Below are 57671 nucleotides of genomic sequence, written 5' to 3' on the forward strand. Positions count from 1 at the left end.
AAAATGGTTTTATCATTTTTATACCACTTCCTATGTAAATAAAGGTTTAGCATTAAATTTATTATCTAATGCTAAACCTAGTACATCTTAACTATAAAATATTTTTACTTTTAAAGTTTTAAATCTCCTAATTTATCCTTTAATATATCTCCTAAAGTAGCCCCTTCTTCTTCATCAACATATTTAAGATAATCCTTTGACTTTTCTACTGCATCTTTTATACTTAAGCTCATTTTATGATTTTTCTCATCTATATCTAAAACCTTAACTTTTATTGTTTCACCAATTTTTAAAACATCAGATGCCTTAGCTATATTTTCATCAGTTATTTCTGATATATGAACTAATCCTTCAACTCCAGGCTCTAATTCTACAAAAGCTCCAAAATTCATGAATTTTACAACTTTACCTTGAATGATATCATTTATTTTATATTTACCATTTAAATTATCCCAAGGATTGTTATCTACCTCTTTTAACGCTAATGATAATCTTCCTTTAATTTCATCAAAATCTTGAACAAATACTTCAACTTTATCTCCTACAGAAACTACTTCTGATGGATCTACAATTCTCTTCCATGAAAGATCATTATTATGAACTAATCCTTCTATTCCACCAATATCTACAAAAGCACCAAACTTGACAAGTCTAACTACTTTACCATTTCTTTTTTCACCTTTTCTTAAAGAAGCCCATAATTTTTTCTTTTCTTCTTCTATAGCTCTTCTCTTTTCTTCCTTTATTTTTTCGTCTATAACTCTTCTTGATACTACAACTTTTTTCTTTTCTTTATCAAATTCTATAATTTCAACTTCTACATCCTTATCAATTAATGTTTTTAAATCAATTTTTCCCATTCCAGAAGCTTGAGATGCAGGCATAAAGATTCTAATACCTTTATAGAATGCTATTAATCCGCCTTTTACTTCCTCTTTTATTTTTATTATTAAATGTTTTTTCTCTTTATAAGCCTTTTTTATACTATCCCAAACCCTTATAGAATCTACTCTTTTCTTTGATAAAGCAACATTTCCTTCTCCATTATCCTTTGATATAATCATTACATCAATTTCATCATCCACTTTTAAAATATCTGCTGGGTTAATATCTATATCGTTAGAAAGCTCTTCTTTTGATATAACACCATCTGCAAAATAATTTATATTTACAAATACTTCTTTATCTGTTATATCTATAACCTTACCTTTTACTATTTGGCCATTATATATTTTGTTAAAATCATAAGCCTTCATCATTTCATCCATTGACATATTTTCTGTTGTCATAAAAACTTCAACTCCTCATTACGATGTTCATGATTTTATTTTAACCTAATATGGTAGATTAAAACAATAGTATTAAAATATTTATAATTTTTTTCACAATATTTTTAATATAATTACAATATAATATTTATTAGAATTTTATTACATTTTATATGATATAATTTAACTAATATAATTTTTATTTATCTATATGGTATCTAATAACTTATAATATTATATAAAAAAATATATAACGTGAGTTTTTAAGTGATTTCATGCGATTTTTATTTCTAAATCACTTTAACTATAGAATTTAATCTTTTTTAACCGTTTTTGAACTTTGTTAAATACAGCAACATAACATATAATTACATTATGATAATTCATTAGGAGGTGTAAACAATTAAAAGGAAAAAGCGATTTTTATCAACTATATTTCTAACTTTAATATTTTTAATTTCAAGTTTTGCAATAGATACTTTAAACGTTGCAAATTCTGGTGATTACAATAATCAGTTGGTTTATGCAAAAGGAGGACATTCTCATAGTTCTAGTCATAGTTCAAGAAGTAGTTCTGGTTTTAAGTCTTCCTCTTCATTTAAAAGTAGTTCATCCACCAATAAATCTAGTGGAAATCAAGGAAGTAAATCTTCAATAAATAAGAACCCTAAATCATCTACTGGGGATTATAAATCTGGCTCTTTTTCTAATAAAAGTTCTGATAAAAGTAATTCATCCTCTAATGATAAAGGAAATTCTTCTAATTCCTCTAGTAAAAGTGGAGACTACAAATCCGGTTCCTTTAGTAATTCACCACCAACTAATGAAGAAAAAAATTCTAATAAGGAGAATGATCAAAAACGATATAATGATAGTGGTTCTAAAAGATCCTTTATTCCAATTCCCTTTGGATCACCATTTGGAAGAAGCCGTTCTTATTACGGGGGATATGGATCACAACATAGTATTCTATGGACAGTATTTAAAATATTTATAGCATTTATAATAATTATTATTATAATAAATCTTATTAAAAAATTTACAAGAAGAAAATAATATTTGGAGGGATAATAATGGGAGTTTTTGGAAGAATATCAAATATGTTTAAGGCTAAAGCAAATGATGCTTTAGATAATTTAGAAAATCCAATTCAATTACTTGATCAAAAAATAAGAGATATGGAGGAAAATTTAAATAAAGCTAAACTATCCTCCGCTCAAATCCTTGGTAATGTTCATGAAATAGAGAAGAAAATGAAAGAGGCTGAATTAGAATCTAAAGATTATGATGATAAAGTCAAACTTGCACTTTCTAAAGGAAATGAAGATTTAGCAAAGAAAGCTCTTCAAAGAAAATTAGATGCAGATAAAAAATATGAAAGTTTAAAAAATAGTTATAATGAAGCCTATAGTAAAGCTGAAACTATTAAAACTAATTTAAGATCTTTAGAGGAAGAGATTGAAAAAACAAGAAATTACAGAGATGAGGCTGCTGCAAGATACAATAATGCTGAAGCTTCAAAGAAAGTAAATGAAATTTTAGCTAATGTTCAAACTAAATCAAACTCAATAAATATTGATGATATTGAAAGAAAAATTCAAAAGAAAGAATCTTTAGCAGAAGGATTAGGAGATTTAAAGAAGGTTGATACTTTAGAAGATGAATTTGAAGCTTTAAACAAAATAGATTTAGATGCAGAACTTGATAAGTATAAAAATCCTAGTTCTTCTTCATCAGTTAAAACTAATAGTGACTCATCTTTAGATGATGAACTTTCTAAATATAAAGATAAATAAGGTGACAAAAATGAGTAAAGATTTAGATTTTATAAAAAATGAAAAAGACTTATGGGGAAAAATATTTGTAGATATAAATTATGCAATAGATAATATATCTCCATTTATAGAAGAAAAAAATCTAAATAGAAGAAAATATTATATAAAAAAAGATATTCTAAAAAAATATATAAATTTACTAGATAGTGCAGAATCTGAGCTATCTTTTAAAAAATCCTTTTTCTCTTTTTTAAAAGATAATAAGTATGAAAACTTATTATCTTCATATAAGAATGATCACAGAAGTGATTTTAATCAGTTAAGGAACTGCGATAAGTGTGCTTGCTTAAATTGTATAAAAGAATGTAGTTTTAACAGCTGCTTAGGCTGTAAAAGCGGTTCTTATATAAAAAAATGTGATAAAGAAAAAATTAATATTACAGTTTATGAAAATTGGATTTTAGATTTAACTAACAATAATACTGGTATTAGTAATAAATATAAAGTTCTTGGTACACTTGAAGACTGCCAGTTAGATAGACATTATATAGTTCTTCAAAATATTATGGATTCTAATGATAAATTTATACTTTATTATTATCCTGGTATAAGTGAAGATAATTATGGAGAAATAACTGACGGAGAAGAGTTTGATTTTGTTGTAGAAACCTTTGAAGGAAAAGATCTTTAAGTTAAAAGCACTGAGATTAATATGCTTGTAAAATAAGCTCTTTAAATCTCAGTGCTTTTATTATATTTATATTATAATTTAAAAACAAATTAATCTTTAATTATAAACCTATATAAGTATATTTTAAATATAGTATATGATAGTCTAAATTATTTTCTTTACATCAAATCCTAAGTCTTCTATAGTTTCCTTTAAAACTTCGTCAGAAACAGAGCCTTCTATTATAGCCTTTCCTTTTTCTATATTTATAATCTTATCTATTCCTTTTAAAGATTCTAAGGCCCCCTTAACACTATTTACACAATGCATACATGACATACCTTCTATTATTATAGTCTTCTTCATAATACATTCCTCCTATTTTATTATTTAATAAGCACAAATAAATTTTTATTATCTTTGTACTTTATAATACACCTTTACAAATTAATATTTTAAATAAAATTTTATTGACTTTAGTATTTAGGTTTAAATGTTTTTAATCTTAAAGCATTTAAAAGCACTGATACAGAACTAAAGCTCATAGCTAAGGCTGCTATCATAGGATTTAATAAAGGACCACCAAAAATATGCAAAGCCCCCATGGCAACTGGTATTCCTAAAGAATTATATCCAAAAGCCCAAAATAAATTTTCCTTAATATTTTTTATAGTTTGCTTGCTTAACTGAATAGCACCAATTACATCCATAATATCACTTTTCATAAGAACTATATCAGCAGATTCTATAGCTACATCTGTTCCTGATCCTATAGCAATCCCAATATCTGCAATAGCAAGAGCAGGAGCATCATTTATTCCATCACCAACCATAGCTACTTTTTTCCCATCACTTTGTAATTCTTTAACTTTATTTGCCTTATCCTCTGGTAAAACTTCTGAAATTACCTTATCAATTCCAACTTGTCTTCCAATAGCATTAGCAGTATTTTTATTATCTCCTGTAAGCATTACAACTTCTATTCCCATTTTATGAAGATTTTCTACAGCTTTTTTACTATTTTCTTTAACTGTGTCTGCAACAGCTATTATTCCCATTACTTCATTTTGAGAAGCCATAAACATAGGAGTCTTACCTTCATTAGCTAACTTTTCAGTTTCTTCTTCTAAATTCCCTAAAATTATATTTTTTTCTTCTAAAAACTTTTTATTTCCCAGGAAAATTTTCTTTGAATCTATTATTACTTCTATTCCCTTACCTGGAATAGCTTTAAAATTTTCTAAGTTTTTTAATTCTAAGTTTTTATCTAAAGCTTCTTTTACTATAGCCTCACCTAATGGATGTTCAGATCCTTTTTCTGCTGAAGCTGCTAAAATTAACATTTCTTCTTTTGATATATTATTAGATATAATATCTGTAACTTTTGGCTTTCCTTCTGTAATAGTTCCAGTCTTATCAAAGACAACAGTATTTAAACTATGTGTATTTTCTAACGCTTCTCCACTTTTTATTAAAATACCATTTTCTGCACCCTTACCTGTACCAACCATTATTGCTGTTGGTGTAGCTAATCCTAAAGCACAAGGACAAGCTATTACTAAAACAGATATAAAAATTGTTAATGAAAATACTGTTCCCTCTCCTTTTATATACCAAGCTAAACTTGAAATTACAGCTAATGTTATAACTACTGGTACAAAGTATCCTGAAATAATATCTGCCATTTTAGCAATAGGAGCCTTAGATCCTTGAGCTTCCTCTACTAATTTAACTATTTGAGATATAACAGTATCTTTTCCTACTTTGGTAGTTCTATATTTTATCACTCCATTTTTATTAATACTTGCTCCAAATACATTATCTCCAATACTTTTTTCTAATGGTATGCTTTCACCAGTTAACATACTTTCATCTATAGATGTATTCCCTTCTACAACTACTCCATCTACAGGAAGTCTTTCACCTGGTTTTACTAATATTATATCTCCAACCTCAACTTCATCTATATCTAAAATCTGTTCTTTGCCATCCTTCATAACAGTAGCTGTTTTTGGGGATAATCCCATAAGCTTTTTGATAGCTTCTGATGTTCTACCTTTTGTAAGTGTTTCTAAATATTTTCCTAAGGTTATAAGTGTTAGTATTGTAGCACCAGACTCAAAATATAATTTCATTGCATAGTTAGTATCACCTTTTATTATGTTATATATTGCAAATACCCCATAAAGATATGCAGCCCATGTACCTATAGATATTAAAGAATCCATATTAGGACTTCTCATCACTAGGCTTTTAAATCCAACTACAAAAAACTTTCTCCCAATAAACATAACTATTGATGTTAAAACTAATTGACTAAGAGCAAAATTCAATGGATTTATATGAGGATCTATTATACTTGGCAACTTTAATCCAACCATATGCCCCATAGAAATTATTAAAAGCGGTATAGTAAAAACTATAGATAAAATCAATCTTTTTTTCATATTCTTTATTTCTTGCTCTTTTTTCTTTTGATGTTCATCTTCCTTTTCTTCTTCTATAAGTTTAAAACCAGCTCTTTCAACTGCTTTTTTAATTTCTCCTAATCTTACTTCATTATTATCATAAGAAAGAGCTAATGTTTCTGCTGAAAGATTAACTATAGCACTTAAAACTCCATGCATTTTATTAACTATCTTTTCAATTCTTTGCGCGCAAGATGCACAACTCATTCCTTCTATTCTTAAAATAACATTGGTTCTATCTCTTAATGCTTTAAATCCAGCTTTATCTATTTTTTCTACTATATCATCTAAAGAAATTTTATCTTCATCATAAACTACTTTTAAATTTTCAGAAGCTAAATTAACAGATGCCTCAGAAACTCCTTCAGCTTTAGATACAACTTTCTCTATTCTTCTTGCACAGGAAGCACATGTCATTCCTTCTATTTTTAAACTTTTTTCTACCATAGAATCATCTCCTACTTATCAATAAGTTTATTTAATATTTCTACAATTTCCTCAATTTTTTCCTCTGGATCATCGTTATTTAAAAAAGCAGATTTTACACAGTGGTTCATGTGTTGCTTTAATATAAGCTTATTAGCCTTTTTTAAGATTGCTTGAGATGCTATTATTTGATTTGATATATCAATACAATATCTTTCATCTTCAATCATTCTTATTATTCCCTCTATTTGACCCTTACATGTTTTTAAACATTGTAATGCTTTCTTTTTTTCTTCGTTCATATTTACACCTCCCACCCCCCGTGGGGGTATCATATATTTTTATAATACTTCTAGTGATAATAATTGTCAATAAATTTAATTTTAATTTTTTCAAAACTTTTATTAATTAATCCATCTTTCTTAATTTGTTATAAATTATGATTTATATTCATTAAAAATAAAATAAGCTACAAAGTTATTGATATTTAATTATCAATAACTTTGTAGCTTCAATAGCCTATAACTTAATAAATATTTTAATATTATCCTATTTTAGAAACTATATCTTTATCTTTTTTATATAAATTTTTATAACAATAATTTATTATATCGCTTCTTTTTATTATTCCTATAAAAATTCCATGGTCATCAACAACAGGTACAAAATTTTGAGATACAGCTAAAGTAATAATACTTTCTATATCTGCATCTATGTATACACATTTATGGTTTACTCTTCTTGAAATATCTTTAACCTTTACTGTATTTGTATTACTGAAAGTTAATTCTGGAGTATTTTTTAATTTCCAAAGCAAGTCCCCCTCTGTAAGAGTTCCTACATATCTACCAGCCTTGTCTATTAGAGGAATTGCAGTATATCCATTATGCTCCATTCTTTCCATAACCTGTCTCATTGTTGCATCTACATTCTCATAAACCACTTCACTTTTAGGTGTTAGAAAAAATGCTATATTCATACTAAACCCTTTCTAATTTTACTTATTATATTATAAGAAATATTCTTCTTACAACTTAATTTTATCATATTTTTAATATTTTTGTTATAGGCTTACTAAATAATTGGCATAAACTTTGTTTATAATTTATCGAAACTTAAGAAAACTTTACTTTTTATTTCCATATTATAATATATTAATCTATAAGTTTTCATAAATATTGCAATATTATTTTTACTAAATATTTTTATAATAATATAATTATCTTTATAAAAAATATTATTTAAAATATAATAAAAGCAAACCTTATTAGTTTGCCTTTTCTAATTTATATAAATAATTCATATATTCTATATCATTTAATATAGTTTTAGATTGAGAATAAACCTCTTCTCCTGTTAGAGTTTTTTTAATTACAATTTCATTTAATAATTTACATTTACATTTAGGACAAGTACCCACTGTTAAAAATCTCCAAGAAAAAGCTTTAAAAGGTTGATCTATCTCAAAAGTATTTCTACATCTTGGACAAGTAAAATCTATATTATTTAAGTTAAGTTTAACTGATTTTAAATTATTAATTTTTATAGCAGGCATATTATAAATATCCTTTACTATATGATTTTTTATCATTTTATTATTATATAACCTTTTAAAAACTTCCCCAGTATATATGGCATCATTTAAAGCATCATGAAGTTTTCTAGTATCTATCTTTATTTTTAGCTCCTCTAAAGCATGTTTTAAACTTAAAGAATTTTTATGTGCAAGAATTTTAGTTGCATACTCTTGAATATCTATATATTCTTTTATCCAACTTAAATTTTTATATTTATGATAATTAGCATTCTTTATTATTTCCGTAATATCATCCTTTGCCCATGAGCATATTATAGAATCTTCCCCAACGAAATTTTTAAGTTCCTCTATACCATCACAAAAATCAATTCCCTTTTTAAGATCCTTTTCTTCTATTCCAGTAATATCTATTATGTTAGGATTTAAAATTTTTAATACTTTAGGAGTTATATATCTTTTAAATTCTCCTATATTTCTCATAAATTTATCTAACTTTATAGCCCCAATTTCAATTATTTCATTATCTAATTCTGGTTTTTCTAATTCCATATGTTCTTCATAAAATTTAGGGTAATATTTAGTTATATTTTTCATATTATTAAATTCTAGATCTATTATCACATAAGTCATTAAAAACATCCTCTCACTATTATCTCCCTATATAATTATGCCATAAATTTCATATATTTTCATTTATATAAAAAATAAAGTTATAAAATTACATTTTTAATATATTAATCTAAATTAATATATATTAAAATACTAATTTTACAACTTAAAAACCTCTAAATTATTTTATATAAAATGCTAATAATATAATTAAATCTAGTTATAATATTTACTTTTGTTTTATAATACCTATAGCTACTCCTAATATCTGCCATTGTCTTTCTTCTAATGAAATAGGTAAATATTTTGGATTCTCTGGCATAAGAAGAGCTTGTCCATTTTTTAAAATTAATCTTTTTAACGTAGCTTCTCCTTCTAAATTTACTGCAACAATCTCATTATTATCTGCTACATTCTGTTTCTTTATAACAACTAAATCTCCATCCTCTATATCAGCATTTTTCATACTATCACCTTTTATAGTTAATATAAAAATATTATTTTTTCCTTTAAACCAAATGCTAGGTAAAGAAAATTCACTTTCCTTTTGTGAATTTATAAGAATAGGCTCTCCTGCTGCTATATTACTATATATAGGAATAGACTTTAAATCACTTTCTACATATTCGCTATTATCTTTAAAATCTTTTATTATTACTTCCTTTTCTCTTATTCCATAGTCTATAAGTAAATTAGTCTTAGTTTTATTTTTTAAATCATAATAAGTATAATTTTCTAGAAAATTTAAAGTTTCATCATTATCTTTAATATTAATTTTTTCATCAAAAATAAAGGTCCTATTATTTTTAGGTATCCATTTTTTATTTTTTGTACCCTTTTTACTATTTAATATAATTGTTAAGGTAGAATAGCTTTCATGGCTGCAAATTTTATCTAGAAGTTGAAACTCAGTTTTTGTTATCTCCTCAAAATCATCTACAATAACATGAGAGAATTTATTTTCTTTCTTTTCACTTTCTAAAAAAGCAAATTTTATTAATATATTATAATCTAAAAATCCTTTATTTAATAATATTTCTTCATAACTCTTACATATATCATATATACCTATTCTAGTTAAAGCCCCTTTTTTTAATCTTTTTCCTCTTCCCATTCTTGGTATATTTAAGTAACTTTCTTCCGTTAAATTATTCTCTCTTATCCAGTCTATTTCTTCTATTAAAAATTTTAAATTACTATTTTTTATTACTTTAGACTTCTTATATAAATCTTTTTTATCCTCTATTAAATTTTTAATTAGACATATTTTTTTCCTTTGATCTATAAATTTATAGTTTAATCTATTCTTATTTATATATCCATTACTATAGCTATTTATTATTTCATCTAAAGTAAAAAATTTTATTTTATCTCTCTTGGTAGAAAATAAAGTTAAAGAATCAAAAAAAGTTTCATCTTTTGCTTTAAAATATATTTCTTTTGCCTTATCTAATTTTTCCTTTGTTGAAGATATAAAGGCTATCTCATCCCTATTTAAAATGCAGTATTTATTTTCTATTTTTATAGTTTTATAAAGAGCACAAGTTGTTTTACCTGTATTTAGCTCTCCTTTTATAATCTGATATCCTAAGGATTTATTTTGTAAATATCTTTTTTGTTTTTTATTAAAATTCATAGCCTCTCCTCCTAACTATTTGAAAGAAACTCTGAAATGTTTTTTATAACCTCACTCATATATTTAAAATTTATTTCATTAATATTATCATCTTTACTATATATATCTATATTTCTAAGAACCCCAGTATCACTTACTAATACTGCATCATATCCATTTTCCCAAAAACTCTCTACTCCAGATGATTTTCTACCTAAAGTTAATGTTTGAGATTTTAAGGAAGGAACTTCACTGTCTTTTTCAAATTTGGATGTAAATTCTTCAAAAAATTCTTTAGAATTTTTAGTTCCATTTAAAGCTATAAAATTACCTCTATCTGGCATAACAGGACCTTTAAACGGATATCTTTGAGATAAGATATTTTCATAATAATATCCTAAAGAATCTAATACTATTGCTCCTTTAATATTTTTTCCTTCTTCTTTTAACTTTTCTACAAAATGATTACTTCCAAGTTCTTTTGATCTTTTAAGAGGAATCTCATGATTAGCAAAGGCAACAAACTCAACTCCGCTTTTCCCTTCATTTTCATTATATAATTCAGCTAAAGTAAGTAAAGAAGCTATTGGTGTAGAACAGCCATCTGCTGATGAGCTATCGCTACTATCATAATGAGCTCCTACTATGATTTTCTCTTTATTTTTATCTTCGTCTTTATATGCAACTACATTTGCTAATAACTTTCCATCTACTTCAAAATCCTGAACTTTAATCTCATATCCTAAGTCATTAAATTTATTTATTAAATATTTTTCAGCTCTAGTTAAATTATCATAATTATTAAAATTTCTTGGGCCTATATCCTCCGAAAAAAATAAAGTATATGATTTAATCTTATCTTCAATTTTTGAATCACCTTTTACTTCTACGTTTTTGTTATTTTTCCACCCGAAAGTAGTTGTAGCTACCAATATTAAAACTACTGCAAAAGCAGCTACATAATTTATCTTAATTTTTTTCATTTCTCTGTCACTCCTATGTATAAAAAAAACTCCAAGTTTTAGCCTATATTAGCTTTTTCCTTGGAGTTAAAATCTATATAATTTTACACCTATATCTATATTATGTCAACTTTACACTATTTTATATTAGTCCAAAGATCAACGCTTCTCTTAACTAAAACATCATGTCTATTAGATAAAGATTCAATATTCCAATCCTGTAATTTAAAAATTTCTTCTGTAATTTTTAAATTACTCTTTTTAGATAAATACTGTTCAATCTTCTCTTTAAATGGCTTGTTATTAGCTCTTGTATTCTTAGCTCCAGTAATTATAACAAGATTTCCTAATCTATTAGCCCAATTTCGTCTTTCCTCTGTAGTAAAATTACTAGTCCAATGTTTATCTTTTGCGTTTCTTGGTAGAACATGCTCTAACATTATTTTATCGTTATATTCTATAGCCTCATTTCCTCTAAGTTCCATATCCAATCTTACTAGAATATATTTCGGAATCATCATTCTACCTTTGCTATAGAATTCTATATCATTTAATGAATTTTCAAAATAAGCTGCTGTTCTATCTAAATCGCCATTAAAGATTTCACTATTTATTATTTCTGCTGAAGTATTTTGATTATCTATAGTGTCTATTATTTTATATACCCTTGATAATCTATCTGCAAAGGAGTTCCCATTTACCCAGTCAATAACCACTCTTTTTTCTAATGCTTTTGTGAAGTTAAATATATCATTATCATTATTAAACTTTTCTGCAAATCTTATTAAAGCAGACATCCATTCATCAAAAGGTAAGAAATCTTTCATTATAGTTACTAAATTTTTATAATAAACTTCTTTTTCTTTATCATCTAAAGATATATTACCATCTTCTATATATTTTACATAAAGCTCCTTAACCTTATGTAAGTGTTTTATAAAGTTTTCTCCTCTATATTCTTCTTCCATTTTAAATATTTTTTTATTAAATTCTTCGAATATAGTATTGTTAGACTTTCTTTTAAGTTTCATAGTTCTTATAAAGCCTATAATATTTTCTAAGTTTTCTTTTCCTAAATCTTGTTCATCGGTCTCCCACATATCAGTATATTTATTTCTTATACTTTCATCTATAACCCTTAAGTTTTCACTTTTTAATAGATCTGCATTAGTTAAAGGTAATCCTCTTGCATTTATAACATTAAATAATCTAAATGCTGAAGTAAATGAATCTGTAATTATTACAACTAAAACTACTTTTTGAAGTAAATATTTTATAAAATCATTTAATTTATCTTGTAATACATCTCCATTTTCATCCGTAAAACTATTTTTAAATACTTCTATAGCATTTATCATGTTAACTTTTGCTTCACTAAGTTCATTTTTATCTAATTTTAAAGCTTCTAAAGTGCCTTCTTGACTTAATATATATTTTCTAAAGAATTCAAGTTCTTTTCCTCTTACTTGAACTCTAATACTTTCCTTTATTCCCATAAGTTCATTAGGTTTTTGATATATTAATGAAGTTAATATACTTTTATATCCTTCATCTTTAAGCAAGTCTCTTATTGTTGCTATTAACATTATTATTGATGTTAATCTTTGTTGTCCATCTATAACATCATATAATCCCCAACCATCATCTTTAAATTCCTTAGAACAAAGAACTATACTTCCTATAAAATAAGGTTGGAAATTTTCGAAATTCTCACCATATTCTTCTTTATTCATATTTATTGAATCATCTATATCATCAACTAGCTGCTGTAAATTTTCTTTTGTCCATGAGTAAGCTCTTTGATAATCTGGTATTTCAAATAAAAATTTATCACTTAAAAGATCCTTTATATAGTACTCTTTAGCTTTTATCTTTTCAGTAAACAAAGCAATTCCTCCTATTTTATAAAAAATATATTTTATTACACACTAAAAAATTATAGGTGGATTTTAAATCCACCTACATCCTTATAAATTATAACAGTAATACAGAAATTTGTCCAAAGCTATTAAATATCTATTCCTGCCATCCTCATTAAATAAACAGCATTTCTAGTATTAGATTTTCCTCTCTTTAATTTGTAATCAAATTTAATTTCATTATTTACATAATACTCTTCAAAATGATAATTTAAAACCTTTTGATTTTTTTCCTCTAAATCACAAAGCTCTAAGTCATGAGTTGATACAAATCCCATTGCATCTTTTTCACATAATTGATTTATAAGAATTTCTGCCCCTGTATGTCTATCTATAGAGTTAGTTCCTTTAAAGATTTCATCTAGAAGGAAAAATACTTTTTCTTCCCTTTTAGTTGCCTCTATTAAATTCTTAACTCTTAATATTTCTGCATAAAAAGAAGATATATTTTCTTCTAGGTTATCACCTATCCTCATACAAGTATAAATGTTAAGTATAGGACAAGAAAACTCCTTTGCACAAGCTGGTGCACCTAAATAAGTCAATATCATATTTATTCCTATAGTTCTTAAAAATGTACTCTTTCCAGACATATTAGAACCAGTTATAAGAATTATATTTTTATTTTTTTCCATTAATAAATCATTAGTTATCATTTTATCACCAAGAAAGGGGTGCCCTATATTTATAGCAGATAGTTTTAATTCATCATTTATACTTGGATAACTCCAATCCTTATTATCAAAATTTAAATTTGCTATACTACTTAAAGCCTCTATCTCTCCTAATACAAAAAACCACTCTTCTATATTCCCACCATTTTCTCTTCTCCATTTTTCAAATTCTCTTAATAAATGTATATCCCAAAGAAATAAAAAATTCATAATAAGATAAAACATATTACCAGTATCTGATACTTTACCCTCTAATCTATCTAAAAGCCTTAAAGCCTCAGCTGCTGATTTTTTATTTTTATTAGTTAATCTTCCTTTTAACATATTTAAATCTTCATTTTGAAAATCTTCTTCATTTATCCTTTTAATAATTCTAAAATATGTTTTAATTTTATATCTTAGATCATACATAACACTTATTGTATTTGATCTATCTTTAACCAAAAATTTTATTATTATTATATTTAAAATTATAAATAAAGATGGCATAACTGTACTAATTTTATTTAAAGGATAAAATAAAATTATAGATCCTACTGTTAAAATAGGCATAATTATCGAAATTATTAAAGTTGGTATATTTAATATAGAATCATTTCTTTCTTTAGCCCATTTTAAAAATGTATCTATATCTCCTTTTTCTTTATTATAAACCCTACCTAAAGATTCAATATCCTGTCTAAAGTTAATCTTCTCTCCTAATTCTTTTAGCATTTTTTGATTTGCATATATTTCTTCTTTTTTAGGTAACTTTATTATAGATAGTTTCTCCTTCAAACTTTTTCTTCCAAATAAAGTGGTTGTAGTATTTATCCATTGAAATAAAGATCCCTTTCCAAATATATCTAAATCATTTATAAATGGATGTTCTACATTTAAATATTCTTCACCTTTATCTAAAAACTCTTTCCACTTTCCATTAACTCTAGATAAAGCATCTTCGTTTACATTTATATTGATTTTTAACATTTTTTTATATTCTACTGTTTTAGAATGGATATATGCAATAAAAGTAAAAGCTATGATAAATGCTATTATTTCCATTAATATAAACTTATAGCTCTTGTTTTTATACAGGAAGTAAGTAGTTATTATTGCCAAAACTGCTATAACAAGTCTTAAAATGCTAAAAAAATTGCACTTATTATCTATTTCTTTTAATTCTTTATTTTTATTATCTATTCTTTTTTCATAAAAAGATATATTACTTTTCATAAATTCACCCTCCTTCTATATGTATAAGCTTTTAATAAATTTAAGATATTTACTTTTATAATTATATCATTAAAATAAAAGCTAACTATAGCTTTTTTATAAAGTTATAGTTAGCTTTTCATCTATCTTAAATAAAATTTAATTATTTAATGCATTATATATTTTATCTAAGTTTTCCTTTGCTGCTTGTAAATAAGTTTTATTATCTTCTTGACTTTCCATTGTATAAATCTTTTCTACTTTCGCCCCTACTTCTTTAGCTAAAGTTTCTGATACCTTAGGGCTAGCTAAACTTTCCATAAATATAGTTTTTATATTATTTTGCTTACAGTAATCTACTAAATCCTTAAGTTTTTGTGGTGTAACTTCTCCTTCTCCAAAAACATCTTCAACACTCTTTTGATTTAATCCAAAATCCCTACATAAATATCCAAAAGCTTCATGTCCAGTTATAAAATCTTTATTAGTTAACTTACTAAATCTATCTTTATTTTCGTCATATAGCCCTTGTAATTTTTTTATGTAGTCTTGATAATTTTTTTCATAATAATCTTTATTCTTTTCATCTACTTGAATTAATGCATCCTTTATATTACCACATTGTATTTGTGCTTCTTTTAAACTTAACCATATATGAGGATCTAATTTACCATCAGTCTCTATTTTATTTACCCCTTTACTTGAATCTACTATTTCTTTTACTTTACCATCAGAAGCATTTATTACTTTGCTTACCCAGTCTTCTAATCCTAATCCATTATAAATAAATATATCGGATTTTAAAAGTTCTTCTAAGTCTTTAGTTTTAGGTTCAAAATCATGTGGTTCACTACCATCTGGTACTAAACTTTTTACCTCTACTTTATCTCCTCCAATATTCTCCGTAAATTCTTTTAAAGGATAAAAACTTACAACAACATTTAATTTTCCATCTTTCTTTTCATTGTTTGTTTTATTATTTGTACAGCCCACCAATGATAGTCCTATTATTAATGTACAAATTAATGATATTAACTTTTTCATATTCCCCTCCTGTACTTGCAAATGATTTGCATTATATTTTGGAGTATACTATTTTAACTTTCTATTGTCAACTATTTTATTATTTACAAATATTTATTAATACGTTTAAGGTATTATCATATTTACTTAAAGTATCCTCATTTTTATTTTTTTCCCAATCTAATTTTTTTATAAAATTTTCTTCTTTTTCTTCTATATATATATTAGGAAATGTATGAGTCTCTTCATTTATTGTATTATCTGGTGCAATTCCTAATTCTAGAGGAAATCTTATAACTAAGCCAGAATTAGGTAATGACACTAGCGCTGGATCCATACCTATCCCATCTCCACCAGTAGTTGTTCCTACAAGAGTTGCAAAATTATTACTTTTACAAAATACAGAAAAATTTTCTGCTGAAGAATATACTTCTTCATTTACTAATAAATATATTTTTCCTTTAAAGTTAATATTATTTTTTTCTGGATTTATTTCTATTTTAAAATCATTATAATTATAAAAATCATCCTCTAAATTATTAAAAATTTCTTTTAAATTCTTATCTATATATTTATAATTTTTATTTTTTAGCCATTGAGCCTTAATTCCTAGTCTATCCTCTATAAAAGGTTTTATATAATCTCCATTTTTATATATACATTTATATTCAAATTTTATTGGTTCTAAAATAAGAGGTTTTACTATATTTTCTATCCAATAACTATCTGATCCTCCACCATTTCCTCTTATATCAATGATAAGATTCTTATAATTTTTTACTTCTTCCAAAAAACTTCTTATTATCTTATTATCTTTCTCGACTCTACTATAATCAAAGGATTGTATCGCCATATAAGCAATATCACTGTTTATTTTTTCTGTATAAACATTTTCCTTAAAATTAGTTCCACTTAATTGATACTTATTTTCTTTATAAAATCCACTTTCTATATTTAATTCTTTTACCTTATTTATAGATTTAATCTTTAATTTAAGGGTAAATTTATCGCTTTCTTTAAATGTTAAATAATCTATATAATTTTTCTTTCTTATATAGTCATATTTTAATATAGATTTATCTATTAATCCCTTTACATAATTATCAATTTTTATTCCATTTACCTCTAAAAGTTCATCTCCCTTATTTACACCGAATACATTACAAGGTATATCTCCTAAATCATATGCTAGATACTTTCCTTCAACATAATAAAAAGAAACTGGAATAGTTTCATAAGAATTATCACTTTTACTTTTTAAAAGCTGTTGCCACTGTTCATTTTTTTTAACTACAGATTGATTATTTAATATATTTTTCCAAACTTTAAAAGAACTATTATTATAGTTATTAGTTAAATGCTTTATATAATCAGGAGAAATAATATTTGTGTGTATGTTTTGAAGTGTATTTAAAATTTTATTTAATACATCATAAAATTCTGTGTTGCTATTAGTATTTTTAATAGCTTTTTTAAATAAATCTATATTTTCTTTCCATATAAAAGATGTCTTCTTTTCAGCAGAATTAAAATAAGGATAATTTTCTAAAAATATATTAGTTAAATAATTAAAGTCTTCTAATTTTTCTTCTTCTGTTAAGTTTTTTAAAACTATGTCCTCTTTATAATTTTTATCTTCACTATAAGAAAAAACCTCTTTGGTTTGTATTCCCATTGAAATAATAATTGAAAAAAATATCATAAACATAACTTTTCCAAAATTACTTTTCATAAATCCTGCTCCCAATTTTACTTTTATTTCCATTTATTTTATTATACTTTTTTTATTTATATAAATCATTATAAAAATTTATATATTTTAAAATTATTTATCTAATATTCTTTTGTATAAAGACCTATCTATATAACTTAATTTTTAACTTATATTTTTAATTTTAAACATTAGTAGCAAAAATTTTATCTTTACTATTCCTTTCATAGTAAAGATAAAAATAGCAAGGTTTATATAAACCTTGCTATTAGAATAATAATATAATTTTACATATCATTAAAAACTAAACTAAAAAACTTTTACTTTATCTTAAAATATACCTTTGTTATATTCAAAGATACTCATACTTATTTTTTAAATCAAACTGTTTAAAATAAAAATTTAATTTTTTCTTTAAGTTATTCTCTTATTTATTTTAAATATTAATTACATTAACATTATATTTATCTTTTAAGTAGTTTACTTCTCTACTATGGCAAGTAAAAATCAATATCTGCTTACTTTTAGAAATATTAACCATTTCATCTAACACATTTTTTATTCTTATATCATCATATTGAACAAAAGCATCATCTAATATAATAGGAACTATTTCATCTTTAAAAATTAAATTTATTAAAGCTAATCTTAAAGATAAATAAGCCTGATCCCATGCACCATTACTTAAATAACTGCAACTAAAAATATTTTCATTTTCCCTTAAATTTATATCATAACTTTCACTAATCTTTATTTCACTATATTTATTTCCAGTAAATTTTTTAAATATATTCTCTGTCTCTTTATTTAATAGAGGACCAAAACTTTTTTGCATTTCTTTGAAAGATTCCTTTAAATATTTTTCTGAAATCTCTAAAGCCTTTAAATTTTTCTCTTTATTTTCTATTCTCTCCTTAATATTTTGAATATCCTCTTCTACCTTTACTAAAGGTCTTTTACCTATAAAAACATTTTCTATAGAATTCTCCACATCTTTTATATTTTTTTCCACTTCTATAAGTTCTATAGATTTTTCTTTAATTTCATCTTCAATTTCTTCATCTGCTTTATAAGAAAGATCTAAATCTTCTTTTATAACATCTTCTAATTGATTTTTTATTGATTCTAAATCTCTATCCTTAAGTAGTGTTTTATATGTTTTTTCTATACCTATTAAACTTCTTTCTATCTCTTCTTTTTTTTGAAGTTTTCTATAAAAAGAATTTATTTTGTCATCTAATTTATCTAAGGGTAATTCTTCTAAATCTATTTCAGATAATTTTTCTTTTAAATTTAATTCTTTTAAATCTATTTCTTCATATAAAATATCTAAAGTTTTATTTAATGATTTTAATATTATATTCTCTTCATTTATTTTATTTTTCAGCCCTCTATATACCTTATATTTTTCTTTGAAATCCTCTAAAGAAATGCTATCAGTTAACATTAATAACCTTTCAATGGCTCTTTTATTATCCATATATTCTTCTAAAGATTTCTCCTCTTCATAGGATATAAGTTCATTCCTTTTTTCATTAATTTTAAAGCTTAAGTTTTCTAAAGCAATTTTTGAAGAATCATAATTCTTTATTAGAATAATTAAATCGTTATAATCTTTTAAATTATATTTTTTTATATAAATACTTAAATTTTCTTCTATTTTATTTATATTATTTTTTAAGTTTTTAATCTTCTCTTCTTTTTTCTTTTCCTCACTATCTTTGTCTAATAATACCTTATTAGTTATAATTTTTTTTATAATAAATGCTATGGGAATAATAAGAACTAATGTTAATAACTTATTTTTAAAAAATATAAAGGTAAGTATACTTAAAGCTACTGATATTGATAAATAAAAATATAAATATTTTAGTTTTTTTTCTAAATCTAAATGTGACACTTTAATGTTTTTGTTATTTTCAACCCTATATTTTAATTCTTTAAGATTATCCTCATAACCATTTAATAAATCTTGAATTTCTTTTATATCTTCTTTTAACTGAGTAGCTTGTCCTACTACTTTACTGTTTTTTTGTAAATCATTTTCTAGGGAATTAATATCCTCTTTACAAAACTTTATTTTTTCTAATTTTTCTTCTAATACTCTATTTTCTATATGAACTTTTATTATTTTTTCTTCTATATCTTCTTCTAATGAAGCAAAATTTTTAAATTTTTTTATTTCTTTATTTTTTAAATCTATAGATTCAATTATTTTTAGTTCTTCATTTTTTTTTAATCTAAAATTATCTTTTAAATTAATAAGTAAATTATTCTCTTCTTTTAAAGATGATAAAAACTTATAATCTATTAATGATTCCTTCAACATAAAATTTACTTCATCTCTTTCTTTTTTAAGTTCTTCATCCTTTTTTAAATATTCTGTAATTTCATCATATTCTTCTTTTAATTTTACCTTTTTAAAATACTTTTTTAATAATTCTAGTCTTTTTATCTCCTTTATTAAAAAATCTTTATGTTCCTTTAAATCTATAAGTTTTAATTCATTATTTAAATTTTCTTCAGCTAACTTTCTTGATATATTTTTCTCTTCTATTAGATTCTCATAGTTTATTTTAAGCTTATCTAATTTACCAGTTTTTCTTGGAGTAGTTAAATTTCTTTTCATACTTTCGATAAAATTAACTGCTTTTTCATAGGATAAGTTTTCCTCTCCACTTTCAAAAACATTTGTTATTTTATTCATTATTTCATCTTCTTTTTCTTTTGATACTACAGAAGATAATTGTCCTATAAATAAAGTATTATTAAATCCAGATATACTTAATCCAAGTATATCTTTTCCTATATTATCATGAGCTAAACTTTTTATATTTTCTCCTGTAATACTATCAAAGACTAATGTCTTATCTTCTTTTTTTGTGCTACCAAAAATTCTCTTTATTATAAAATCTCTATTATTATGATTTACAAGTATTTCTCCTTCGGCCTTACTATCAATTACATATCTTATTCTATTATTACTTCTTATATCTTTATTTCTTTTATTAGATAATCCATAAAAAGATGCCTTTATAAAATTCTGAATAGTAGTTTTTCCTTTTTCATTTTCACCATATATTAAGTTTAATCCTTTATCTAAAGATATATTTACATTTTGTAATTTACCAAAATTTTTAATTTTTATAGTTTTAATTATCATCTAGCCTCACCTCCTGTTCTAATAAACTTTGAACACCTATTTTAAGAGCATTTTTTAATATCTCCTTTTCTTCTAAATCTGAAGTTTCTTTTATCTTTTTTAAAAGTTTACATACAAATATTCCTTTTATAGAATATTCCTTAGAAATTTTTGTATAGTCTATTTTTATGGTCGTTTTATCCTCAATTTTTAAAAAGAAAAATCTATCCTTTAATTTTTCTAATAATAATTCTTCTTTAAATATAAAATTCTCTTCTAATTCTCCTATAAGAATTATTTTATATAAATTTTTATTATAATTATTTTCTATATTCTCTAATTCGTTTAATATTTTTTTTTCTATATCTTCATATGAAATAGCTCCTGTTATATCTATAGTTATTTCTATATATTTTCTTTTACATATAGCTCTAAATTCTAAGTTTGCATATTCTTTTCCTATTGTTCCTATTAAAATGCCTTTATCTCCTAATTCATTAAAATTTCTACCTTCTGGACATCCACTATAGCTATAAAAAGTATTTCCTATTTTTTTTATTCCAGAAAAAGTATGAGTATGTCCAAGAGCTAAATAATCTACATCTATATTCTTTATATCCTCTTCTACTATAGGATTATAAAAAATTTCCCCTCTATTAGCTGCCCCTTCTGTGGTTAAAACTCCATGACAAACCATTATTTTTATATAATTTTTATATTTTTTAGGAACCTTATATCCTTTTAGCTTTCTTTCTTTTATATAATTTTCATTAAATGAAAAACCACAAATTACAGTATTAAAATCTTCTAAAACTATCTCTTCTATATTATTCTTAAATACATACACATTTTTAGGCCAATGTATTAAGTCATAAAATGATTTCTTATTATATGGATCATGATTACCTGCTGATATAAAAATTTTAGTTTTATATATCTCTTTAAATTTTCTTTTAATAAGCTCTATTGAAGCCTTATAAACTCTTAAGTTATCAAAAAAATCTCCTGCTATTAATAAAATTTGAATTTCTTCCTTTTTGCATAAATCTACTATATTTATAAAAGTCTCTTTAACTTCTTCTTTTCTCTTTTCTGATATACTCTCTGGTAAATCCTTAAAAGGAGTATCTATATGCAAATCTGAGCAATGTAATATTTTAACTCTATCCAAAAAACCTCACCCTTTTTCGAACTTTTGTTCTAATTTTAACATAACATTTTATTTTTTTGTATAACTTTTTAGATAAATTTGGTAATAATTTATATATTAAAAGGAGACACTATAAATAGTGTCTCCTAGGTATTAGAATACGAATTATCATTCAGGCGGTATATCCATATTAATATACTTTTCCTTCTTTAATTAATTATTAAATTTTATAATTTAAAATTAACTATTTTAAATGATTTTCGTATTCTTCTACCATTCTTTTTACCATTTCGCCACCAACAGAACCACATTCTCTAGATGTTAAGTCTCCATTATAATCACTAAATGGTACTCCTAACTCTTTTGCTACCTCTGCTTTAAACTTAGAAAGTCCTTGTTTTGCTTCTGGAACTAACTTCTTTGACATAACAAATCCCTCCTTAGGCTTTATGGTTTTGTAAGATTTATCTTACAACATTATTTTGTCACAAATAAAGTTTATTATTCTACTTAAATTAAGTTAAATCAGGTAATATAATCCAACTACTTTAAAACATCAAAACTATATCCATTATTTATTAGGTAATCAATAACTTTAGGTAATGATTTCATTGTGTTAACCTTAGCATTAGTATCATGCATTAAAATTATTAATTTATCCTTATTTTGTGATGTTTTAATAAACTTATTAAATAACATTTCTAAAGAAGGATTCTGAGATTCTGCATCTCCATTTAAACAGTTCCAATCATAATAGTTCATTCCTAGGTTATTTATAGCTTTTTTTAGTTCCATATTTTTACCAAAGGATCCACCAGGAAATCTAAATATTTTAACATCCATATTTTTTTTAGCTATGTTATTTATAGAATTATTAGCCATTAAAACTTCCTTAACCAAATTATCCGGTGAATAATAAATATGTTTATATTCATGGGAATAAGAATGATTCCCCACAGAATGTCCTTCATCGATGATTCTATTAAAAATTTTAGGATAATACTCTACATTTTTTCCTAAAACAAAAAATGTAGCTTTTATATTATAATTTTTTAAGATATCAAGTATTTGGTCTGTAATTATTGATGAAGGTCCATCATCAAAAGTTAGATAAGCAATTTTTTTATTGTTAATGTTAGTATAATATACTTCCTTTGCAGGCACCATTTCTATATGTGAATTTCTAGTACCTAAGGTTACTTTAGGAATACTTTTTTCTGTTTCTATATTGTTTTTTATTAAGTTTTTACTTCTTATAATGTTAAAAATAAAAATTATAATTATTATTGCAAAAATTAATATAAAAATTTTTTTATATTTATTTATATTTTTCATATATCCTCCTTTACATATTATAAAAGTAACTATTAAAAAATATAAAAAATTGCTATAAAAATATTTTTTCTATTAAACTTAATTTTCCCTAAAGTTAAGTTTAAATTCTTACAAATTAATTTTTAATTTTTATAAAATTTAAAAATACAAAAAAAGGACTAGTAAGTAAAAATTACTTACTAGTCCTTTGGCAGGGGCAGTAGGACTCGAACCCACAACCAATGGTTTTGGAGACCACTACTCTACCAATTGAGCCATACCCCTTCAAACATAAACTATTATATAACGTCTATTAATAATATGTCAATATTTTTTTATTATTTTGTTATATATTAATCTAAATTTTTAATATTTTACTTATAATTAGTATTTTTAATAATAATAAATAAGCTTAAAATATATTGTAGTATTTAATTAGGATATATAAAGGTAAATTTTAGCAATCTTAAATATTTAAAAAAGAGAAGTTACAAATTAAGTAATTTGTAACTTCTCTTAATATTCTCTGGCAGGGGCAGTAGGACTCGAACCCACAACCAATGGTTTTGGAGACCACTACTCTACCAATTGAGCCATACCCCTTTGAACATAAATTATTATACAATGTATTATAAAAAAAATCAATACTTTATTAAGTTAATTTAAACAATTATATAAATAAAGCTCATCTTTCATAATATAATTAACTCATAAAAGATGAGCTTTATTTAAAACTTATAACTAATTATATCCTCATACTATTTTAAATCCAGCATCTTTAAGCTTCTTTTTAATCTCTTCAAGTTTGTTTGTCTTCATCCTAACTACTATTTCTTTTACATCTGTAAAGCTTTGAGGATCTACTACCACAAAACTAATTATGTCAGATTGATTTTCTGTTAATATTTTAGATAATCTTGAAATTTGACCTGGAACATCAAAAGCAGTTACTGCTAATCTTTCTCCTTTATTTAATCCAAATAAATTATTAAATTGATGGAAAACTGCATTATGAGTTAATATACCTTGAAAATTATCATACTCATCTATAACTGCTACAAAAGATATATTCATTTTTTCTAAAAACGCAACTGCCTTTTCTACCTCTTCACGTAAATTTATAACTGGCATATCTTTTCTTAATAAATGCTCTACAGTATAATCTTCCAAAAGAGATTTTTTATCATTACATTTTTCAAAATAAAATTGATATATAACATTTTTAGATATAGAGCCTCTAAACAAATTTCCATCTACTACTGGTATAGATAAAAACTTATGTTTATCCATTATTTCTAATGCCTTTCCTATGCTAGCCTCTGATGTTACTGTTGTTAGTTTATCTTTCGGTAACATTATTGTTTTAACTAACATTTAATTCGCCCCCTTTATATCTCTTAATAATATTATAGTATATACTTTCCATATAAAATACATAATTTTCAAAATTTTAATTTTTTTATTATATTTCATATGTATTTATTGATTTTTTTATTGTATTTTTTTCAATTTTAAAATAAACATAAAAAAGTTATTAATCTAAATACTTAGATTAATAACTTTTAATATATTTGTATTAATACTACTTTAATATATTAACTGCTAGTATTATTTTCACCTGAATTTTCTAAATTTGCATTTTCATTAATAAGCTTATCTAAAGTTTCTCCTAAAGTACTAATATAATTTTTATAACTTTCTAAAGAATTAGGTTTATTTACAAGTATACACTTATAGTTTAAATTTGTTAATCTATCACTATACTTAGTAAATTCATCATTATTATCAAAAAACACTATATTGCAAATATTATTCTCTTTATTCTTTTCTTTATTATCTATAAGATTATTTTCTTCTAATTCCCTAATTTTTTGCTCTAATTCTTCTTGTTTTATTTTTGAATAATTTACACCTAAATATCTCATTAGATAGTCTAAATTGGAACCTATTACTTGTATATGATTTTGTTTCAAATTAGAAATTTTTTCATTAAAAATTTTTAAAACATCATCTAAATTCTCTAAAATTATATTATAGTTTTCTTCATAATACTCTCTATTTTTAGGATCTTTTTCTTGTATTGCACTTTTTATATTATAAAGAGATATTTTTAAATCTTCAGGACTTAACCAATAATAAGGATTAGTTTTAAAATCATAAGTGTTTAAAGTTTTCACTTCATCATAATTTATTGTTCTAATTCCTCTTGATGCATTTATTATACCTACCTTACCTTTTTTAAGTTCACCAATAAAATCATTAATCCATGGTTCATAGCCTGTCCCCATATAAATAAATAAATCCATATTAGAAACGTTATTTATTGAATCATCAGTATATTTATAATTTAATATTTGATTTTCATCAGTAAACATATATTGGACATAATGCTTATCCTTTACAATACTTTTAACCATTGAATAAGCTAATTTATCTGTTGTTAATATATTTAAATAAACTTCTCTCTCTTCTGCACTTACATTACTTGTTACTTGTGGTTTAGAATTTAATGTTAATCCTATAAAAAAGATTATATTTATAATTATTAAAAGGAAGGTAAACTTTTTTAAGTTAAACTTTTTCAACACTCTCACTCCTTTTTTACACTAAATACATTTTATATCTAATCAGCTATTTTTTCAAACATATAATTAAATTTTCATTAAAATTTAATTAATTTTTAATTAATACTTAATATAAATTTTATTTATTCTCTGTCCTCTTTTCTTTTTCTAATTTTTTGGATAGAATAATATTGAATTAGTGTTATACTTCTGAAAGGAGTTCATTTATGGAATTTATAGTGGATACAGTAGAAAAAACATTTCAGCTTGGGGAAAAAATAGGATCTCTTTGCAAAGCTGGTGATATATTTTGTTTAACTGGTGATTTAGGTACTGGTAAAACTCATATAACAAAAGGAATAGCTAAGGGATTAAATATAACTGATCATATAACTAGTCCAACTTTTAATATAGTCAATGAATATCATGATGGAAGGCTTACTTTATATCATTTTGATGTCTATAGAGTAAACGATCCTGATGAAATTTATGCAATAGGATTTGATGAATATATATTTAGTGATGGTGTTTCTGTTATAGAATGGGCTAACTACATAGAAAGTCTGATTCCAGAGGAGTATGTCCATATTAGTATAGAAAAAATGCCTGATTTAGGTGACAACTTTAGAAAAATAAAAGTAAAATATTTTGGTAAAAGATATGATTACTTAAAGGAGATTTCATTATGTTAGTATTAAGCGTAGATTCTTCTTCAAATGCAGCCTCTGTTGCAATAATATCAGAGGATAAGCTTATTGGAGAAATAACTTTAAATGATAAAAAACAGCATTCTGTTTTATTAATGTCTCTTATAGACGAACTTTTAAAATCAAATAATTTAACAATAAAAGATATAGATGGCTATGTTATATCTAAAGGTCCTGGTTCTTTTACAGGCCTTAGAATTGGAATGGCCACTATAAAAGGTTTAGCTATGGGTACTAAAAAACCTTGTATATCTATTTCAACTTTAGATGGTTTAGCTTATAATGTAAATACTTTTAGTGGTATTATATGTCCTATTATGGATGCTTTAAGAGGAAATGTTTATACTTGCCTTTTTAAATCACAAAAAGGAAAATTAGAAAAATTAATAGATTATTCTGTTCTTTCAGTAGATGAACTTAAGACAAAATTAGAGGAATTAAATGAAGAGGTAATTTTCATAGGAGATGGTTGTGATAAATTCAAAGATTTCTTTAAAGAAAATCTTGAAAACTGTAATTTTGCTCCTAATCATTGTAATTTTGCTAGAGCTTCTGCTTTAGGAGAATTAGGAATAAATTTATTAAAAGAAGGTTTATCTGAAGACATAAATACCTTTGCACCTTTATATCTTAGAAAATCTCAAGCTGAAAGAGAATATGATAAAAAAATGGGGTTAGAATAAATATGGATATTTCTTTATCTTTTATGACTAAAGAAGATATAGATGGAGTTTTAGAAATAAGTAACTCTAGTTTTGCAATTCCTTGGAGTAAAAATTCATTTGAACTTGAATTAGAGAATTCTTTTGCAAGATACGTAATTGCTAAAGATAAAAATAAAGTCATTGGCTTTGGAGGTATGTGGTTAATCGTTGATGAATGCCATATAACTAATATAGCAGTCCATTCTGATTATAGAGGAAATGGTGTAGGTTCTATGATTTTAACTAAAATGATTTCTTTTTGTGAAGAAAATAATATATTGGGATTAACCTTAGAGGTTAGAAAATCTAATTTAATAGCTAAGAATCTATATAAAAAATTCGGCTTTAAAGAAGAAGGAATTAGACAAAAATATTACGAAAATAATGGCGAGGATGCTATTATTATGTGGAAAAGATATTAAAATAAAGAATCAGCACTTTTTAATAAGTTTTTATTAAAAAGTACTGATTCTTTGTTTTATATGAAATTAATTATCTACATTTTAATTATACTGTTTTTCTTTTAGCTATCATAGCTTCTTGATGAATTAATGGTGATACTTTTTTATATAAAACCATTGTAACTATTGAAGCCATAACCCCTTTTATTAAATTAAAAGGAACAATTATTGTTAATAGATAATTTATTGTTGATGCATTTAATGAAGGTACTATATTTTGATATAGTGGTAAGAATACATAATAATTGCATACAACAGCAAATATAGTTAATGCTAAAACTCCCAAAGTTAATCCTAGTATAGCATTTTTTCTTGTCTTTCCTCTTCTATATATAAGACCTGCTGTTAAAACCCAAACTGCACCTATTGAAAAATTGGCAACTTCACCTATCATAGCAGATCCTGATCCTCTAAATAAAGTATATAAAATTACTTTAATAGCTTCTATAATAACTCCTGCTACTGGTCCTAATGCAAAGGTTCCCAAAAGTGCTGGCACATCTCCAAAATCAATTTTTAAAAACGGAGCTGCTGGCAAAATAGGAAAATCAATAAACATTAATACAAAAGCTACTGCTCCTAACAAAGCTATTTTGACCTGCAAATTTAAATTTCTAGTTTTTGTTTTATACATGTAAAACCCTCCCAATACTTATCTTCTTGGGGCTTTCAATTTAAGACTATTAAAAAATCCCTAATGAATTAACATTAGGGCTTAATTACAGAATAATCTATAATTGATTACCTTCTTCCATCCAGACTTTAACTGTCGGCTTCGGAATTACACCGAATCGGCCTTACTTTTTATAAGGTTCGCGGGCTATACCGCCGGTGGGGACTTACACCCCGCCCTGAAGATATTAATTTTTTTACATTTTTATTATATGATATTATTTACATTTTTTCAACTATTATAAAAATTTATTTATTTTTTCATAGATAGAGCTATTCTTTTCCTCTTCTCATCCACTTCTAATATTCTGACTTCTACTATATCTCCAACTTTAACTATATCTAAAGGATGCTTTACAAATTTATCTGCCATTTGACTTTTATGAACTAATCCATCTTGATGAACTCCAATATCAACAAAAGCTCCAAAATCAGATACATTTCTTACTGTTCCCATAAGAATCATACCAGGCTTTAAATCTTTTATATCTATAACCCCACTTTTTAAAATTGGCTTTGGTAACTCCTCCCTAGGATCTCTACCTGGTTTTTTAAGTTCTTTTATAATATCCTTTAGTGTTGGAACTCCTATTTCTAATTCTTCTGCTAAAGCATTAATTTTAATATCTTCTAACTTAACATCTATATCTGATAAATTACCCTCTCTTAAATCTTTTTTTGTATATCCTAATCTATCCATAAGAGCCTTAGTAACTTTATATGATTCAGGGTGAACGGAAGTATTATCTAATGGCTCATCACTTTCCATAACTCTTAAAAATCCAGCACATTGTTCAAAGGCTTTTTGTCCTAATCTTTTAACTTTTAAAAGTTCTTTTCTACTTTTAAATTTTCCATTCTCTTCTCTATAACTAACTATATTTTCTGCTATTGTACTATTTATACCAGATATATAGTTTAAAAGAGATGGAGTTGCAACATTTAAATCTACCCCTACCGTATTTACACAATCTTCTACTACTCCTTTTAATGATTCATCTAGTTTTTTTTGTGTAACATCATGTTGATATTGACCAACACCTATAGATTTAGGATCTATCTTTACAAGCTCAGCTAAAGGATCCTGAAGCCTTCTTCCTATAGAAATAGCTCCTCTTATAGTTACATCTAAATCTGGATACTCCCTCGTTGCAAGTTCTGATGCTGAATAAACTGAAGCTCCTGCTTCACTTACTATTACATAATATATATCTTTACCTAATTCATTTTTAATTTCTTTAATCAATCTTCCTATAATTTCTTCTGACTCTCTACTTGCTGTTCCATTTCCTAAAGAAATCACATCTACATCATATTTTTTTATAAGCTCTTTCATCACATTTATAGTTCCTTCTACATCATTTTTGGGAACCGTTGGATATACAGTGGCCTTTTCTAAAAACTTACCTGTATCATCTAAAATAGCAATCTTACATCCTGTTCTAAAACCAGGGTCAAATCCTAATACAACTTTACCTTTTATCGGTGCTTGCATTAAAAGCGCCTTAAGATTGGCTTTAAATATATCAATAGCTCCTTGCTCTCCTTTTTCTGTAAGGGTACTTCTTATTTCTCTTTCTATTGATGGATATATAAGCCTTTTAAAAGAATCTCTGACAGACTGTTCTATAAAAATATCTGTCTTTTTATTATCTTTTAAATTTTTATTTAGAAGATAATGTATGATTTTATTTTCATCACATATAATCTTAACTGAAAGTATTTTTTCCTTTTCTCCTCTATTTACTGCAAGAATTCTATGAGAAGGAATAGTTCTTACAGGCTCTCTATAATCATAATACATTTCATAGGGAGTTGTACTATCGCTACTTCCTTTAGTTTCTATTATCCCCTCTTTTATAACTAACTGTCTTATCCATTTTCTAAAATCTGCATTATCAGATATTTTTTCACTGATTATATCCATAGCTCCATTTAAAGCATCATCTATAGTATCTACAGACTTTTCTTCATTTATAAATTTTGAAGCTTCTTCCTCTATATCCCCTTCATAATCTCCAGAATAAATTAGTTCTGCTAATGGAGTTAATCCTTTTTCTACTGCTATAGTTGCCCTAGTTCTTTTTTTAGGTTTAAAGGGTCTATATATATCTTCTATTTCTGTTAGCGTTTCACTTGATTCTATAGCTTTTTTAACATCCTCTGTAAGTTTTCCTTGTTCTTCTATAAGCCTTATTACATCATCTTTTCTTTCCTTTAAATTTCTAAGATAAATTAATCTTTCATTAAACTTTCTTAAGACTTCGTCACTTAGACCACCATGCTTTTCTTTTCTATATCTAGCTATAAAAGGAACTGTATTTCCTTCATCTAATAAATTAATAATATTTTCTACTTGATAATGTTTTATATTAAGTTCTTTGCATAATATTTCATTTATTTTATCCATATTTTCCTCCTTAAAGTTTCTCACCTATATATATTACCATAAAATTCAAAAGAATTTATAAGGATATATAAAAGATAATATTGTTAAAAATGAATATAATTTTTAAAACAATCATAATATTATTTAACAATATTTTTAAGGAATTATTTATGAAAAAAGCATTTTATACTATTTATTCAATACTTTTAATCGCCTTAATATTATCTGCAATAACATTATTAAATATAAACAAAAATTTTAATTCCTTTTCTACTTCCAATGTAATTTCTCATATCGAAGAACTTTCCTCTAATAAATATAAAGGTAGATTAGTTGGAACAGAGGAAAATTTATTAGCTGCTCAATATATAGAAAATCAATTTATTAATTTAAAGCTACTTCCTATAAATAATAGTTATAAAGATTACTTTAAAGCCCATGCCCCTACAAAAATTAGTGGAGACCCTTATTTTAATATTTATGATACTAGTGGAAACTTAGTTTATAAGCTTACTTATGGACAAGATTATAAAGAAACTTTTTTAAATTTTAAAAATAATAAGTTTAATATCTCAAAAAATGATAAATTAAATATTTTTCCTGACCTTATAGAAATAAATAAAGATAATAAAAGACTTCAATTAATTGTAAATGAAGATAATATTAATTTTAGAAGCTCTTTTATATATGATAGCAACTTAGATATGCAGCTTTTTATAAGTAGGGAATGTTATAATAATCTTATTAATTATTTAGAGAAAAACTATATTCTAGAAGTTTTTATTCCCTATAAAGCTGAATCTATTAATACCTTTAATGTTATTGGTTATATAGAAGGAAAAGATAATTCCCTTCCTCCTTTAATTTTAACATCTCACTTTGATCATATGGGTGAAGATCTTCTTAATAATATTTATCCTGGTGCCTTAGATAATAGCTCTGGCTCAGCTTTTTTAATAGAACTAGCAAAATATATAAAAAAGCTACCTAAACCTAATAGAGATATAATCTTTATCTCTTTTAATGGGGAGGAATTAGGACTTTTAGGATCTAAACATTTTGTTGAAAATAATTATAAGAATATAAAAAATAGTACAGTTATAAATTTTGATATGATTGGTGGAGATTACTCTATACCTATAACTTTTATGAAAGGCAGTAATAACTTAAATAGAGATTTTTCCATAATACAATCTCTAGAGTTTACTGCTATTAATGATTCTTTTAATTATGCTATTTTATCTGGTGAATATAGTGATCATGGTTCCTTTACAGAAAGGGGAATAGATGCTATAACTCTATGTGATTATGATATAAAAAGAATTCATACTTTAGATGATAAAGCCGAATTTATTGATAGGAAATCTATTGAGAGAGCTTTCTCTATAGTAAATAAAAATATTTTAAATATATGCTATGGAAATTATAAATTTATTTATAAAAATACTTTTATATTATCATTATCTCTCTTAATAATTCTTATAATTCTTTCATCTCTATATATTATAAGAAAAAAATTTCACAAAAAGAATTAATATATACTACTAAGTTTTTAAAAATCTTATTATATTAGATATTAATTTATTATAAATTGAACTTTTAATAAAAAACTATGAAATAAAGGTTTATGATAACCAATTTCATAGTTTTTTACTTATATAAAAATATATTGTATTTAAATTTTAATAATAATTTTTAATTTTATATCTTAAATAAACTATTACTTAGCATTTTCTTCACAATTTAGCCAAGCATTTATAAATAAATCAATATCTCCATCCATTACAGCCTGAACATTTGAAGTTTCAACATTAGTTCTATGATCCTTAACTAATGAGTATGGATGAAAAACATAAGATCTTATTTGACTTCCCCATCCCATATCTTTAAGTTCACCTGTTAAATCTTCTATTTTTTCTTTATGGGCTCTTTCTTTAAGCTCTATAAGCTTAGCTTTTAACATAGCCATTGCTGTATCTCTATTAGAAAATTGACTTCTCTCATTTTGGCATGACACAATTATTCCTGTTGGAATATGAGTAATTCTAACTGCTGACTCTGTTTTATTAACATGCTGTCCTCCAGCTCCACTTGCCCTAAAGGTATCTATCTTTAAGTCTGCTGGATTTATCTCTATATCCTGTTCCTTTGTAAGTTCTGGTATGATTTCTACTGATGCAAATGATGTCTGTCTTTTACCATTGGCATTATAAGGAGATATTCTTACTAATCTATGAATACCCTTTTCAGCTTTTAAATATCCTGCAGCAAATTCGCCAGTTACCCTTAAAGTAACAGTTTTTATCCCTGCTTCGTCTCCTGGTAAATAATCTAAAGTTTCAATTTTATAGCCTTTCTTTTCACACCATCTTGTATACATTCTCAAAAGCATTTCAGTCCAATCTTGGGCATCAGTACCACCAACCCCAGTATGTAAAGTTAATATGGCATTATTTTTATCATATTCACCAGAAAGTAGAATTTCTATTTTAAAATTATCTATTAAAGAAGATATCTCTTTTATTTCTTTTATTATTTCCTTTGCAGTATCATAATCATTTTCTTCTAAAAGTTCTTTTAGTATCTCTACATCTTCAACCTTTGAAACTAAGCTTTTAAATCTATTTATTTTATCTTTTATACTTTTAGCTTCCTGAGAAATTTCTTGAGCCTTTGATATATCATTCCAAAAGTCTGGTTCCTGCATTTTATGATCTAATTCATCACTTTGCTTCTCAAGTCCACTTAAGTCAAAGTGAATCCCTCATTTCATTTAAAGTTTTTTTAATATCTTGTAATTTAGAAAGATTTTCTTCTAGTTCAAGAATCATTTACTTCACCTCTTTATATATTGTTTATCTTCTTATCATAGAAATAGAACTCCGACATTCGGAGTTCTATTAATTTATTATTAAACTACTTCTCTTCCACAACAGTTTTTATATTTCTTACCACTTCCACAAGGACAAGGTTCATTTCTACCTACTCTATGCTCTTTTTTTACTGGAGTTCTCTTTGCAGAGTCATCTCCTCCATGGTTTGCTGAAGTTTCCTTAACTACTCTTTCTCTTTCTGGTTTACGTTCTGCTTGAACATGGAATAAATATTTAACTGTTTCAACCTTTATTGTGTGAATCATTTCATCAAACATATTACTACCTTCAAATTGATATGCTTGAACTGGATCTTGTTGTTTATAAGCTCTTAATCCTATACCTTGTTTTAAGTGATCCATATTATCTATATGATCCATCCATTTAGTATCTACAACCCTTAGAAGAATAACTCTTTCTATTTCTCTCATTTGTTCTGAGCCAAATTCTTCTTCTCTTTTACTATATATATCTAATGCCATATTTAAGAATTTTTCTTTTATCTCTTCATCTGATAATGTTTCTAATTCTTTAACTGTTACAGTATTATGTGGCATAAATATATCTTCCATATACTTTATAAGATTTTCAAGTTCTTCTGTAAAGTTTTCTTCCTCTCCAGATATGTGAGAAGTTACTCCTTCATATATAACATCTTTTATCATTGATTTTATTTCTTCTTCTAGGTTTTCACCTTGAAGAACTTCAGCCCTTTGTTTATATATGACTTCTCTTTGAAGATTCATAACATCATCATATCCTAAAAGATTCTTTCTTATATCAAAGTTGTTACCTTCAACTTTCTTTTGGGCATTTTCAATTGATTTAGAAACCATCTTACTTTCTATAGCTTCATCATCTCCAAGTCCTAATTTTTCTACTAATCCTTGAAGTCTTTCTGAACCAAATATTCTCATTAAATCATCTTCTAATGATATATAGAATCTTGATAAACCAGCATCTCCTTGACGTCCTGAACGTCCTCTAAGCTGATTATCAATTCTTCTTGATTCATGTCTTTCTGTACCTAGTATTTTTAGTCCACCAAGTTCTAATACACCTTCTCCAAGCTTAATATCTGTACCTCTACCAGCCATATTAGTAGCTATTGTAACCATACCTTTTTCTCCTGCATGTGTTACTATTTCAGCTTCTTGTTCATGATATTTAGCATTTAATACTTGATGTGGTACTCCCTTTTTCTTTAGTAATGATGATAATATTTCTGATTTTTCAATACTAGTAGTACCTACAAGTACCGGTTGACCTGTTTTGTGAGTTTCTGCTATTTCCTCAACTATAGCATTAAACTTACCTTTTTCTGTTTTATAAACCACATCAGATTCATCTATTCTTTGAACTGGTCTATGTGTTGGTACTACTATTACGTCTAATCCATATATTTCTCTAAACTCATTTTCTTCTGTTAAAGCCGTACCTGTCATACCTGATAGCTTTTTATACATTCTGAAGTAATTTTGGAATGTTATAGTTGCAAGAGTTTTGGATTCTCTCTCTACCTTAACTCCTTCTTTAGCCTCTATAGCTTGGTGAAGACCATCTGAATATCTTCTACCTTCCATAAGTCTACCTGTAAATTCATCAACTATAATTACTTCTCCATCTTTAACCATATAATCTTTATCTTTTCTCATTATATAGTTAGCCTTTAATGCTTGAGTTACGTAATGTTGAAGTTCCATATTCTCAGTATCAGCATAGTTTTCTATACCAAAAGCCTTTTCCGCTTCTTCAACACCTTCGTCAGTAAGCATAACTGCATGTGCTTTTTCATCTATTGTAAAATGTTCTTCTGGTTTTAATCTTTTTACAAAGAAGTCTGCTATTTTATAAAAATCTGTAGATTTTTCCCCTGCCCCAGAAATTATAAGCGGAGTTCTAGCCTCATCTATAAGAATTGAATCTACCTCATCCACTATAGCAAAGTTAAGTTCCCTTTGAACCATTTCTTCTTTGTATATAACCATATTATCTCTTAAATAATCAAATCCAAATTCATTATTAGTACCATATGTTATATCTGCAGCATAAGCAGCTCTTCTCTCATCATTATTTAAATCGTGAAGGATTACACCAGTTGTTAAACCTAAGAATTCATATAGTTTTCCCATCCATTCTTTATCTCTTTTAGCTAAGTAGTCATTTACTGTTACTATATGAACACCTTTCTCTGATAATGCATTAAGGTAAGCAGGAAGTGTTGCAACCAATGTTTTACCTTCTCCTGTTTTCATTTCAGCTATTCTACCTTGGTGAAGTACTATTCCTCCAATAAGTTGAACTCTATAATGTTTCATTCCTAATACTCTTGAAGAAGCCTCTCTAACCACTGCAAAAGCTTCTGGAAGTATATCATCTAAAGTTTCCCCTTTTTGCAATCTTTCTTTAAGTTCTAAAGTTTTTCCTTTTAACTCATCGTCAGAAAGAGATTGCATTTGGGAATCTAATGCTTCGATTTTATCAGCTATAGGCTGTATTCTTTTAACTTCTCTTTCGCTATATGATCCAAATATTTTATCAAAAAATCCCATGGTTTCATCCTCTCAATTCTGTATATTCTTATAATTCATTTATAAATTATAGCATTTATTAATATTGTTTTTCAACAATTCACTTACATTATTATGTAATTTATAAATAAAATAATTGTTTTTTAATATAATCTTTAAATAAGAGTATACCTCTTTTATAAGATATAGTAAAATTCATTATAAAAACTTATAAGTTCTTATAGTAAATTTAGATATTTATACATACAAAAAAGGTTTCCTTAAAGGAAACCTTTTTATTTACATATTAAAGGTAATCTGGTTCAATTAAACCATAATTTCCATCTTTTCTTTTATATATAACACTTGCTGTATTAGTATCTGCATCTTGAAATACAAAAAAATTGTGTCCTAAAAGCTCCATTTCCAAAATAGCTTCTTCTGTAGTCATTGGCTTAACGCTAAACTTTTTCACTTTTACTATTTTATTTTCTTCATCATCCTCATCATCAATATCATCTAAACTTAGATATCTAAGTGATTCACCTGAATATCTTCTTTGAAGTCTTGTTTTTTGTTTTCTTATCTGTCTTTCTAACTTCTCTTCTACTAAATCTATTGATTTGTACATATCATCAGTAGTTTCTTCTCCTCTTAACATTATTCCATTAATAGGAATTGAAACTTCTATTGTATGTCTATTTTTTTGAACTGACAGTGTAGCTCTGGCCTCTACATCAGGATTAAAATACTTTTCTAACTTAGATATCTTCTTTTCTACAGTTTCCTTCAATGCATTTGTCAAAACTATATTTTTTGCTAATACTGTAACCTTCATAAAGCCAGCCCCTCTCTTCTTATTAAAACTTTAAGTTTTAATATATGTTGTTTTCTTACTATTATTTTACCTTCTTAAAAGTATAATAACAAGGGCTATTTTGTGAATTTACTGAAAATTTAATCAATTTAAATTTAAATTTCTTAATAATGCTATACAATACTTAAAATTATAAATTTTTATAAAAAAAAGTTATCAGCCATATGACTAATAACTCATGCTAGTTGACCTGGTCTTTGACCCCACACTCGCCTGCTGGAACTTTCGCTACCCAGATTTAACTTCTCACTACTAATCCTCTCAGTTTTCCTGGCAGGACTTACTTCTAAGCCGCACCATGCTCATTGAAACTTTGTTCAACTTACGTGGATCGTTTTGCCTGCGACTGGCATCGACTTTCAACCACAAACCTAGCTCTTTTTATTATATACTACTTTTTGCAATAGTCAATAGTATAATTTCCTTTGCCCCTTCTTTTTGTAAAATTTTCTTACAAAAATATAAAGTTGAACCTGTAGTTATAATATCATCTATAAGTAATATACTTTTATTTTTTATATTATATCTACTGTTAAAAGAAAAAGCATTTAAAAGATTAATTTTCCGTTCTTCTTTTGTTAAAGTTTTTTGTTCAGAAACCTCCTTATTTTTCAATATTAAAGTTTTCACTGAATTATTTGTAATGTTACCTATATTTAATGCCAAAACCTCACACTGATTAAATCCTCTTTTTTTAATAGAATTTTTTGATGATGGAACAAATGTTATAACATCAAAATTTATATCCTCTTTAATTATTTTATTTGATATTAATTTTGCCAAAAATTCTCCTGCATAAAAATTATTTTTATATTTAAAATCTAATATTAAATTTTTTATTAAGGTAGAATATGTGGTTACAACATTAACTTCCATATGAAAATCCTTAATATACGTTTTTTCTTTAATAAAATATATATTAGAGTAACAGTTACTGCAAATATCATCTGTGCTTTCTAAATCTTTATTACAAACTATGCATCTATCACCATGAGGATAGATAACTTCTAAGATGCAATTTCCTATATAATTTAGCAATCTAAAATTCCTTTTTCCCATAATCTTTTATTAAAATCCCTTGCAATTTCCTTTGCTTTCTCCATATCCTTGGTTATAGAATTTGAAACAAATAAAACTTCTCCATAACCATCTTTAGATAGTATTACTTTTCCACACAAATATAAAAGTTTTTTATAGTTATAATATTTATCCTCTGAAAAATATATAATTATATCTACAAGTTCTGATGGTTTTAAATAATCACCAATATAATTAGTTATTATCATTAGAGGTTTATCTTTTAGTTCACTAATTTTTTTAAAAATTTTATAATCCTTTTTACTTTTTATTTTTAATATTCTTATATTAGAAGACATATTTAAAACTTTACAGAAGTAATCATAAATTCTATCAACACTTTCCTTAGTGGGTGTATGTATTACTACTGTTCTTTTATTTTGACTAAACCATTTTAAATAATCATATACTAAATAAGGTATATCTTTTGTTAAGTCTATTCTTGTGGTTATTATTCTAGGCTCTGGAAATGGAGTATTGTTAATACATCCACACATATCTATGCATTTACAATTATTGAATATTTTTTCCACTGAATATATTAAAAGTTTTTCACATTTTTTATATAAATAATCTAATAACATTCTTATCTCTATTTTTTCTTTATGTGAAAACGCTGAAATATCATCATATATAACTAAATCATAAAAATCCTTATATTTATATACTAAATCTGATGTAACAAATTTTAATTTTCCATTCTTTTCATCTTTAGATCTAGTAAAATAATTATAATCTTCTATGTTATTTATGGTTTTTATACTTTTTATGATGGTTTCATCTACAGTATTACCATTAATTACATAAAGTATACTTCCACCTTCATTATATACTTTTTTAACTAAAGTTCTAAAAATTAAAGATGTATTATATGGTATGGTTATTATATTTAATACTTTATCTATATCTTTTTCATACCAATTTTCTATTTTTCTTATTATATAATTAATTTCAACACATCTTCTATCAATTTTTAAATTACTCATATTAAAACCCTCGCTGATTTTATTTTGTAAATGCATCATTAGATATTATATCTTTTATTCTCCATTTAAGTGACGAATGTCTTTCATTACTTCTTATATTATCTACCATATACTTCAAGGCCTTTGGCACACCAACCACAACTACCATTTCTTTAGCTCTAGTTATACCTGTATATAAAAGATTTCTGTTCATTAAAAATGGAGACCCCATATAGGAAGGCATTATTACTACCGGGAACTCACTTCCTTGACTTTTATGTATCGTTATTGCATATGCTAAATCTAGTTCATCTACATAAAGAAAATCATAAGTAACTTCTTTTTCATCATCAAAAATCACTGTTAAGGTTCTATTTTCTTCATCAATATCTCTTATGAATCCCATGTCACCATTAAATACTCCTACACCTTCATTTTCTCCATCTCCATTAATTCTAATCCATTTCAAACTATAATTATTTTTAGTTTGCATAACTTTATCCCCAACTCTAAAAATAGTATCTTTTAATTGCTTTTCTTTTTTATTATCTGATTTAGGATTTAAGATTTCTTGAAGCTTTTGGTTTAAATTTGTTACTCCTAATGTTCCTTTTTTCATAGGGGCTAATATCTGAATATTTTTTAAATTATTCCAAGATGAATTAAATTTAGGTAGCCTTTTATTTATAAGATCTATTATAGTATTAACTATGAAATCCAAATTTTCTTCTTTTAAAAAATAAAAATCTTTTCCTTTTTCATTTAAAAAGGGCATTTCACCATGATTTATTCTATGAGCATTTACCACTATCATACTCTCTTTTCCCTGTCTAAATATTTCATTTAATCTAACTACCTTTGTAAAACCACTAGAAATTAAATCTGATAATACATTTCCAGGACCTACTGATGGAAGTTGATCAACATCTCCAACAATAATCAGTCTAGTTCCTACCTTTATAGCTTTTAAAAGAGTATTCATAAGCATTACATCTATCATAGAAGCTTCATCAATAATCACTACGTCTGCCTCTAATGGTGATGATTCATTCTTTGAAAAAACTGAATCTTTATCATCTTCTACTCCCATTTCAAGCATTCTATGAATTGTTTTTGCTTCTCTTCCTGTAGACTCTGACATTCTTTTAGCAGCTCTACCTGTTGGCGCTCCTAAAACAACCTTCATACCACATTTTTCAAAAATATCTATTATACATTTTATAATAGTTGTTTTACCTGTTCCTGGTCCACCTGTTATAATTTCAATTCCATTCTCAAAGGCTCCAACTATTGCTTCCTTCTGAGAATCTGCAAAATTTATTTGATTTTTCTCTTCAAATCTTTTTATCTCAAATTCCCAATCTATATTTATATCATTAAATTTACTTATAGCTAAAGTAAGTATTCTTTTAGTTATTCCTATTTCACAATAATAATAAGGAAGATTAAAAACAGCCTCTACGCCATCTACATTTTCTATTTTTATTTTTCCATCTACTGTACTATCATATATATTTTTCTCTATAACTTCATCACTAACTACTAATACTTCAATAGCCTTTTTTATAAGTAACTCCTTTGGCATAAATGTATTTCCATTAGCACAAAAATCATTTATAACATATCTTATTCCACTTTGTATTCTAAAAGGAGACTCTTTATCTATTCCTAAAGAATAAGCAATTCTATCTGAAGATTTAAATCCTATTCCACTAATCTCATCACATAATATATAAGGATTATCTTTTACAATATTAATAGATGCGGAACCAAATCTTTTATATATTTTTATACATTGATTAGTAGTAACCCCATGTCCTTGGAAAAATATCATTATACTTTTTAAGTCTCTTTGAGCTAGGTAAGATTCCATAATTACATGAAGTTTTTTCTCTCCTATTCCTTCGATTTCTCTAAGTCTTTCTATATCATTATCCAAAATCTCTAAAGATCTATCTCCAAATCTTTGTATTATTTTTTTTGCTGTAACAGGACCTATTCCTTGAATAACTCCAGAGGATAAATATTTCTCAATTTCTTCAGTAGTAGTTGGAAGTATTTCTTCACATTCCTCACTTTTAAACTGTCTTCCGAACTGCTGATGAAGGACCCACTGACCTTTAATAGATAGGTTTTGCCCCTCTTGTATATATGGAATTATCCCAACTACAGTTACTGTTTTTTTATTTGTTATTAACTTAAAAACTACATAACCATTATCTTCATTCTTAAAGACAATGGAATCTACTATTCCTCTTATTACTTCCATAGAAATTCTCCCATTTAAAATTTAAAATCTTATTACATTATTATAACATAGGAAAATTAATAATAAAAAAATCGTAATTATATTAAAATATTTAATATATAGTAAGTAAAAATATTTTTGTATAAAAAGAATATACTATAAATATATTCTTTAAAATAATTATTTAACAATTTAATCCATTAATTTGATCTATAATTAAAAATATATAATTGACTACTTAATAATATATAATTAGTATTATAAATGGGGGTGTTAGAATGTTACTAATAAAAAACTGTAATATGATTTTTTTAGATAAAATCAAAAAAGGTTCTATTTTAGTAGAAAACGGAAAAATTTCAAAGATAAATCCTTCTACTGAATCTCTTGTAAATGATATCACTACAATAGATGGAGATGGTCTTTATTTATCTCCTGGATTTATAGATGTTCATATCCATGGAGCTGGTGGCTATGATACCATGGATGGTACATATGAATCAATTAATAATATAGCAAAAACAATAGTAAAAAATGGAACAACTTCATTTCTACCAACAACTATGACTGTTAGTATACCTGAAATTTTACAATCTGTAAGTGCTATAGCAGAAGCTAAAAAAAATGGTACTGATGGAGCAAATGTTTTAGGCGCTCATTTAGAAGGTCCATTTATAAGTCCTGATGCTATAGGTGCACAAAATCCTAAATATATAGAAAAACCGTCAATAGAAACTTTTAAAAAAATGGTAGGAAATAATGAAGATGCTGTAGTTTCTTTAACCCTAGCTCCAGAAATTGAAGGAGCTAAAGAACTTATTGAATACTTGTCAAATAAAAATATATTATGTTCAATAGGTCATACTAAAGCTACTTATAATCAAGCTATGGATGGTATTAAATGGGGAGCACGTCATGCTACTCATTTATTTAATGCAATGACTCCACTTCATCATAGAAATCCTGGAGTTGTAGGAGCTGTATTTGACAGTGATATAACTACTGAAACTATTTCAGATGGCATTCATATATCATATCCTGTTTTAAGAACCTCATATAAAATAAAAGGAACAGATAAAGTTTTACTTATTACAGATGCTATGATGGCTTGCTGTATGCCTGATGGAGAATATTCCTTAGGTGGTCAAATTGTTATAGTTAAAGATGGTGCTGCAAGACTTAAAACCGGTTCATTAGCTGGTTCTGTTTTAACTTTAAACAAAGCTATAAAAAATATATATGAAAATACTAATTATCCTTTATATGAAATTGTTAAAATGGCAACTTATAATGGAGCAAAGCATTGTAAAGTAGATGATAGAAAAGGTCTTATAAAAGAAGGTTACGATGCAGACTTAGTTGTTTTTGATGAAGATATAAATATAAAAACTGTAATTGTTAATGGAAAAATAGTTCATCAAAAATAAATAATTTATTTTATAAAAAAGCATCTTAAAATGTATAAATACATTTTAAGATGCTTTTTATATTATAGATATTTCTTTATTTCTTCTACTTTATCTAATTGTTCCCAAGGAAGTTTAACATCTGTTCTTCCAAAGTGACCATAAGCTGCTGTTTGCTTATATATAGGTCTTCTTAACTCTAAATCTCTTATTATAGCACCTGGTCTTAAATCAAAAACTTTATTGATTATATCAACAATTTCTTCATCTGATATTTTACCTGTTCCAAAGGTATCTACAACTATTGATACAGGCTTTGCAACTCCTATAGCATAAGCTAATTGAATTTCTAACTTATCTGCTACTCCTGCTGCAACTAGATTTTTTGCAACCCATCTTGCTGCATATGCTGCTGATCTATCAACCTTTGTAGCATCTTTCCCTGAGAAAGCTCCACCACCATGTCTTCCATATCCACCATATGTATCAACAATTATTTTTCTTCCTGTTAGACCAGTATCTCCTTGAGGTCCACCTACAACAAATCTTCCTGTTGGGTTTATATAATATTTTGTTTTATCATCTAAGAATTCTTGTGGAATAACAGCTTTTATAACATTTTCCATTATATCTTTTTCAATTTGTTCTTGAGTAACTTCATCTCCATGTTGAGTTGATACAACTATTGCATCTATTCTAACTGGTTTATCATTTTCATACTCTACAGTAACTTGTGTTTTCCCATCTGGTCTTAAATAAGCTAATGTACCATTTTTTCTAACTTCTGTTAATCTTCTTGATAATCTATGAGCCATAGCTATTGGAAAAGGCATAAATTCTGGTGTTTCATTGGTAGCAAAACCAAACATCATTCCTTGGTCTCCTGCTCCTACAGCTTCAACTTCATCTTTTTGTCCTTTTTTAAATTCTAAAGCTTCATCAACGCCCATAGCAATATCTGCTGATTGTTCATCTATTGATGTTATAACTGAACATGTATCACAATCAAAGCCATACTTAGCTCTATCATATCCTATTTCTCTTATTGTTTCTCTTACTACCTTTGGTATATCTACATAACAATTAGTTGTTATTTCTCCCATAACAACTACCATTCCTGTTGTTACACAAGTCTCACAAGCAACTCTTGCCATAGGATCCTTTTCTAACATTGCATCTAAAACTGCATCTGAAATTTGGTCACAAATTTTATCTGGATGTCCTTCAGTAACTGATTCTGAGGTAAATAATCTTCTCATTTAAATTTCTCCCTTCAATTTTTCATTATAGAATATACAAAAATTAAAGCCTTTTCTTAAGGATAAGAAAAGGCTTACTACTCATAGTTCCCCTCTTATCTTGCAAATATAAATTGCTGGAATTGGCACCTTTGTGTTTTACACAGGTTGCCGGGCTTCACCGGGCCGTATCCCTCCACCTCTCTGGATAAGAGCTTATTAATTTTTATTCGAAATAAATTATATCACTTGACTATACATTAGTCAATAAATTATGGCTACTTTTAATATCTACATAATTATGAATATATTGCATTTCAAGTTTTTATATTAATTAAAGTTAATATAAAAATTACTTTAGAATCATTTATTCTATAAGTTTACTCTTAAAATAACAAAAAGTCTATATGAAAATATAAATGTTTTATTTAACAAATAAAAAACACAAGAAATATTCCTTGTGTTTTTGGTGGAGGAGAGTGGATTCGAACCACTGAAGCAACTTGCAACAGATTTACAGTCTGCCCCCTTTGGCCACTCGGGAACTCCTCCATATATATTTTTTAAAAAAATGGAGCTGGCAATAGGAGTCGAACCTACAACCTGCTGATTACAAGTCAGCTGCTCTGCCATTGAGCCATGCCAGCAAATTATTTTTCTTCTTTTGTTTTTTTGAAATGGTGGGCACAACAGGGCTCGAACCTGTGACCCTCTGCTTGTAAGGCAGATGCTCTCCCAGCTGAGCTATGCGCCCATTTCTTGGTGGAGGAGAGTGGATTCGAACCACTGAAGCAACTTGCAACAGATTTACAGTCTGCCCCCTTTGGCCACTCGGGAACTCCTCCGTATGTATTTTTTAAATGGAGCTGGCAATAGGAGTCGAACCTACAACCTGCTGATTACAAGTCAGCTGCTCTGCCATTGAGCCATGCCAGCAAATTATTTTTTCTTTTGTTTTTTGAAATGGTGGGCACAACAGGGCTCGAACCTGTGACCCTCTGCTTGTAAGGCAGATGCTCTCCCAGCTGAGCTATGCGCCCATTTCTTGGTGGAGGAGAGTGGATTCGAACCACTGAAGCAACTTGCAACAGATTTACAGTCTGCCCCCTTTGGCCACTCGGGAACTCCTCCGTATGTACTTTTTAAATGGAGCTGGCAATAGGAGTCGAACCTACAACCTGCTGATTACAAGTCAGCTGCTCTGCCATTGAGCCATGCCAGCAAAATTTATTTTTTCTTTAGTTTTTGTCTGTTGGCTTGTCGCCAATCGACAATAGCTATTATATATTCCTATTCTTTTTATTTCAATAGTTGCATCACCTTATATTTGGCCATATACTGAAATTATATCAATAATACTTATATTTTCTTATTATTTCTATCAAATTCTTATAAATATAATTAAAGTATTTAAAGTTTTTATAATTTGCACTATAATTCCTTTATAAATTATTTATATAAGGAGTTATTTATGGATAAACTACAAAAGTTACTTAGTAAAAGCCGTAGGGCAATTCAAGATTTTAAATTAATAGAAAATGGAGATAAAATCGCTGTAGGTTTATCTGGTGGTAAGGATAGTCTAACTTTATTATATATTTTAAATGCCTATAAAAGATTTTCTCCTGAAAAATTTGATCTAATAGCAATTACATTAAATCCAGGCACCGGTGCAGATTTTTCTCCTCTTCACAAACTATGTGATGAACTTCAAGTTCCTTTTTATGAAATAGATACAAACATAAAAGAAGTGGTTTTTGACATTAGAAAGGAAAAAAATCCTTGTTCATTATGTGCGAACATACGTAGAGGTGCCTTAAATACTAATGCTAAAAACTTAGGTTGTAATAAAATAGCCTTAGGCCATCATAAAAATGATGCTATAGAGACTTTATTATTATCTATGTTTTATGAAGGAAGGATACAATCTTTTTCTCCCAAAACTTATTTAGATAAAGCTGATATAACTTTAATCCGCCCTATGGTATATATAGATGAATTAGAGATTAAGAGCTTTATAAAGAAAAATGATATATCTGTTATAAACAATTCTTGTCCTGCCAATGGCTTTACCAAAAGACAAGAAGTAAAAGATTTAACTTATGAGTTAGATAAAAGGATTCCTGGCTTTAAAAAAAATATATTTTCTGCATTAAATAATCCAGAGCAATCATTTCTTTGGGATAAATCAAAATTTTAATATGATGTAAGAAACATAAGGTTTCTTACATCATATTAAAATTTATTTATATATTAATAAGCTTTTAAAAACTTATTAGCTAATTTATTAATATTAAAATAAAACCTAATAAAGATTTTTCTATATACTTAATAAAATTCTTATATATAATATAGTTCTTATTTTTTAATATAATAATCATTCTTTATCTTTTAAATTATATTTTTTTCAATATTATCTATCTCCATATAGGGAGATAATATTTCTTTTATTTTTTCATAATCCTTTATAGAAAGTTTTTCTTTTAAAGTTTTAAAAATATTTGTTGCAGCCCATAGTTCATTATCACTTTTCATATAATTTATTATATTTTTTATATCTTTTCCATTTAATTTTGTAGACAAATATAAAAGTTGTTTTTTATCTTTGAAAGAAATTTTATCTTGTAATCTATTTTTATTAACTTTAAAAACTCCTATATCTTCCTTTATATCCTTCTTTACAGTTTCTTTGCTTTTATTAGTTTCTATATTATTTAAAATTGAATTTTCTCTATTATAATTCTCTAAATTTTTATTTATTTTCTCTTTATTTTTATATTCATTATTCTTTTCTATTGAAATTTTATTTTTCTCTTTATTAACTTTTATATTATTATCTATAGTATTTTTTTTATTACTATCAATATTTTCTTTATTATAATTAAGATCTTCATTATAACTATTTTTAACTATTTTATCACTTTTTATATCGGCAGTATTATCTATTGTATTAGAAATTATATTCATAAAAAATACTGTAATTATTGTACTTACTATAATTATAATAGATTCTATTAACTTTCTCATATTAACACCCTCCTATATAAAAACATTGACATTTATAATAAATTTTATTCTTTAATTAAAATAATTCTTATAAAAAAGTCATATATATTATTGAAAGGGGGTATCAAAATTTGAAAAAATTAAAAGTTAATCATAAATCAACTCTAGCTTCTAAAGAAATAGCCCATTTTTTAAAAGATTATATAAATAAAAATACTGTTATAGTTTGCATTGGAACTGATAAATGTATAGGAGATTGTTTAGGACCCTTAGTAGGTACTTTTTTAACTAATAGTTCATTTGAATTACCTGTTTATGGTACAATATCCTCTCCAATTCATGCTTTAAATCTAAATACTAAAATATCGGAAATATTAAAAAATCATAAAAATTCTTCTATTATAGGTGTTGATGCCTGTTTAGGAGATAGTTCATCTATAGGGGAAATTCATGTTAGAAATATCCCTATTCATCCAGGAAAAGGTGTAGGTAAAGCTTTACCTGAGGTTGGTGATACATCAATAATTGGTATTGTAGACTCTAGTGATAACGCAGAAATTTTTACTTCTAGATCCATAAGATTAAACCTAATTTTTGATTTGGCTAATGTTATATCAGAAGGAATTATATCTAGTTATAATTTAAAATTTAATAAAAAATAAAAAAAACAGTTTTAAAACTGTTTTTTTTATTTTTAAATATTTAATTATTTTTCAATTAAAGCTAATACCATATCCGGATTAAATTTCAATTTATTGAAATGCTTTAAAACCTTTCCTGTACCAATAGCTACACATTCTACAGTCTCTTCCGCAACAATAGTTTTAACACCAGTTTTTTCTTCTATATATTTATCCAATCCAAAAAGTAAAGCTCCTCCACCAGTCATAACTATTCCTTTGTTTGAAATATCCGCACTTAATTCAGGTGGCGTTTGTTCTAATACTTCATGAACTTTTTCTGCTATTACACTAACAACATCAGTTAATGCTTTCCTTATTTCTTCTGTAGATATTTCAACTATATCAGGTAAACCTGTTATTAAGTTTCTTCCTTTTACTGGCATTGTAACATTTCTTAATCCTCCAACCACTGATGCTACATTTATTTTAAGGTTTTCAGCCGATCTTTCACCTATCATAAGATTGTACTTATTTCTTACATATTTTATTATTACTTCATCAAACATGTCTCCTGCTATTTTAACAGAATCCCTAATAACTATACCACCTAAAGATATAACAGCTATATCTGTTGTACCTCCACCTATATCAATTATCATACTTCCACTTGGTTTGGATATCTCTATTCCAGCACCAACGGCAGCTGCTAATGGTTCTTCTATTAAGTAAACATCTCTTGCTCCTGAATTTCTTGCTGCGTCTATAACTGCTCTCTTTTCAACTTCCGTAGCCTGTGAGGGAACACACACCATTACTCTTGGCGCAGATATTTTACTTTTACCGCAACCTTTTTTTATAAAATATTTTAGCATTTTTTCAGTCATATCATAATCAGAAATTACTCCATCTTTTAAAGGTCTGATTGCAACAATATTACCTGGAGTTCTCCCAATCATTTTTCTAGCATCTTCTCCAACTGCTAAAACTTTATTAGTATTTTTATCTATAGCTACTACTGATGGTTCCTTTAATACAATACCTTTATCTTTTAAATAAACTAGTATTGTTGCGGTACCTAAATCTATTCCCATATCTGTTCCCATTTTCCAAAACCACATTCCTAATTCACTCCTAAAAAACTATTATGTTATAAACATTATAGTTGCATAATAAATTATTCATTTTTATACTTTATTATACAGTGAATATAGTTAACCTTCAATAGCTTTATATTTTAACTTAGTTGCTTTTCCACCTCTTATGTGTCTTTCAGATTTATTTAAATCTAATATTATTTTAGCTTCTTGTGCTATTGTAGGATTGATTTTAGGAAGTCTCTCAGTCATATCTTTGTGTATTGTACTTTTGCTTACACCAAACACACTTGCTGTCTTTCTTATTGTAGCTTTTGAATCAATAATATATTGTGCTACTTCTAATACTCTCTCCTCAATGTAGTCTTTCAAAATGCTACCTCCTTATTTAGCTATACTTATAAATATGCTAATATTTATTCTAAAATAACCATTTTTCTAATAGTTAGCCACTTTCTTAAAAGAAAATGGCTAACTATTAAATAAAATTATTTTTTTGATGAATTGCTAAATTTTATATATTTACTTGGGTTTATTTGTTCTATTTCTTTATTATCTGGTGAATTTTTAATCATTTGTAATCCTAAATGATCACCATACTTTTCAAACTTATAGTTTGCAGCACTAGTTCCTACTTTTCCTATTTGTTGTTTAGCTTTTACCACTGTATCTTTTTTCGCTAATCCTTCTGAATCAAGATTTGAATATACTGTATATAATCCATTTGGATGTGCTATTTTAACATAGTTTCCTAAATATCCATCCCCTTCTCCTGATTCAACAACTTTTCCTTCTGCAGCTGCTAATACTGGGTTTCCTTTTTCTGCTTTTATAGATACACCTTTATCAACTACCCATTGCTCTAAAGTATCGCTATATACAGGTTTATCTGAAAATTCTCTAACTATAGCACCATTTTCTATTGGATTTGAAAATTTTATATTTGCAGTATTTGCAACTGTTTTAGACTCAGGCACTGTAACATTATTTTCTTTTTCATCATTATTTTTAACTTGCTCTGCATTTGGCTTTTGAGTTACTGATTCTTCTAAATTTTCCTCTTTAGCATTTTCTTTATCATTTACTGATACAATAGTCTTTTCTTTTTCTGCAGATGCTAAGTTTTTGTTATTTATGTTTCTAATTGTAAAAGCTGCAGCTACTGCAACTACACATAAACAAACAAATAATATTACGTAGAAGCCCTCCTTTTTAATAAAGTTTTTAAACTTACTAAATTTATTTTCCATATGAACACCTCCTTTTTGTAGTCTGTCCTTTTATAATAAAAAAATACATTGTATTCCAATATTTCCATGAAAAATTTATCAACATTTCCTGATAATTATGTATATTTTTCTACATTATAATGACTATCAATGTCGTTTTTTGCTTTCATGATTCGTAAATTCTTATGAATGCAAAAAAAATATCCTCTTTAAAATTAATTTTAAAGAGGATATTTTTATTTAAAACTTATATGTTTTAATATAATACTGTTATTAATATGATTTTAGTAAATAATTATTTATTTATATTTTTTATTTTTACCCCTGTATAATAATGCATAAGAATCTTATCATAACTTTCTCCACTTTTAGCCATAGAATTAGCTCCCCATTGGCTCATTCCCACACCATGACCATAACCTAAACAATTTATTGCTATACTATTTTTTTTAAATTCTAATTTAAAATTTGCAGAATTTAAATTAAAAAGATTTCTAAAATCTGTTCCTTTAATTTTTACTTTTCCTAATTGTATTTCCTTTACCATTCCAGAATCTGTTCTATCTAGTATTTTTATTTGGGATTTTACATTATTTAAGTTCATTTTTCCATTACCATAAGTAGAATTAATCTTATTTACAAATTCTTTATAGGTTACATCCTTCGTTGATTTAAATTTAGGTGCAACTTCTTCTCCTGGACTATCTACTGACTGTAAATAAGGTATACTGCTTGCAAAAACATCTTTACTACTTTCTGTTTTTCCTGAACTAGTAGCAAAAAATTGAGGATTTACAACTAATTCTCCCTTATATGTTAATACTTTGCCCTTAGTATCGTTAATCGCTTGTACAATTTTATTCCAATTATCATTTGCTTTACTTCCCCAAGATTCTTTTTTATCTTTCTCATTTAAATAAACCTGACAATGAGTTGTATCACAAATTTGTGCTCCTTTAGCTTTATTGCATTTATTTTTTATTTTTGCCATAACAAAAGTTCTAGCAGCTACAGCTTGTGCTTTTAAAGCTTCTATATGAAAACTAGCTGGCATTTCTGATGCTACAACACCACAAATGTATTCTTCTAAAGGTATCTCCTCAATTTTATCTTCCTTTGTATTATATAACTTTATTTTAATGTCACTTTTAGTAATAGAAGAATCTTGTAAAGAATACTCAATATGACTGCTATCTTTTTTATCTCTTCCTAGAAATATATAAATTGCTATAGGGGAAATCATTAAAAAACATATTATAAAAATAAGATAATATATTAATACATTACCTTTTTTCATGTTTTCTCTTATTTTATAAATAGTACTTTTTATAGATTTAAAAAAATTTTGAAAATAATTTCTATTTCTCATTTCTCCTCCAAAATCTAATTTTTACATTAATTTATATGCTAATTTATTTAAATTAAGAAGAAAAAATAAAAATCCAATTAATCAATTAATTGATTAATTGGATTTTTATTTTGGAGTCTTTTTATATAACATATATTAAATTCTCTCTATCTCAGCACCTAATGATTTTAATTTTTCTTCTATATTAAAATATCCTCTATCTATATGATATATATCTGTGATTTCAGTTTCCCCATATGCAACTAACCCTGCTAATATCATAGCTGCACCAGCTCTTAGATCTGTAGCTTTAACTTCACATCCTGTAATTTTAGGAACACCTTCTATTAGAGCTGTTCTTTGATCTATTTTTATATTTGCTCCCATTCTTAATAATTCTGGAACATGCATAAATCTATTCTCAAAAACTGTCTCTGTAATTACACTAGCACCTTCTATTATAGTACACAAAGCCATCATTTGAGATTGCATATCTGTTGGGAATCCTGGATAAGGCATTGTTTTTATACTTATAGAATTCTTCTTCCCTGTTCCATCTATTAAAATTTTTTCACCATTTTCACTAAATTTAAAAATAACTCCTGCTTCTTTAAGTTTTTCTATAACTGGTCTTAAATATTCTTCATTACAGCCTAAAATTTCTATTTTACTATTAGTCATAGCAGCTGCTATCATAAATGTACCAGCCTCTATTCTATCACCTATAGGAGTATGTTTAGTTCCTACTAAAGAATCTACTCCTTCTATAATTATTTTGCCATTACCAGCTCCATTTATTTTAGCACCCATTGAATTTAGAAAATTGGCTAAATCAATTATTTCAGGTTCTTCTGCTGCATTTTCAATAATAGTTGTTCCCTTAGCTAAAACTGCTGCCATCATTAAGTTTTCTGTAGCACCTACTGATGGAAAATCTAAATAAATTCTATTTCCTATAAGTCTTTTAGTCTTAGCTTCTACAAATCCATGACCAATACTATAATCAACACCTAATGCTTTAAATCCCTTTAAATGTAAATCTATAGGTCTTGATCCTATATTACATCCTCCTGGTAATGATATTTTACATTTACCAAATCTCGATAACATAGGTCCCATAATTAGAAAAGATGCTCTCATTTTTTTTATTAAATCATTATTAACATTAATTGGGTTTATATTTGATGAATTAATTATAAGTTCTTTTGAATTTTTATTTATATTTACACTACATCCTAATTGATTTAAAACTTCACATATAACATAAACATCTTCTAATAATGGAAGATTATTTATTATTATATTTTCATCACTTAATATACATGATGCAATTATAGGTAATACTGAGTTTTTTGCTGAACTTACTTGAACTTTTCCTTTTAGTTCTTTACCACCTTTAACTCTTATTTTTTCCATATTATCCTCCATAAAATCTTAGTATGTTATAAAAATAATTGGTGTACCAACTATTAAGTAATTTCCTGTATCATAGGTACATAAAGAATAGTTTAATTTGCTATCATCATTAAAATGTACAATTGAAGTTATTCCATTATGAATTGGTATTTCTTCTATATTTTTTATCTTTTTACTTTTTAATAGGTTATATATGCTATTTTTCTTATCTTGCAACCCTATATTTATTTTCTCCTTTAGAAATGTAAAATATTTTTCTTCAGAAGTTAAATTATTTTGTACTTTTTGCAATTTATTTTTTAATTGTTTAACATTGTTAGTTTTTTTAGTAGATATTAACTCTATATCAATAAAACTGCTATTATCATTTATTTTATTTCCTTTAATAAGGTATTTATCCTCATTATTTTCCCATTTTAGCATAAAGGATTTATCATCATTTTTATTTATAATATTTTTATCTAAATTAAAAATTTTTTCTATTCTTTCTTTTTCTTTTATAAAGTTATTAGCCACTTCATATTGAAGTTTAACCCCACTTTCCACTATTGAGCTTTCACAAGTTATTAATTGTTGTAAAAAAATACTATCATCAAAAGCCTTAACATTTTGACATATAATTAATAAAAATAAAATAATAGATAGTAAACATATATAATTTCTTCTCATTTTATATTTCCATCCTTTACCTTTTATTTCTTAATTATTGTCAAATTTTATTTTTTTATACTATTAATCTTTTACAAATTATTTAATTATACTATTAATATATTTTTTTTTCTTGAAAATGTGAAAATTTAATATACTTTAAAAATAAACTTTATCTATATAGTGGATTTTATGTATTATATTAAAGCAAAAAAAAAAAAAAGAATCCTAAGAAAGACGATTTATTCATCTTCCTTAAAATTCTTTCATTTAATTAAAGTCACTTCCAATGTCTATTCTAGCTAATGCTCTAGCTAATGCTAGCTTAGCCCTTTTAACATCTATGTCTTTATCACTTTTCAATCTTTTTTCTGCTCTTTCCTTAGCCTCTTTAGCTCTATCAATATTGATATCTTCTGGCCATTCAGCAGCATCACAACAGAAAGTTAATTCGTTTTTATTAAAATCTATAACTCCTGTTGAAGTAAACAGCTTATGCTCTGTTCCATTTTCTTCAACAAACTTTGTCATTGTTGGAACCACTGTTGTTAAATAAGCTTCGTGGTTTGCAAATATTTCAAATCCGCCTTCTGCATTCATGCTTTGTAATGAAACTATGTTTCCATTAAAAAGTTCTTTATTAGGAGTTATTAACTTTAAAGTGAAAGTACTCATACTAATCTCCTCTTTTCTTCCTATTCTTCAGAAGCTATTTTTTTAGCTTTTTCAACAGCTTCTTCTATTGTACCAACAAATAGGAATGCTGATTCTGGAAGATCATCATACTTTCCTTCAAGTATTTCTCTAAATCCTCTTATAGTTTCTGCTATTGGAACATATCTACCTTGCATTCCTGTAAATTGCTCTGCAACAGTGAAAGGTTGTGATAAGAATCTTTGAATCTTTCTTGCTCTTGAAACTATAACCTTATCTTCGTCTGATAATTCATCTACACCTAGTATAGCTATTATATCTTGAAGTTCTTTATATCTTTCTAATATATGCTTAACATCAGAAGCTATCTTATAGTGCTCTTTACCAACTACTCTTGGATCAAGAATTCTTGATGAAGAATCTAGTGGGTCAACAGCAGGATATATACCAAGTTCTGCTATACTTCTTGAAAGAACTGTTGTTGCATCTAAGTGGGTAAATGTTGTTGCAGGAGCTGGGTCAGTTAAGTCATCGGCAGGAACATATACTGCTTGAACTGACGTAATTGAACCATGTTTTGTTGATGTAATTCTCTCCTGTAAAGCACCCATTTCTGTTGCAAGTGTTGGTTGATAACCAACTGCTGAAGGTATTCTTCCTAAAAGTGCTGAAACCTCTGAACCTGCTTGAGTAAATCTGAATATATTATCTATAAATAATAATACATCTTGACCTTTATCTCTAAAGTATTCTGCCATTGTAAGACCTGTTAAAGCAACTCTCATTCTTGCACCAGGTGGCTCATTCATTTGACCGAATACTAAGGCAGTTTTCTCTAAAACTCCTGATTCTTTCATTTCATAATAAAGGTCATTACCTTCTCTTGATCTTTCTCCAACACCTGTGAATACTGATAATCCACCATGTTGCTTAACTATATTATTTATAAGTTCTTGTATAAGAACTGTCTTTCCAACTCCAGCTCCACCGAATAAACCTATTTTTCCACCTTTTTGATATGGAGCTATAAGGTCTATAACCTTTATACCAGTTTCAAACATTTCTGGTTCAACTGATTGCTCTTCAAAAGTTGGTGCTGGTCTATGTATTGGATAGTATTCATTAGCATCTAAGCTTGATGAATCCTTTGTATCAACTGTTTTTCCTAATACATTGAAAAGTCTTCCTAAAACGCATTCACCTACAGGAACTGATATTGGTTTTCCTGTATCAACTGCATCCATTCCTCTTGTTAATCCTTCTGTCGCTTCCATTGAGATTGTTCTAACTATATCATCACCGATATGTTGTTCAACCTCAGTTACTAATGTATGCCCATTCATATTTATGTGAATAGCATTATATATGTTAGGAAGTGAATCAGTATCAAATTTTATATCAACTACTGGTCCTATAACTTGAACCACTTTTCCTATCTTACCAGGCATATAAAATACCTCCTCACTATTTTTGTGCTTCTGCTCCGCCTACAATTTCTGAGATTTCTTGAGTTATTACACTTTGTCTTATTCTATTGTATTTAGTCTGTAACTTATCTAGTAAATCATCTGCATTCTTGCTAGCTCCGTCCATTGCAGTCATTCTTGCAGATTGCTCACTAGTCTTAGCTTGAAGCATACAATTTATTAATTTTGCTTTTAAATATACATCAAAGGTTGATCCTATTACTTCATCCGCCTTTGGTTCTATTAAATATTCTTGATTAACTTCTGCCTTTTCAAGAGATATAGGTAACATTCTCTCTACCTTAACCTCTTGTGAAACCGGTGAATTGAAACGGGTATATACCACATTTACTTCTCCAACTTCGCCTTCTCTAAATAATCTTAAAGCATGCTCATAAATCACCTTAGCTTCTTTAATAGTTGGCTTATCTGGTATTTCAACGTATTCTGCTATTGTCTCAAATCCGTATTTTTTAACGTAAGAAATACCTCTTTGACCTACTGCCATAACTAAGCTATTAGCTCTATCGCCTTTAACATAGTTTGATAGTCCAACAGCAACATTTGAATTATAACCACCACATAAACCAGAATCAGATGCTATAACAATAAACAATTTTTTATCAGAATCATTTCCTTTTATATAGTAATTACTATTAAAATCATCTAATGTACTATATAATTGTCTAGCTACCTTTTCTATAGCAGTATAGTATTGGTTATTAACACCAAGATTCATTCTAGCTCTTCTTAATTTAGAAGTGGCAACAAGTCCCATGGCTTTTGTTATTTTTCTAGTGTTTGTAACAGACTTAATTCTACGTTTTATTTCAATAAGTCCAGCGCCTGCCATACATTCCACCTCCTAAAAGATTGCATAGCTTATAAAAAGCTATGCTTCACTTAAGAACATCTTCTTGAATTCTACAAGAGCATCTTCAAGAGATGATTTTATTTCATCTGTTAGAACTTTTTGTTCTATAATTGCTTTACCAACTTCTCTATGATGAGTATCCATAAATTCTAAGAATTTTCTTTCGAATCTCTTGATGTCATTTACGCTTATGTCTGATAAGAAATCATTAACTGCAGCGTATAGAATCATAACTTGTTTTTCTACATCCATTGGTACGAATTGGTCTTGCTTTAATACTTCAACCATTCTCTTACCTTTTTCAAGTCTTCTTAATGTATCCTTATCAAGATCTGATCCAAATTGAGCAAATGCTGCTAATTCTCTATATTGTGCAAGTTCTAGTCTTAAAGTACCTGAAACTTGTTTCATTGCTTTAATTTGAGCATTACCACCAACTCTTGATACTGATATACCGGCATTAACTGCTGGTCTTTGTCCTGCGTAGAATAATTCTGACTCTAGGAATATCTGTCCATCTGTTATTGATATAACGTTAGTTGGGATATAAGCTGTAACGTCTCCTGCAAGTGTTTCTATTATTGGTAAAGCTGTTAAAGATCCTCCACCATTTTCTTTAGAAAGCTTTGCAGCTCTTTCTAATAATCTTGAGTGAATATAGAAAACATCTCCAGGATACGCCTCTCTGCCTGGCGGTCTTCTTAATAATAGTGACATTGTTCTATAAGCAACAGCGTGCTTTGATAAATCATCATATACTATTAATACATTTTTACCTTTATGCATGAAATATTCACCCATTGAACATCCTGCATATGGAGCTATGTATTGTAATGGAGCACTTTCTGATGCAGTAGCTGCAACTACTATTGTATAATCCATTGCGCCCATTTCTGTTAAAGTATTTACTATATGAGCAACAGTTGATTGTTTTTGACCTATTGCAACATATATACATACAACATCCTTACCTTTTTGGTTGATTATTGTATCTAAAGTAATAGCTGTCTTACCTGTTTGTCTATCCCCTATTATAAGCTCTCTTTGACCTCTTCCTATTGGAATCATTGAGTCAATAGCTTTAATACCTGTTTGTAATGGTTCATTAACTGAGCTTCTTTCTAGAATGCTTGGAGCATGAACTTCTATAGGTCTAAATCCATCA

General features: G+C 26.4%; 49 protein-coding genes, 10 tRNA genes and 2 riboswitches (2 of these 61 cut by a window edge). Of the genes, 10 read left to right on the top strand and 49 right to left on the bottom strand.

Annotated features, from left to right (window positions below; genetic code table 11):
- Together BUA70_RS05365 and rpsA are read right to left on the bottom strand one after the other, a co-directional pair.
- Window positions 1-16 carry the 5' end (the start) of a tetratricopeptide repeat protein gene (locus tag BUA70_RS05365; RefSeq protein WP_072894378.1) on the bottom strand. 500 nt of this gene lie to the left of the window's left edge, so only the first 16 of its 516 coding nucleotides appear in the window; it begins with the start codon at window positions 14-16; its stop codon lies off the left edge, out of view.
- A 94-nt stretch (window positions 17-110) separates the two neighbouring features.
- Window positions 111-1289 carry a 30S ribosomal protein S1 gene (gene rpsA / locus BUA70_RS05370; protein ID WP_072894380.1) on the bottom strand — a complete coding sequence of 393 codons (1179 nt, stop codon included), beginning with the start codon at window positions 1287-1289 and terminating at the stop codon, window positions 111-113.
- Window positions 1290-1784: 495 nt separating this feature from the next.
- Here rpsA and BUA70_RS05375 point away from each other — a divergent pair, with 495 nt between their 5' ends.
- The 3 genes from BUA70_RS05375 to BUA70_RS05385 are packed head-to-tail and all read left to right on the top strand — an operon-like array spanning window position 1785 to window position 3734.
- Window positions 1785-2324, top strand: coding sequence for a hypothetical protein (locus tag BUA70_RS05375; RefSeq protein WP_083573464.1), 540 nt, complete (start codon window positions 1785-1787; stop codon window positions 2322-2324).
- Window positions 2325-2341: 17 nt separating this feature from the next.
- Window positions 2342-3064 carry a PspA/IM30 family protein gene (locus tag BUA70_RS05380; RefSeq protein WP_072894386.1) on the top strand — a complete coding sequence of 241 codons (723 nt, stop codon included), beginning with the start codon at window positions 2342-2344 and terminating at the stop codon, window positions 3062-3064.
- 10 nt (window positions 3065-3074) lie between these two features.
- Window positions 3075-3734 carry a DUF1292 domain-containing protein gene (locus BUA70_RS05385; RefSeq protein ID WP_072894389.1) on the top strand — a complete coding sequence of 220 codons (660 nt, stop codon included), beginning with the start codon at window positions 3075-3077 and terminating at the stop codon, window positions 3732-3734.
- Between the two features lie 144 nt (window positions 3735-3878).
- Here BUA70_RS05385 and BUA70_RS05390 read toward each other — a convergent pair whose 3' ends face one another.
- The 19 genes from BUA70_RS05390 to BUA70_RS05480 all read right to left on the bottom strand — a co-directional run bounded on the left by BUA70_RS05390 (window position 3879) and on the right by BUA70_RS05480 (window position 26042).
- The gene (locus BUA70_RS05390) at window positions 3879-4079 is read right to left on the bottom strand and encodes a heavy-metal-associated domain-containing protein (protein ID WP_072894392.1); all 201 of its coding nucleotides are present in this window, start codon (window positions 4077-4079) and stop codon (window positions 3879-3881) included.
- 110 nt (window positions 4080-4189) lie between these two features.
- Complete coding sequence (locus BUA70_RS05395; protein WP_072894395.1) at window positions 4190-6628, bottom strand: heavy metal translocating P-type ATPase; 2439 nt, start codon at window positions 6626-6628, stop codon at window positions 4190-4192.
- Window positions 6629-6639: 11 nt separating this feature from the next.
- Window positions 6640-6909 (bottom strand): metal-sensing transcriptional repressor, encoded by a 270-nt coding sequence (locus BUA70_RS05400; RefSeq protein ID WP_072894399.1) that lies wholly within the window; start codon window positions 6907-6909, stop codon window positions 6640-6642.
- Between the two features lie 242 nt (window positions 6910-7151).
- Window positions 7152-7586, bottom strand: a complete 435-nt coding sequence (locus BUA70_RS05405; RefSeq protein WP_072894402.1) for a CBS domain-containing protein — start codon at window positions 7584-7586, stop codon at window positions 7152-7154.
- 288 nt (window positions 7587-7874) lie between these two features.
- Window positions 7875-8774: a 3'-5' exonuclease gene (locus BUA70_RS05410; RefSeq protein ID WP_072894406.1), complete on the bottom strand. Its 900-nt coding sequence runs from the start codon at window positions 8772-8774 to the stop codon at window positions 7875-7877.
- Window positions 8775-8982: 208 nt separating this feature from the next.
- Window positions 8983-10389: a LexA family protein gene (locus BUA70_RS05415; protein WP_072894409.1), complete on the bottom strand. Its 1407-nt coding sequence runs from the start codon at window positions 10387-10389 to the stop codon at window positions 8983-8985.
- A gap of 11 nt (window positions 10390-10400) precedes the next feature.
- Window positions 10401-11351 carry a M28 family peptidase gene (locus BUA70_RS05420; protein WP_072894412.1) on the bottom strand — a complete coding sequence of 317 codons (951 nt, stop codon included), beginning with the start codon at window positions 11349-11351 and terminating at the stop codon, window positions 10401-10403.
- Window positions 11352-11467: 116 nt separating this feature from the next.
- Window positions 11468-13216 (bottom strand): DUF262 domain-containing protein, encoded by a 1749-nt coding sequence (locus BUA70_RS05425; protein ID WP_072894415.1) that lies wholly within the window; start codon window positions 13214-13216, stop codon window positions 11468-11470.
- 122 nt (window positions 13217-13338) lie between these two features.
- Entirely contained in the window at window positions 13339-15138 is a 1800-nt protein-coding gene (locus BUA70_RS05430) for a MutS family DNA mismatch repair protein (protein ID WP_072894418.1), read from the bottom strand.
- 138 nt (window positions 15139-15276) lie between these two features.
- Complete coding sequence (locus tag BUA70_RS05435) at window positions 15277-16161, bottom strand: metal ABC transporter substrate-binding protein (RefSeq protein ID WP_072894422.1); 885 nt, start codon at window positions 16159-16161, stop codon at window positions 15277-15279.
- A 79-nt stretch (window positions 16162-16240) separates the two neighbouring features.
- Entirely contained in the window at window positions 16241-17872 is a 1632-nt protein-coding gene (locus BUA70_RS05440; RefSeq protein WP_072894427.1) for a S41 family peptidase, read from the bottom strand.
- 415 nt (window positions 17873-18287) lie between these two features.
- Window positions 18288-21014, bottom strand: coding sequence for an ATP-binding protein (locus tag BUA70_RS05445; protein ID WP_072894430.1), 2727 nt, complete (start codon window positions 21012-21014; stop codon window positions 18288-18290).
- Window positions 21004-22164, bottom strand: coding sequence for a metallophosphoesterase family protein (locus BUA70_RS05450; protein ID WP_072894434.1), 1161 nt, complete (start codon window positions 22162-22164; stop codon window positions 21004-21006). The genes BUA70_RS05445 and BUA70_RS05450 overlap by 11 nt, the downstream gene beginning before the upstream one ends.
- Before the next feature lie 223 nt (window positions 22165-22387).
- On the bottom strand, window positions 22388-22570 hold the full coding sequence (locus tag BUA70_RS05455) for an alpha/beta-type small acid-soluble spore protein (RefSeq protein WP_072894438.1): 183 nt from the start codon (window positions 22568-22570) through the stop codon (window positions 22388-22390).
- Window positions 22571-22686: 116 nt separating this feature from the next.
- On the bottom strand, window positions 22687-23478 hold the full coding sequence (locus BUA70_RS05460) for a polysaccharide deacetylase family protein (RefSeq protein WP_072894443.1): 792 nt from the start codon (window positions 23476-23478) through the stop codon (window positions 22687-22689).
- 188 nt (window positions 23479-23666) lie between these two features.
- Window positions 23667-23742 (bottom strand) — tRNA-Trp (locus BUA70_RS05465).
- 242 nt (window positions 23743-23984) lie between these two features.
- A tRNA-Trp gene (locus BUA70_RS05470) sits at window positions 23985-24060 on the bottom strand.
- A 150-nt stretch (window positions 24061-24210) separates the two neighbouring features.
- Complete coding sequence (locus tag BUA70_RS05475) at window positions 24211-24831, bottom strand: CBS domain-containing protein (RefSeq protein WP_072894446.1); 621 nt, start codon at window positions 24829-24831, stop codon at window positions 24211-24213.
- Between the two features lie 221 nt (window positions 24832-25052).
- Window positions 25053-26042 (bottom strand): metal ABC transporter substrate-binding protein, encoded by a 990-nt coding sequence (locus BUA70_RS05480; RefSeq protein ID WP_072894449.1) that lies wholly within the window; start codon window positions 26040-26042, stop codon window positions 25053-25055.
- A 206-nt stretch (window positions 26043-26248) separates the two neighbouring features.
- Here BUA70_RS05480 and tsaE point away from each other — a divergent pair, with 206 nt between their 5' ends.
- Genes tsaE through rimI form a run of 3 tightly spaced genes read left to right on the top strand, consistent with a single transcriptional unit; the run spans window position 26249 to window position 27854 of the window.
- Window positions 26249-26713 carry a tRNA (adenosine(37)-N6)-threonylcarbamoyltransferase complex ATPase subunit type 1 TsaE gene (gene tsaE, locus BUA70_RS05485; RefSeq protein WP_072894452.1) on the top strand — a complete coding sequence of 155 codons (465 nt, stop codon included), beginning with the start codon at window positions 26249-26251 and terminating at the stop codon, window positions 26711-26713.
- Window positions 26707-27411 carry a tRNA (adenosine(37)-N6)-threonylcarbamoyltransferase complex dimerization subunit type 1 TsaB gene (tsaB, locus tag BUA70_RS05490; protein ID WP_072894455.1) on the top strand — a complete coding sequence of 235 codons (705 nt, stop codon included), beginning with the start codon at window positions 26707-26709 and terminating at the stop codon, window positions 27409-27411. The genes tsaE and tsaB overlap by 7 nt, the downstream gene beginning before the upstream one ends.
- A 2-nt stretch (window positions 27412-27413) precedes the next feature.
- Entirely contained in the window at window positions 27414-27854 is a 441-nt protein-coding gene (gene rimI, locus BUA70_RS05495; protein ID WP_072894458.1) for a ribosomal protein S18-alanine N-acetyltransferase, read from the top strand.
- Between the two features lie 85 nt (window positions 27855-27939).
- Here the strand turns inward: rimI and BUA70_RS05500 are convergent, their stop codons facing one another.
- A complete protein-coding gene (locus BUA70_RS05500; protein ID WP_072894461.1) occupies window positions 27940-28527 on the bottom strand; it encodes an ECF transporter S component in 588 nt (195 codons plus the stop codon).
- A gap of 105 nt (window positions 28528-28632) precedes the next feature.
- A riboswitch (FMN riboswitch) is annotated at window positions 28633-28756 on the bottom strand.
- A gap of 62 nt (window positions 28757-28818) precedes the next feature.
- A complete protein-coding gene (locus BUA70_RS05505) occupies window positions 28819-30975 on the bottom strand; it encodes a Tex family protein (protein WP_072894465.1) in 2157 nt (718 codons plus the stop codon).
- A 149-nt stretch (window positions 30976-31124) separates the two neighbouring features.
- On the opposite strand from BUA70_RS05505, the gene BUA70_RS05510 reads away from it, so the two are divergent.
- A complete protein-coding gene (locus BUA70_RS05510; protein ID WP_072894468.1) occupies window positions 31125-32489 on the top strand; it encodes a M28 family metallopeptidase in 1365 nt (454 codons plus the stop codon).
- A 185-nt stretch (window positions 32490-32674) separates the two neighbouring features.
- On the opposite strand, the gene prfB is transcribed toward BUA70_RS05510, so the two are convergent.
- From prfB to recD2, 6 genes are all read right to left on the bottom strand, one after another.
- A protein-coding gene (gene prfB / locus BUA70_RS05515; RefSeq protein ID WP_111944800.1) for a peptide chain release factor 2 occupies window positions 32675-33785 on the bottom strand; the annotation gives its coding sequence in 2 pieces (ribosomal slippage) (window positions 32675-33718 and window positions 33720-33785; 1110 coding nt in all).
- 80 nt (window positions 33786-33865) lie between these two features.
- Complete coding sequence (gene secA / locus BUA70_RS05520; RefSeq protein WP_072894474.1) at window positions 33866-36379, bottom strand: preprotein translocase subunit SecA; 2514 nt, start codon at window positions 36377-36379, stop codon at window positions 33866-33868.
- Window positions 36380-36644: 265 nt separating this feature from the next.
- Window positions 36645-37175, bottom strand: coding sequence for a ribosome hibernation-promoting factor, HPF/YfiA family (hpf, locus tag BUA70_RS05525; protein ID WP_072894476.1), 531 nt, complete (start codon window positions 37173-37175; stop codon window positions 36645-36647).
- Between the two features lie 423 nt (window positions 37176-37598).
- Entirely contained in the window at window positions 37599-38273 is a 675-nt protein-coding gene (locus BUA70_RS05530; RefSeq protein ID WP_072894479.1) for a ComF family protein, read from the bottom strand.
- Window positions 38246-39277, bottom strand: a complete 1032-nt coding sequence (locus BUA70_RS05535; protein ID WP_143762335.1) for a hypothetical protein — start codon at window positions 39275-39277, stop codon at window positions 38246-38248. The genes BUA70_RS05530 and BUA70_RS05535 overlap by 28 nt, the downstream gene beginning before the upstream one ends.
- 19 nt (window positions 39278-39296) lie before the next feature.
- The gene (gene recD2 / locus BUA70_RS05540) at window positions 39297-41525 is read right to left on the bottom strand and encodes an SF1B family DNA helicase RecD2 (protein ID WP_072894485.1); all 2229 of its coding nucleotides are present in this window, start codon (window positions 41523-41525) and stop codon (window positions 39297-39299) included.
- Window positions 41526-41782: 257 nt separating this feature from the next.
- Between recD2 and nagA the strand changes: the two genes are divergently transcribed.
- A complete protein-coding gene (gene nagA, locus BUA70_RS05545; protein ID WP_072894490.1) occupies window positions 41783-42931 on the top strand; it encodes an N-acetylglucosamine-6-phosphate deacetylase in 1149 nt (382 codons plus the stop codon).
- Window positions 42932-42993: 62 nt separating this feature from the next.
- On the opposite strand, the gene metK is transcribed toward nagA, so the two are convergent.
- The 9 genes from metK to BUA70_RS05590 all read right to left on the bottom strand — a co-directional run bounded on the left by metK (window position 42994) and on the right by BUA70_RS05590 (window position 45370).
- Complete coding sequence (gene metK / locus BUA70_RS05550) at window positions 42994-44169, bottom strand: methionine adenosyltransferase (RefSeq protein ID WP_072894494.1); 1176 nt, start codon at window positions 44167-44169, stop codon at window positions 42994-42996.
- A 92-nt stretch (window positions 44170-44261) separates the two neighbouring features.
- Window positions 44262-44363: riboswitch (SAM riboswitch) on the bottom strand.
- 252 nt (window positions 44364-44615) lie between these two features.
- Window positions 44616-44700 (bottom strand) — tRNA-Tyr (locus BUA70_RS05555).
- A gap of 20 nt (window positions 44701-44720) precedes the next feature.
- A tRNA-Thr gene (locus BUA70_RS05560) sits at window positions 44721-44795 on the bottom strand.
- A gap of 31 nt (window positions 44796-44826) precedes the next feature.
- A tRNA-Val gene (locus BUA70_RS05565) sits at window positions 44827-44902 on the bottom strand.
- A 6-nt stretch (window positions 44903-44908) separates the two neighbouring features.
- A tRNA-Tyr gene (locus tag BUA70_RS05570) sits at window positions 44909-44993 on the bottom strand.
- A gap of 16 nt (window positions 44994-45009) precedes the next feature.
- A tRNA-Thr gene (locus tag BUA70_RS05575) sits at window positions 45010-45084 on the bottom strand.
- A gap of 28 nt (window positions 45085-45112) precedes the next feature.
- Window positions 45113-45188: transfer RNA gene (locus BUA70_RS05580), tRNA-Val, on the bottom strand.
- A 6-nt stretch (window positions 45189-45194) separates the two neighbouring features.
- Window positions 45195-45279, bottom strand: a tRNA-Tyr gene (locus BUA70_RS05585).
- A gap of 16 nt (window positions 45280-45295) precedes the next feature.
- Window positions 45296-45370, bottom strand: a tRNA-Thr gene (locus BUA70_RS05590).
- Window positions 45371-45619: 249 nt separating this feature from the next.
- Here BUA70_RS05590 and BUA70_RS05595 point away from each other — a divergent pair.
- Window positions 45620-46348, top strand: a complete 729-nt coding sequence (locus tag BUA70_RS05595; protein ID WP_072894496.1) for a PP-loop family protein — start codon at window positions 45620-45622, stop codon at window positions 46346-46348.
- 191 nt (window positions 46349-46539) lie between these two features.
- On the opposite strand, the gene BUA70_RS05600 is transcribed toward BUA70_RS05595, so the two are convergent.
- Window positions 46540-47175, bottom strand: coding sequence for a hypothetical protein (locus BUA70_RS05600; RefSeq protein ID WP_072894500.1), 636 nt, complete (start codon window positions 47173-47175; stop codon window positions 46540-46542).
- A 110-nt stretch (window positions 47176-47285) separates the two neighbouring features.
- Between BUA70_RS05600 and yyaC the strand changes: the two genes are divergently transcribed.
- On the top strand, window positions 47286-47816 hold the full coding sequence (gene yyaC, locus BUA70_RS05605) for a spore protease YyaC (RefSeq protein ID WP_072894503.1): 531 nt from the start codon (window positions 47286-47288) through the stop codon (window positions 47814-47816).
- 44 nt (window positions 47817-47860) lie between these two features.
- Here yyaC and mreB read toward each other — a convergent pair whose 3' ends face one another.
- The 10 genes from mreB to atpA all read right to left on the bottom strand — a co-directional run.
- Window positions 47861-48895, bottom strand: a complete 1035-nt coding sequence (gene mreB / locus BUA70_RS05610) for a rod shape-determining protein MreB (RefSeq protein WP_072894506.1) — start codon at window positions 48893-48895, stop codon at window positions 47861-47863.
- Between the two features lie 93 nt (window positions 48896-48988).
- On the bottom strand, window positions 48989-49243 hold the full coding sequence (gene spoIIID, locus BUA70_RS05615) for a sporulation transcriptional regulator SpoIIID (protein WP_072894510.1): 255 nt from the start codon (window positions 49241-49243) through the stop codon (window positions 48989-48991).
- Between the two features lie 116 nt (window positions 49244-49359).
- Window positions 49360-50121, bottom strand: coding sequence for a M23 family metallopeptidase (locus tag BUA70_RS05620; RefSeq protein ID WP_072894514.1), 762 nt, complete (start codon window positions 50119-50121; stop codon window positions 49360-49362).
- Window positions 50122-50395: 274 nt separating this feature from the next.
- The gene (gene spoIID / locus BUA70_RS05625) at window positions 50396-51469 is read right to left on the bottom strand and encodes a stage II sporulation protein D (RefSeq protein ID WP_242977305.1); all 1074 of its coding nucleotides are present in this window, start codon (window positions 51467-51469) and stop codon (window positions 50396-50398) included.
- A 135-nt stretch (window positions 51470-51604) separates the two neighbouring features.
- Entirely contained in the window at window positions 51605-52864 is a 1260-nt protein-coding gene (gene murA / locus BUA70_RS05630; RefSeq protein WP_072894526.1) for a UDP-N-acetylglucosamine 1-carboxyvinyltransferase, read from the bottom strand.
- An 18-nt stretch (window positions 52865-52882) separates the two neighbouring features.
- Window positions 52883-53533, bottom strand: a complete 651-nt coding sequence (locus BUA70_RS05635) for a hypothetical protein (protein ID WP_072894529.1) — start codon at window positions 53531-53533, stop codon at window positions 52883-52885.
- 249 nt (window positions 53534-53782) lie between these two features.
- Window positions 53783-54187: a F0F1 ATP synthase subunit epsilon gene (locus BUA70_RS05640; protein WP_072894532.1), complete on the bottom strand. Its 405-nt coding sequence runs from the start codon at window positions 54185-54187 to the stop codon at window positions 53783-53785.
- Window positions 54188-54207: 20 nt separating this feature from the next.
- Entirely contained in the window at window positions 54208-55614 is a 1407-nt protein-coding gene (gene atpD / locus BUA70_RS05645; RefSeq protein ID WP_072894536.1) for a F0F1 ATP synthase subunit beta, read from the bottom strand.
- 16 nt (window positions 55615-55630) lie between these two features.
- Window positions 55631-56485 carry an ATP synthase F1 subunit gamma gene (gene atpG / locus BUA70_RS05650; protein ID WP_072894540.1) on the bottom strand — a complete coding sequence of 285 codons (855 nt, stop codon included), beginning with the start codon at window positions 56483-56485 and terminating at the stop codon, window positions 55631-55633.
- Between the two features lie 39 nt (window positions 56486-56524).
- Window positions 56525-57671, bottom strand: the 3' portion of a protein-coding gene (gene atpA, locus BUA70_RS05655) for a F0F1 ATP synthase subunit alpha (protein ID WP_072894545.1). The gene runs 368 nt beyond the window's last position; only the last 1147 of its 1515 coding nucleotides appear in the window; the start codon falls outside the window, past its right edge; the stop codon is at window positions 56525-56527.

It is taken from the genome of Clostridium fallax, assembly GCF_900129365.1.
GTDB classification, from domain to species: Bacteria; Bacillota; Clostridia; order Clostridiales; family Clostridiaceae; genus Clostridium_AH; species Clostridium_AH fallax.

What these genes read in the sequence shown, in the direction of transcription:
- rpsA (WP_072894380.1), bottom strand. Translation starts at nt 1,289, where the DNA reads ATGACAACAGAAAATATGTCAATGGATGAAATGATGAAGGCTTATGAT.
- BUA70_RS05380 (WP_072894386.1), top strand. Translation starts at nt 2,342, where the DNA reads ATGGGAGTTTTTGGAAGAATATCAAATATGTTTAAGGCTAAAGCAAAT.
- BUA70_RS05385 (WP_072894389.1), top strand. Translation starts at nt 3,075, where the DNA reads ATGAGTAAAGATTTAGATTTTATAAAAAATGAAAAAGACTTATGGGGA.
- BUA70_RS05390 (WP_072894392.1), bottom strand. Translation starts at nt 4,079, where the DNA reads ATGAAGAAGACTATAATAATAGAAGGTATGTCATGTATGCATTGTGTA.
- BUA70_RS05395 (WP_072894395.1), bottom strand. Translation starts at nt 6,628, where the DNA reads ATGGTAGAAAAAAGTTTAAAAATAGAAGGAATGACATGTGCTTCCTGT.
- BUA70_RS05400 (WP_072894399.1), bottom strand. Translation starts at nt 6,909, where the DNA reads ATGAACGAAGAAAAAAAGAAAGCATTACAATGTTTAAAAACATGTAAG.
- BUA70_RS05405 (WP_072894402.1), bottom strand. Translation starts at nt 7,586, where the DNA reads ATGAATATAGCATTTTTTCTAACACCTAAAAGTGAAGTGGTTTATGAG.
- BUA70_RS05410 (WP_072894406.1), bottom strand. Translation starts at nt 8,774, where the DNA reads ATGACTTATGTGATAATAGATCTAGAATTTAATAATATGAAAAATATA.
- BUA70_RS05415 (WP_072894409.1), bottom strand. Translation starts at nt 10,389, where the DNA reads ATGAATTTTAATAAAAAACAAAAAAGATATTTACAAAATAAATCCTTA.
- BUA70_RS05420 (WP_072894412.1), bottom strand. Translation starts at nt 11,351, where the DNA reads ATGAAAAAAATTAAGATAAATTATGTAGCTGCTTTTGCAGTAGTTTTA.
- BUA70_RS05430 (WP_072894418.1), bottom strand. Translation starts at nt 15,138, where the DNA reads ATGAAAAGTAATATATCTTTTTATGAAAAAAGAATAGATAATAAAAAT.
- BUA70_RS05435 (WP_072894422.1), bottom strand. Translation starts at nt 16,161, where the DNA reads ATGAAAAAGTTAATATCATTAATTTGTACATTAATAATAGGACTATCA.
- BUA70_RS05440 (WP_072894427.1), bottom strand. Translation starts at nt 17,872, where the DNA reads ATGAAAAGTAATTTTGGAAAAGTTATGTTTATGATATTTTTTTCAATT.
- BUA70_RS05445 (WP_072894430.1), bottom strand. Translation starts at nt 21,014, where the DNA reads ATGATAATTAAAACTATAAAAATTAAAAATTTTGGTAAATTACAAAAT.
- BUA70_RS05455 (WP_072894438.1), bottom strand. Translation starts at nt 22,570, where the DNA reads ATGTCAAAGAAGTTAGTTCCAGAAGCAAAACAAGGACTTTCTAAGTTT.
- BUA70_RS05460 (WP_072894443.1), bottom strand. Translation starts at nt 23,478, where the DNA reads ATGAAAAATATAAATAAATATAAAAAAATTTTTATATTAATTTTTGCA.
- BUA70_RS05475 (WP_072894446.1), bottom strand. Translation starts at nt 24,831, where the DNA reads ATGTTAGTTAAAACAATAATGTTACCGAAAGATAAACTAACAACAGTA.
- tsaE (WP_072894452.1), top strand. Translation starts at nt 26,249, where the DNA reads ATGGAATTTATAGTGGATACAGTAGAAAAAACATTTCAGCTTGGGGAA.
- tsaB (WP_072894455.1), top strand. Translation starts at nt 26,707, where the DNA reads ATGTTAGTATTAAGCGTAGATTCTTCTTCAAATGCAGCCTCTGTTGCA.
- rimI (WP_072894458.1), top strand. Translation starts at nt 27,414, where the DNA reads ATGGATATTTCTTTATCTTTTATGACTAAAGAAGATATAGATGGAGTT.
- BUA70_RS05500 (WP_072894461.1), bottom strand. Translation starts at nt 28,527, where the DNA reads ATGTATAAAACAAAAACTAGAAATTTAAATTTGCAGGTCAAAATAGCT.
- BUA70_RS05505 (WP_072894465.1), bottom strand. Translation starts at nt 30,975, where the DNA reads ATGGATAAAATAAATGAAATATTATGCAAAGAACTTAATATAAAACAT.
- BUA70_RS05510 (WP_072894468.1), top strand. Translation starts at nt 31,125, where the DNA reads ATGAAAAAAGCATTTTATACTATTTATTCAATACTTTTAATCGCCTTA.
- secA (WP_072894474.1), bottom strand. Translation starts at nt 36,379, where the DNA reads ATGGGATTTTTTGATAAAATATTTGGATCATATAGCGAAAGAGAAGTT.
- hpf (WP_072894476.1), bottom strand. Translation starts at nt 37,175, where the DNA reads ATGAAGGTTACAGTATTAGCAAAAAATATAGTTTTGACAAATGCATTG.
- BUA70_RS05530 (WP_072894479.1), bottom strand. Translation starts at nt 38,273, where the DNA reads ATGGGAAAAAGGAATTTTAGATTGCTAAATTATATAGGAAATTGCATC.
- BUA70_RS05535 (WP_143762335.1), bottom strand. Translation starts at nt 39,277, where the DNA reads ATGAGTAATTTAAAAATTGATAGAAGATGTGTTGAAATTAATTATATA.
- recD2 (WP_072894485.1), bottom strand. Translation starts at nt 41,525, where the DNA reads ATGGAAGTAATAAGAGGAATAGTAGATTCCATTGTCTTTAAGAATGAA.
- nagA (WP_072894490.1), top strand. Translation starts at nt 41,783, where the DNA reads ATGTTACTAATAAAAAACTGTAATATGATTTTTTTAGATAAAATCAAA.
- metK (WP_072894494.1), bottom strand. Translation starts at nt 44,169, where the DNA reads ATGAGAAGATTATTTACCTCAGAATCAGTTACTGAAGGACATCCAGAT.
- BUA70_RS05595 (WP_072894496.1), top strand. Translation starts at nt 45,620, where the DNA reads ATGGATAAACTACAAAAGTTACTTAGTAAAAGCCGTAGGGCAATTCAA.
- BUA70_RS05600 (WP_072894500.1), bottom strand. Translation starts at nt 47,175, where the DNA reads ATGAGAAAGTTAATAGAATCTATTATAATTATAGTAAGTACAATAATT.
- mreB (WP_072894506.1), bottom strand. Translation starts at nt 48,895, where the DNA reads ATGTGGTTTTGGAAAATGGGAACAGATATGGGAATAGATTTAGGTACC.
- BUA70_RS05620 (WP_072894514.1), bottom strand. Translation starts at nt 50,121, where the DNA reads ATGGAAAATAAATTTAGTAAGTTTAAAAACTTTATTAAAAAGGAGGGC.
- spoIID (WP_242977305.1), bottom strand. Translation starts at nt 51,469, where the DNA reads ATGAGAAATAGAAATTATTTTCAAAATTTTTTTAAATCTATAAAAAGT.
- murA (WP_072894526.1), bottom strand. Translation starts at nt 52,864, where the DNA reads ATGGAAAAAATAAGAGTTAAAGGTGGTAAAGAACTAAAAGGAAAAGTT.
- BUA70_RS05635 (WP_072894529.1), bottom strand. Translation starts at nt 53,533, where the DNA reads ATGAGAAGAAATTATATATGTTTACTATCTATTATTTTATTTTTATTA.
- BUA70_RS05640 (WP_072894532.1), bottom strand. Translation starts at nt 54,187, where the DNA reads ATGAGTACTTTCACTTTAAAGTTAATAACTCCTAATAAAGAACTTTTT.
- atpD (WP_072894536.1), bottom strand. Translation starts at nt 55,614, where the DNA reads ATGCCTGGTAAGATAGGAAAAGTGGTTCAAGTTATAGGACCAGTAGTT.
- atpG (WP_072894540.1), bottom strand. Translation starts at nt 56,485, where the DNA reads ATGGCAGGCGCTGGACTTATTGAAATAAAACGTAGAATTAAGTCTGTT.